This is a genomic window from Pseudomonas sp. RP-B7 (assembly GCF_059803535.1).
Window position 1 is genome coordinate 1 of the sequence record NZ_JAPFHC010000045.1, and the last position, 45,642, is coordinate 45,642.

Here is a 45,642-nt window from a genome sequence, read left to right on the forward strand (position 1 = left end):
TGTTTACCAAGGAGTTTTCCGTTTCGACTGCGCCGGAAGTGGGGCGAATTATAGACATCCAGAATCTGCCGTCAACCTTTAATTTGGTTTTTCTATCAAACAACCCAAAACTGCCCTTCCCTCTCTATATAGAAGGAATCGCCCGCGCTGGCAGCGTGGAGGACTACCTGCAAGCCAACGGCATCCAGCCAAGGCGCCTCGCAGCCACTGGTTATGTCGAGACCCCGACCGCTGGCGGACAACAACAGCGCCGAGGGCCGCCCCCGCAATCGTCGCGCGGAGTTGATAGTGGAGTGCTGAGGCGCGGGGTTGTTTTTGGCGCGCAAGAACAGTGATCATCGCCCACCCCCGTATGTGAAGGAGCTGAGACCATGGAATTGACGCTGGAAGCTGTGGCGCTTTTTGCACTGAAACTGGTGCATGAGGAAGACGGCGGCAGCCCGGTTTTGCGCGACGACCCGGTGATGGTTGGCTATGACAGGGAGGTGTTTGGATTGTTGCTGCGCCAGGGGGATTTGGCGGGGATTTTGCTGAAGGTGGATGGATGTGTAGGGCAGGCGCTGGTTGCGGTGGGTGGGGCTGAGACAGTGTTGGGGCGGGAGCTGAAAAGATTAGCGACTGACGTGCAAAGCGTTCATCAGCTCGAGGAACTACCCCCGCCCCTATCCACCCTCAAGGATTACCTTAAAGACATCCAGTGAATCGGTGATCAACATACCGGCCAGATACACCATCAACACCGCCACACCGGCGTCCAGCCAGCGCCACACCACAGGAGTGCGAAACAGGTTGGTCAAACGCCGGCATCCCAACGCCAAGAATACGAACCACAGCAGTGATGCGGTCATGGCACCGGTCGCGAAGAGTGCTTGTTGGTTCAAGGGCTTTGCAGCGCCGATGGAGCCGATAAGCACGACGGTATCGAGCCAGGCGAATAGGCTGATTACCAAACCCGGTGTGTCGGGCGTTTACGGCGCTATTCAAGTCAATTGGCTGCTTGCGGAAAAGCTGGTTAGCACTTGCTCTGGATTCGGGTTGGCAAAGTAGATTAGCGAGCTTCTGGAGACCGGCCTTTGAGGCGCAAGGACCGCGTGGTGAGACTCCAAACTCACCGCAGATGCCGTCCATCAAATCTTGAGCCAACTCGCTGATCTGTCGTTCAAAGGTATCCACAGCCGCGAAAAAGTCGCTCCGTGTGAACTCAAAACCGATTCGCTTCGAAACATAACCACATTAGCCAGAGAATCCGGCATTTCCCGAACCTACCTCTACGGCCTGGCCGGAGGCGCCTCCCAAGATCCCTCTGTACACACCCTGATCAAACTCGCGAAAGCACTCCAGGTTTCGCCACTAAGGAACGCCCAGTGATCGACTTCAATAACAAAGGCTTCTTCAAACTCAAACAAAACAACGAATATGCCGAACGCGCATCGGCCTTGGTGCTGGACGGCGAAACAGTAATCGACGCGTACAAGTCCATGCGCGACGGCGTGGTCTTCACCAACAAACGCATCATCGCCGTGAACGTGCAGGGGATTACCGGCAGCAAAAAAGACTTCACGTCGCTGCCGTACAAAAATATCGTCGCCTACTCGGTGGAAACATCCGGGACGTTTGATCTGGATTCGGAGTTGGAGATTTACTTTTCGTCGTTGGGGAAAGTGAAGTTTGAATTCACGGGGAAGACTTCGATTGTTGAAATTTCCCGGTTGATTTCCAGGCATCTGCTGACCTGATCGGTGGGTAAAAAAAGACCTCGGCGCTCCAAGGTCTTTTTGCTGCCTACATCGTTAAACGGCTGTACCGGATCAAAATGTGGGAGCAACTTGGTGATCATAATGCAGCTCCAATGTTGCGTAATTCAGTTGAGGCCAACGCCAGACGAAATAAACGAAAATCGCAGTATTTGAAACAAAGCTAACTATTTCCGCCCCGTTCTACTCTCCCGAGACTCCGCGCCCCTCTTTAAACAGCTGCAATACCAGACCACCCCGCCCACCACCGCTCCCACAACCACCACCCCATTCCCCACCAACCAAAGCCCAAAATTCCGACTCTGATCCGCATCACTGTCATAAAACGGCCCAAAATACGCAGACACCGCCACCACTAACTCGTTAAACACCACAAGCGCTACAGCAACCACCAACACCACAAACCCAACCCCCTTAACCACCGTCATAAAACCCTCCAAAACCAAATCTCCGTGGAATCGTGATAACTCGAAAAAGTCCCCTCAATCGAAAAACCCATCTGAATACGCGGGTAGCTCAGCCAATCCGTCAACCGTCGCCCATTCCACAGGTCGATATGGTCACCACTACGATTTTGGGGTGCTGCCAACAATAGCGCACGCCGACTAAGCGGCTCAGATCGACGCCAGATCTACGCAGCGCCACGCCTAAATTGATCGCGCATTGATCGCTGAAATTTTTGGTGCCGTTGGTTCTGCACGAGGCTACATCGCCGAAAATTTCGGGGTGATTTTTCCATAGGGTGTTGAACGTCAGCATTTGGTATTTCCATCGCGTTTTTTCGCGCGGCCGTAACAAACACCTTGCATTCAAAGAGGGACGCAGACGGAAAACAGATCGGTCCTACTCGTGTGCAAGTTTTGCCTGAAGTCCAAAGCACACAGCCCCACCCACCCGCAGATGAGAGAACTCAAATACGTACTTTCAACGTCGCGACAAGCCAGCTGACTTTTCCCACGAAAACCATCGAACAACGCTTATTTCAGCCCCTCGCTTCCCCCCCGTAGCCTCACTCCCCCACACAAGGAAGTGAGCCAGCCATGTCAGAACGCGCCTACCCCATCACCGAAGAAGAACAACTCAAACGCCGCATCCTGACTCCGCAGCCGAAACGGATTCCCTATTCGCCGCCCATCGAATTGCTCGCCCCTCTCCCTCCTGCAAACCCTGCGCCCACCAAACCTCCCGGCTGCGTATTCCTCAAGCCCTGCCAACTGCCCGACGGGCTCATTCACTACAACGATCCATCCGGTTACGTCCCCCTTGAGCTGATCGAGGAATACGGCCACTTCAGCCTTTTGGGCGGCCGTGAGGTGGATGACCAGGGCACGGTGGCCTTGAGCAAAATCAGCGGCAGTGCATTGCCTGTCGGTTTGGGATCGTTGGCGTTACGTACGGCGGTTGTGGAGTCGGCAGCTGTTGCGGCTGGCACGGTAGCGAGTGGGTTGCTAGCGGGATTGGTCGGGCTGGCTTGGCCGGCGACGTTGGGCGACAGCGCGCTCTACACCGACGAGCAATTGCGTGCGATGCAACGGGCGCGTTCGCAGATGCGGTTGCATATCGAGCAGTTGGAGGATGGCACGCTCAAGGGCTATGGCTTTTACACTGGCCGTAACGCCGACTGGCAGATGATCGATGTGGTGCAGTTCCAAAGCCGTGGTGATCGGTTTGTGGCGGATTTGGGTGAGGGTGTGGAGCTGATCTGGATGCCTGCGGTTGATCCGGGGGACACCTTGGGCATTCCGGCTTTGGAGGCGGCGCCGCAAGCACCGGTGATCTGGATTTATCCGCCGACGCAGAAGGCTGCGCAGATTTTGGTGACCCCGGTTTATCCGCCGCAGTATCGGGATTTTATTCTGGTGTTCCCGGTGGAGTCGGGGGTTGGGCCGTTGTATGTGGTGGTTAATCAGCCTCGGAAGGGGATGAAAAACCCGGATTATGATTACTTTCCTGCACCAAAAACCGAGGACATCACTGGATTCCCTGGCTTGATAGAACAAAAAAGAAAGACACGAAAACGTAATGGCGGCGGCCTGCGAGAGCGTTGGAAGGACGCCAAAGGAAGGAGGATTTTTGAGTGGGACTCAGAACAAGGTGAACTGGAAGTATATCGATACAGCGACTTGGAGCATCTAGGCTCATTTGACCCCTACACCGGCGAACGACGGGGTCCAGCAAAAGACGAAAGACGCATAGAAAAATAACTGGAGACGTTGTTATGACAATGAAAATACGCCTGCAATGGTTCAACAAAACAACCGACAACTTGGAAGCAAGCGAACACTCAGCAGACTTTGAAGAAGAGGACAGCATCCTCAACGCGCTCGATTTAAACGAGGAGCCCCAGATATATGCAGGAGGGTTCGACGTACTACCTAGTTGGATAACGATTCTCCAGCCGTACTTCCAACACGTAATAGCGCCTGGCCTTTTCAACTACCAAATATCCTTCCGCTACCAAGGCGCCTGGCCACCACCCCCCAAGCAGCCCAAGACCCCATGAGGCCGACCATGAAAAAGCCCCTCCTCTACCGCTCCGTCAACACCCGTACTCATGGTGTGCGTCACGGCAGTTACTGCGCTTATCGGTACGAGCGAAACCCCAAATTCGATCAGCCCGCTATCACCCGCTTCACCGGGCCTCGACAGCTCCCACAGATGATTGGCGGTGCAATCATTTCCCGAGCCTGGCACAGGTCAAAGTGTGGGAGCTGGCTTGCCTGCGAAAGCGGGGGCTCAGCCAGCACTTATATCAGCTGACACGCCGTCTTTGCGGGCAAGCCCGCTCCCACAGGGGATCAATGCTGGGTCAGAATTCCAGGCGGGCACACAACCCACCCTGCTCCAAATTCCGCAACGCCAACCGACTGCCAATCTTGCCAACGATCATCTCCACAATCGCCAACCCCAACCCAGCGCCGTTGGCGTTCCCGCGGCTGTAGAACCGCTCGAACAATCGCCCTAATTCCGCCTCATCAATCCCCGGCCCCTGGTCCTCGACGCTCAGGCAATTGGCGCCAATCACCACCTTCACTTCGCTGCCGGCCGGGGAAAAATTCAGCGCATTGGTGACCAGGTTTTGCAATGCAATCGCCAGCGCGACAGGCTCGGTTTCCACCCAAACCTCTTCTTCGCCTTCCAGCACCAGTTCCACGCCTTTCTCCATGGCCAACGGCGTCAGTTCGGCCAGTTCTTCGCGCACCAACTCGGTCAGTTGCACACGGCTGCGCACCGGGTTGTTCAGTTGCGGTTCGATGCGCGCCATGGTCAGCAGTTGGCTGCCGATGCGGGTGGCGCGGTCGACGCCATTGACCAGAAACTCCAGGGCTTCACGGCGTTGCTCCGGGGTTTCGGCGCCTTGCGCGTTTTGTGCGTGGATGCGCAGGATCGCCAGGGGCGTGCGCAGTTCGTGGGCGGCGTCGGCGATGAAGCGGCGCTCGCGCTCCAATAGCTCGTCCACCTGGACCAGCAACCGGTTCAGCGCGGTTTGCATGGGTTCCAGGTCGCTGGGCAGTGGCGCTAAATGCAGCGGTTGCAAGGTATCGGTACTGCGTCCGCGAATCGACAGGGCCATGGCGCGCAGCGGTTTGAAGCCCCAACCGATAACCAGCCAGATCAACACCGCCAGCAGTGGTACACCGATCAACGTAGGCCAGAGGGTGTGGCGCATGATGCGCTGGATCACGTCCTGGCGAATGTCGTCACGCTCGCCCACCCAGATCAACAGCCCTTGCTGCGGGTCGGCGAGGAGGAAGGCGCACCAGTCGTTGCCGTTGTCCATCAGGTCATGGGAGCCGAGGGTCGCAGGCGGTATAGCCAGCACTGGCGCTTCGGCGGAGCGCACCAGCAGTTGGCCGTCGGTGCGCCAGATCTGGAAGGTCAGGCGGGTTTCATAGGGATGGGCCACGCCCTCCTCACCCACGCGGCTCATGGCCTGGTCAAACGCCTCGTACAAGCGCTGCCAGTCGGCTTCGCCGGGGTCGCGCTGGCGCAACACGCCTTGCAGCAGGCGCGCGCTTTGGGCGAGTTGGGCGTCGTAGACTTCTTCGATTTCGTGGTGGCTGTCGCGCAGCACCAGCCAGCTGATCAACGCGTCGCCGAGCAGGATCAGCACCAGCACGGGGATGAGGATGCGCGCACGAACCGAGGTCATGGTTTAAGCGCCAGCACATAACCGACACCGCGCACGGTGCGGATCAGCTCTGTGGATAACTTCTTGCGCAGATTATGGATCAGCACTTCCAGGGTATTGCTCTCGACCCGGTCCTGCCAGCCGTACAACGCGCGGGACAGGCGCTCGCGGGTCACCACTTTGCCGGGGCGCACCATCAGTTGGTGCAGCAGTTGGTATTCCATCGGCGTCACGATGACCTCCCCATCTTGATAGCGCACTTGCTGGGTGGCCGGGTCGAGGCTGACGCCGGCGTGTTCCAGCAACGGCTGCGCGCGCCCCAGGCTGCGGCGCAACAAGGCGCGTACGCGGGCCTTGAGCTCTTCGACGTCGAAAGGTTTGACCAGGTAGTCGTCGGCGCCGGCGTCCAGGCCGGCGATGCGTTCGGCGGTGCCGTCGCGGGCGGTGAGGATCAGCACCGGCAAGTCGTGTTGCTCGGCGCGCAGTTGCTGCAACAGATCAAGGCCGTCGAGGCGCGGCAGGCCGAGGTCGAGCAGCAATAGATCAAACGACTCCGTACGCAGCGCATGCAGGGCCGCGACGCCGTCTTGCAGCCAATCGAGGGTGTAGCCTTCGGCACCCAAGGCCACGCGAATCCCCTGGCCGAGGGCACGATCATCTTCGACAAGGAGTAGACGCATTACTAATTCTCTGTAGGAAACGGCGAAATCATGCCGGGTTTTCCAGGCACACCCTTGGCAAAGATGTTACGGCTCGTTGCCAACTAAGGTTGCACTAAGGTTGGTTTTGCACTGTGAAATCTCCCACCTCTGCTGAGAGCTTTTCCATGCGCAAAATTCTGTTGTTGTCCCTGATCCTCACCAGCCCCCTGGCCCTCGCCGGCCCGCAGTGCACCACCGCCGAACGCTCGCAATGGCAAGACCAGCAAGCCTTCCAGGACAAGCTCAAGGCCGACGGCTACCAGATCAGCAAATTCAAGGTCACCGACGGCAATTGCTACGAGATCTACGGTTTCGACAAGGACAAGCGCAAGGTCGAGATCTACCACGACCCGGTGACCGGCAAGGCCGTGAAGACTGAGATCAAAGGCTGATGCCAGGCGAATCCCTGCGCCTGTGGGACCCGTTGGTGCGGCTGTTTCACCTGTCGATCGCCGGGGTCTTTGTCGCCAATTACTTCTTTAACGAAGCGGGCGACGACTGGCACGTCTGGCTGGGCTACTACGCCATGGCCTGGCTGCTGGTGCGTTTGGTGTGGGGCTTCGTCGGGCCGCGCAGCGCACGCTGGGCGGACTTTTGGCCGACACCCAAACGGCTGAATGCCCACCTGCGTTCGCTGCTCAACCGCCGACCGCAACATCGCCTGGGTCATTCACCGATTGGCGCGCTGGTGATGCTGTTGATGTTGCTTGCCTTGCTCACCCTTGGCGTCAGCGGCTTCTTGATGCAGGAAGTCGATGCGCTGTGGGGCGCCGACTGGCCGCAACAAATCCACGAGACCGCGGCGAATGGGCTGCTGGGCCTGGTGTGTATGCATGTGTTGGCCGCGCTGTTAGAAAGTGCACTGGTACGCGACAACTTACCGTTATCCATGCTCACCGGTCGCAGGAAGCGCCTGCCGGATGAACGTGCGCAGTAATCCTTTTATCCACAGGTCTCCTATGCGCTGCGTCTTAATGATTTGCGGCCTGCTCGCGGTGTTTCTCGCCGCCTGGCAAAGCCATCCGCCCCATGTGCTGGCGCCGTTTGCCCAGGCCAGCCCGACGACCGCGAAAGTCGCGGCGGCCCCGCAGTACACCAGCCGGTTCGTGTCGACACAGTTGACGGATTTTGTGCACTCCTCCTCCGTCACTGCCCTGCCCGGCGGCGACTTGATGGCGGTGTGGTTCGCCGGTTCCCGCGAAGGCGCCGCCGATGTGCAGGTGCGTACCGCGCGCTTCGACGCCCACAGTGGCGAATGGGGCGCCGAGCAGGTACTGGCCACGCGGGAAAGCACCCGCGACGGCACCCAGCGCTATATCCGCAAACTCGGCAACCCGGTGATCGCCCTCGCGCCGGACAATCGTCTGTGGATGTTTTACGTGTCGGTGTCAGTCGGTGGCTGGGCCGCCAGTGCGATCAATGTGATGGTCTCGGATGACCTCGGCGCCAGCTGGTCGGCACCGAGGCAACTGGTGACCTCGCCGTTTTTCAATATCAGCACCTTGGTGCGTGCCGCGCCGGTGTTCCACGCCGACGGTTCCATTGGCCTGCCGGTGTACCACGAGTTCATGGGCAAGTTCGCCGAGTACCTGTACTTGAGCGCCGACGGTGCCGTGATCGACAAATTCCGCATCAGCCGGGGCAAGCACTCGCTGCAACCGACCATTGTGCCGCTGGACGGCCAGCGCGCCGTGGCGATGTTGCGTTACGCCGGCGACACTCACCATCGTGTGCTGGCCAGCCGCACCACCGACGCCGGGCAGACCTGGAGCGAGCCATACCCGCTGGAGCCGGCCAACCCGAATTCCTCGCTAGCGGCGGTGGGCACCGAAGACGATGGTTTGCTAGTGGCACTCAACGACCTGAAGGACGGCCGCTTCAAGCTCAGCCTCTACGGCACCGACGCCCAGCTCAGTCAGTGGCGCACCGTGGTGCAACTGGACCAGTCGCCGGACCCGCTGGGCCAGCCGTTCTCCCCCGACGCCTACAAAGAAATCATCGGCGAAGGCTTCCGCGCCTCCAGCGGCGCAAAACGCCTGCCCCTGGAACAACGTTTCCTGAGCAACCTGGATTACCGCGTGTGCAAACCCCGTGGCTGCGATTTCGAATACGAGTACCCGTATTTCAGCCGCAGCCCGGACGGCACCTACCACTTGGTGTACTCGTGGAATAACACCTTTATCAAACACGTCAGCTTCAACGAAGCCTGGCTGGCGGAGCGTCTGTGATGGTTTCCCTGTGGCAGGCCCATTTGAGTTTTGTGTTGCTGGGGTTTGTGGCGCTGTGCGCGCTGCGCTTCACCCAGCCGTGGCGGCCGTGGTTGCTGCCAGTGTTGGTGGCGACAAGTTTTATCCCGGTCAATGAACTGCCGTTGGCAGCGTATGTGCGCAGTTTTACCGATGATCTGGCGATCAGCACGCTGGTGTTGCTGGCGTGGGTTGCCTTGAGCCGATTGGGCTTGGTGCAGCCGCTTGCTCGCCCGCAGCGGGTGCAAATGTTGCTGGTGTTCTGTGTGTTGAGCTTGGTGCTGTACCCGGCGACGCTGGGGCTGACGTATGTCGATCCCTACCGTTGGGGGTTCAACCCGCGGCCGATGATTGCGCTGGTGGCCGTGGCGGCGCTGTTGATGTTGTGGCTGCGTAATGCGTTGGCCGTGTGGATGCTGGTGCTGGGCACTTTAGCGTTTGCACTGCGGCTGAAAGCGTCGGAGAACTACTGGGATTATCTGGTGGACCCACTCCTGGCGACCTACTGCGTCATCGCCGGGTTAATGCAATTCAAACTGTGGGAGCGGGCTTGCTCGCGAATGCGCAGTGTCAGTCACAGCAGCTCTAACTGACCCACCGCTTTCGCGAGCAAGCCCGCTCCCACATTTGTCTTGTGGTGTTTATTAGATTGAGTAGAGAGAGATGATGAGTGCGTTGCAATCACGCCGCCTGCGCTACGGCGTAGGCGCGATCGGCTTGGTGTTTGTGTTGCTGGCGGCGTTGCGGCTGGTGTTTGTGCTGGGTTTTTCCGGCCTGCCGTTAAACACTCCGCAGTTACTGGAAACCCTCGGCATCGGCCTGCGTTTCGACCTGCGCCTGGCGGTGTTGCTGCTACTGCCGCTGGCGGTGCTTGCGTGGTTGCCGCGCTGGAACCTCATCACCCTGCCCGCCCTGCGCTGGCTCGCGCGCGGTTATCTGGTGATGGCCCTGGCCGCGGTCGGCCTGGTCTACATCATCGACTTCGGCCACTACGCCTACCTGGGTGTACGTATCAACGCAACCGTGTTGCGCTACCTGCAAGACGCGCAGATTTCACAACAGATGGTGTGGGAAACCTACCCCGTGCTGCGGATAACTGCCTGCTGGCTGGCCGCCGTGGCGCTGTGGGTATGGGCGTTGGTGTGCCTGGAACGCCTGACCCTGGAGCGTCCAGCCCAGCCGATGGGCAAATGGGCAGTGGCGTCAGTCTCGGTGATCGGCGTGGTCGCCGTACTCTTGGCCCTACTCGGTCGCGTCGCCAATCTCAACCTGGAAAACCCGGTGCCCCTGCGCTGGAGCGATGCGTTCTTTTCCGGCAACAGCCAAGTCGCCGCCGTGGGCCTGAACCCGGTGCTGTTTTTGTACGACACCTTCAAGGTCGGGCAGTCGCAATTCGATGAAAAAAAGGTGCGCGAACACTATCCGCAAATCGCCGATTACCTGGGGGTCGATCAGCCCGACACCCAGCAACTGAATTTCATCCGCGAACAAGGCGTGCAGCCCTATCGACTGGCCGGCAAGCGCCCGCCCAATGTGGTGTTCGTGATGCTTGAATCCCTCGGCACCAGTGCTGTCGGCGCCTACGGCAACCCGCTGAACCCCACGCCGCACCTCGACAAGCTGGCCACGCAGAGCTGGTTCTTCAAACACTTCTACGTACCTGTCACCGGCACCGCCAAGACCGTGTGGGCCAGCATCAGCGGCGTGCCGGACGTGACCCGCCAGGAGACCGCCACGCGCAACCCGCTGATCACCCGGCAACACACGTTGATCAATGCGTTCGCGGGTTACCAGAAGTTCTACATGATCGGCGGCAATGCCGGCTGGGCGAACATCAACGCCCTGATCCGCCAAAGCATCGACGGCGTGCAGCTCTATGACGAAAGCCACTGGCGCTCGCCACGGGTGGATGTGTGGGGCATTTCCGACCTGGACCTGTTCAAGGAAAGCGACCAACTGCTGCGCGCCGTACCGGAGGCACAACCGTTCTTCGCCTACCTGCAAACTTCCGGCAATCATCGGCCATTCACCATCCCCAAACACAACGATGGGTTCCAGGTCGCCGAGGTGACTCTGGAGCAAGTCCAGGCCGCCGGGTCGCGCAGCGTCGAGCAATACAACGCGGTGCGCCTGCTGGACTACAACATCGGCCGCCTGATGGAGATCGCCAAGGCCGGCGGCTGGTACGACAACAGCATCTTTGTGTTCTTCGGCGACCACAACACGCGCATCAGCCAGATCCCACACATGGCGCCGGCCTTCGAACAGCTCGGTTTGGAGAGCAATAACGTGCCGCTGCTGATCCACGCCCCCGGCCTGGCGCCACGGGTGATCGAAGACGCGGTGGGGCTGGCGGACCTGTTGCCGACCGTGGCGGGTATGGCGGGCATGCCGTTTCGCAATGGTGCCCTGGGCCGCGATATCCAGCAGCCGGCGCCCGAAGGCGAACGCGTGGTGCCGCTGGTGTTGCGTGAAGGCAGCTTCCCGATTATCGGCGGCGTAACCCAACATTTCCTGTTGCAGATGCAGCACGACGGCAGCTCGCCGACCCTGCATGACCTGGCCTCACAAACCCCGCGAGACGACGTGGCCGCGCAGCATCCGCAGGAATTCCAGCGCTTGCAGGGGCTCACGCGCGGGCTGCATGAGAGTGCGCGGTGGATGCTGTTCCGGAATGTGCGCGAGTGATTATCGGGGCTGGAAGGTTTCGAGGTAGGCCAGGATGTTGTCGATCTTCTCCTGGTCGCTGATACCCCAGAAGATCATCCGTGTGCCGCTCACCACCTTCTTCGGCGCCTCGATATAGGCGGCGAGTTTGTCGCGGGTCCAGACCACGCCGGAGTTTTTCATCGCGTCGGAGTACTGGTAGTCGTCCGTGGTACCGGCGGGACGGCCAATGATGCCATTGAGCTGCGGCCCAAACCCGCCCCGCGCGCCTTCGCCAACGCTGTGGCAACCGCCGCAGGTCTTGGTGAACAGCTTGCCGCCCGCCTCGGCATCGCCGGCCGCGAAGGCGGGGCTGGCGCTGAGGGTCAGGGCGAGGGTGATCAAGGCGTACTTCATGGCAGGCTCCATCAGGTGTAGCGGGCGATTATGCCTGTTTGTCAGGAACGCATGCCCATCCAGATCACGGCTTCGGTCCACGCCGTGACCACCGGCGTCAACCCACGGAACCACGGGTCACGCTGATCAATCTGCGCCGCCGAGTGGTCGTGGTGGTGCTGTTCTTCCTCGACAATCGAGGCAATCGCCGCTACGGCCTGCGGGTCGATGTCGTGCAAGCTGTGCAGTTGATGGGCCAGGTGGCGCAACACCACGCTTTCCACGGCAACGGTGGTGGCAACGATCGCCTTGCGTCCGCACAGGCCAGTGATCAACCCCAGCACCAGGCCACCCAGCCCGCACAACCAATAGCTGCGGCAGCGGCGGTAACCGCGGCGTTGCAGTTCAGCCCTGAACACCTCGCGATGACGCCGTTCGTGGGACAGGAATTCTTGCAACTCGGCCACCATGCCCGGGACCAACAACCGGGCCATGAACAGTTGGCCGCTGTAGATGCAAATCGCGCCATGCTCACCGGCATGGTCGACTTTGATCATGCGGTTGCCCAGATCCGGATCATTCACGGTTGACTGCCTTGCGCGAGTGGCCTTGAGGTGCGCGAGTATCCTGCAACGGCATTCTCATGACCACCCATCACTTCGAACACATCCAATCGAACCTATCCAGTCGTGCTCTACTCCACGTTAATGAACCCTGATGGTGGAGTAAGGATCATGGCTCAGCCATCGATTTTAGTGTTGGAAGACGACGAGATCATTCGCTCGTTAATGGTGGATGTGCTAGAGGAATTCGGGGCGCTGGTGACGTCGTTTCCTTCGGCGGATGAAGGAATGATTTACCTGGAACGAGGCGACGAACCGGTGGACCTGATTGTCAGTGATGTTCAGATGCCGGGGTTGCTCAATGGCTATGACTTGAGCCGGGTGGTGGCCCACCGCTGGCCGAACGTGCCGGTGCTGCTGACGTCCGGTAATACCAAACTGGCGGCGCAATTGGGGGGCTCGGTGCGTTTTTTGCCCAAACCATGGAGCACTGAACACCTGCTGGAGTCGGTGCAAACCGCACTGACCGGGCACGGATCGTCCGTGCACTGATAGCTTCACGACATTACTTAAACCGAACTTCGCGGCAAATAGTGCAGTCATTAATGAGGCATGGAGCGACTTTTCTGATCCGCTGGTCAGCCTATTCGCCTTGTGCGGACAGTTATCGGCTCTGAGGTGTGTAGAATCGTCGCCCATTTCCACGCGTCATTCATGGCCGACAGGCCCACAGTTCGAGCTAGCTGAATGCACTCAAAGGCCCATGACGTTGGTCCGCCCACCTTGCTGGAAGCGTTGCGCACAGGCACTGCCCAGCTGCACGTAGCGCTGGAACAGCGCCTGCCGTTTTTCTCTGAACGCCTGGATGCCCATTGGTATGGGCGCTTGCTCCAGGCGTACTACGGCTTTTATCGGCCCATCGAAGCCTCACTGTATGACAACGCCTTGATTCCTGAAGGCTTCGACTCGGCAATGCGTCTGAAAACACCGACGCTGGTGGACGACCTGCACGCGCTGGGCCTGGACAACCTCGCCATCGACGCCCTCCCCCGCTGCGCCGAACTCCCGGTCTGCGATACCGCCGCCGCCTGTCTAGGCGCCTTGTATGTGCTCGAAGGCGCAACCTTGGGCGGCCAGGTACTGCGCCGGGAAATGGCCCAGCGCCTGGGCCTGGATGCCGACAACGGTGGCGCGTTTCTCAATGTATACGGCGCCGAGACCGGTCGACGCTGGAAGGATTTCCTCGATTACCTGGGCCGCCTGCCGCTGGACGCTGACGCCAAACAGCGCGCGGTGGATGCAGCCCGTTCGACATTCAGCTGCTTTGAGCAATGGCTCGACAGCCAGGAGGTACTGCTATGAAACCCGACGATTTTGAAAAGCTGCTTGCCAACTGTGCCGACGAGCCCATTCGCTTCCCGGGGGCGATCCAGCCCCACGGCGTGCTGCTGACCTTGTCCGAACCGGGCCTGGAAATCATCCAGGTCAGCGCCAACATCGGCACGTTGTTCGGCCATGCGCCCGAGGCGCTGCTGGGCCAGCCGCTGCACACGCTGATTGGCAGCGAGCAAGCCCAGGCTGTTGCAGCCATGGCCGCAAACAACACGTTTTTCGATGCGCCACCGCTGCACGTCACGTTCAACGGTGCGGAATTCGAGGGCTTGTTGCATCGCCATCAGAACGTGTTGGTGCTGGAGTTCGAACCGCTGCTCAGGGATTTCCACCCACGGGCGCTGAACGGTCGCACCAGTGACCTGGGCAAGATGCTGCAGCGTTTGCAGTCGGCGAAAACCCTGCAGGCGCTGTACGAAATCAGCGTGAATGAAATTCAGGCCATGACCGGTTACGACCGTGTGCTGATCTACCGTTTCGAAGAAGAAGGCCATGGCCAGGTCATCGCCGAAGCATCAGCGCCGTCCATGGAGCTTTTCAACGGGTTGTTCTTCCCCGCGTCCGACATCCCAGAGCAGGCCCGTGAGCTGTATCGCACCAACTGGCTACGCATCATCCCGAACGCAGCCTACGAACCCGTGCCACTGCTGCCCAAGCTGCGCCCGGACACCGGCCAACCGCTGGATCTGAGCTTCGCCACCCTGCGCAGCGTGTCGCCGATTCACTGCCAATACATGCAGAACATGGGTGTATTGTCGTCCATGAGCATCTCGCTGATGAAGGGCGACAAGCTCTGGGGCCTGATCAGTTGCGGCAACCGCGCGCCGCTGCTGGTGCCGAACGACCTGCGTACCGCCTGCCAGACCATCGGCCAGGTGCTGTCGTTGCAGATCAGCGCCATGGAAGCCCTCGACCTGAACCGCCAACGCGAAGAAAAGGTCGAGGCCCTGGCCCTGCTGGATCAAGCGATGAAGGCGTCCCACGAAAACGTCTTCGACGGCCTGGCCCAGCAAGCCCAAGTGCTGATGAACCTGACCCTGTCCGGCGGCGTGGCGATCATCGAAGACAAGCAACTGCACCGCTACGGCAATTGCCCGGAACCGGGGCAGATCCGTGCGCTGCACAAGTGGCTGCAACAAGGCGGCGAGCCGGTGTTTTCCAGCCACAACCTGGCCTCGGTGTACCCACCGGCCGTCGACTTCCAACAAGTCGCCAGCGGCGTGTTGGCCATGAGCCTGCCTAAGCCGGTGGACAACGGCGTGCTGTGGTTCCGCCCGGAAGTGAAAGAGAACATCAATTGGAGTGGCGACCCGAAAAAGCCGCTGGCCCTGGAAAACTCCGACGCAGGCCTGCGCCTTCGCCCACGCACCTCGTTTGAAATCTGGAAAGTGGAAATGGCCGGCATCTCCACCAAATGGAGCCATGGCGACCGCTTCGCCGCCAACGACCTGCGCCGGTCCGCCCTGGAAAACGACCTGGCGCGCCAGGTGCTGCGCGAGCAACAAGCGGTGCGCGCACGTGATGAACTGGTGGCGGTGGTGTCCCACGACCTGCGCAACCCGATGACTGTCATCTCGATGCTCTGCGGCATGATGCAAAAGGCCTTCAGCTCCGATGGCCCACACACCTCGCGGCGGATTTCCTCGGCCATCGACACCATGCAACAGGCCGCCGGGCGCATGAACGTGTTGCTGGAGGACCTGCTCGACACCTCTAAAATCGAGGCCGGGCGTTATGTGGTCAAGCCGGTGTCGCTGGACGTCAGCCAGATCTTTGAGGAGGCCTATTCGCTGCTGGCGCCGCTGGCGATGGAGAAAGGCATCGACCTGTCGTTCAATGCCGAGCCCGGCCTGCAGATCAATGCGGACCCGGAGCGCCTGTTCCAGGTGCTGTCGAACCTGATCGGCAATGCCATCAAGTTCACCCCGCGCCAGGGCAATATCGGTATCAGCGCCATGAGCAACGGTGAAGAGATCGTGTTTTCGGTACGTGACAGCGGTGAAGGCATTGCGCCGGAGCAACTGCCCCACGTGTTTGATCGCTATTGGACAAAGACTGAAAACAATCCCACCGGCAGCGGGCTGGGGCTGTACATCACCCAAGGCATCATCCAGGCCCACGGCGGCAAAATTGTTGCTGAAAGCGAGGTGGGGCGTGGCAGCGAGTTCCGCTTTACGGTGCCCAAGGTACTTGGCGATTCGCATACCTGAATCTCGCAACGTTTTGAGATGAGGCGTTTATAGGTTTCCCGTCACACGCTCTGTAAGGTCGGCTCGCGTCGCAGTGCCCATGATGCAGCGCGGCGTGCCCCAACCATTCAGAGGAAAACGCCATGGATATTTTTTTCGGTTCTAGCGCAACGTTCATACACAACATTCTGCCGGCCACTTCCACACAGGCAAAAACCACAGCCCCCCGACAACCGCCGCCCACTCCGGACGCCAGCGTTGATTTCAGCGGTAGCAGAAACCGGCAAGACAACCGGAGCTCTGGCAGCATCGACAGCCTGGGCGGCGGAAGAATCATCTGACGCGTTGAGTCAGGGGGCGGTTTAAATACCGTCCTCTGGGTCGCTTCGACAAAATGCTGACATCCACTGCGTTAATCTGAATATCGTCCTTGAACAGAGCCGTCATACCCATGCGTCAACCTGCTGTCCTCGCTGGCCCGCTTCTACGGCGGCTGGAACCCCACCGCCTGGTGTTCTGGCTGGTGGGCAGTCGTGAACTGGCGCTGACCCTCAAACTGCACGTTGCCGGGCAGGCCCGTCTGGTCACCCTGGACCAGGGCCAGTGCCAGGTCGTGCCGGTCGGGCGCCACGCGTTCATCCACCTGATCGACGTGCCGCTGGATGACGCGCTGCCCGAGGATGTAGAGATTGGTTATGACCTGCTGATCGACGGTCACGGCATCGCCGATTGGGCGCCGCACCTGCTCTATGCCAATGCCCACGGCCCGACGTTCGTGTTGCACAGTCGCATCCGGCAACTGGTGCACGGCTCCTGCCGCAAACCCCATCACCGTGCCGACGAAGGCTTGTTGTGTGTCGACCGCCTGCTGGCGGGGGCCCCCACCCCGACAGAACGTCCGGCCTTGCTGATGATGAGCGGCGACCAGATCTACGCAGACGATGTCGCCGGGCCGATGCTGCGGGCGATTCATGCCTTGGTCGAGCGCCTGGGCCTGTTCGACGAATCCCTTGAAGGTGCGGTGGTGGACGACAGCGCCAGCCTCTATGGGCATCGCGCCAGCTATTACCATCGTGCCGACCTGCTGCCCGCGCTGGAGAGCAACGAAACCCTGCGCGAACGCTTTTTTGGTGGGGCGAAGAAACCGATTTTCACCAGCAGCACCGCCGACAATCACTTGGTGACCTTTGCCGAAGTGATCGCGATGTACCTGCTGGTATGGTCGCCCACGCCGTGGACACTGATCGCGCCGCAACCGCCGCAGTTGAGTGCGGACGAACAACGGCGGTACGCCCGGGAACAGGTGCAGATCGAACGGTTCCGCGATGGCCTGCCGGGTGTCGCGCGGGTGTTTGCGCACCTGTCCACACTGATGATCTTTGACGACCATGACATCACCGACGACTGGAACCTCAGCGCCCAATGGGAAGAAACCGCCTACGGCCACCCGTTTTCCAAACGCATCATCGGCAACGCGCTGCTCGCCTATCTGCTCTGTCAGGGATGGGGTAACCAGCCGCAGGTGTTCGGTGATCTGCTGAGCCAGACCCAAACGCTCACCGCCCACGCCCTGGACAATTGTCTCGATGCGACCAAACAGGATGAATTGCTCGAAACCCTGCTGACATTCCAGCACTGGCACTACGTGCTGCCCACCACTCCGGCCCTGGTGGTGCTCGACACCCGCACCCGGCGCTGGCGCAGCGAGTTCACCCTCAAGCAACCCTCCGGCCTGCTGGACTGGGAAGCCTTGAGCGAACTGCAACAGGCACTGCTCGACCACCCCTCGGCCATCATCGTCTCGCCCGCACCGATCTTCGGCGTCAAGCTGATCGAAACCGTGCAAAAGGTCTTCAGCTGGTGCGGTTACCCGCTGCTGGTGGACGCGGAAAACTGGATGGCCCATCGCGGCGCCGCCCAGGTGATCCTCAATATCTTCCGTCACTCCCGCACGCCGGGTAACTACGTGATCCTCTCCGGCGACGTGCATTACTCGTTCGTCTACGAAGTGCTGATCCGCCACCGCAACGCCGGCCCGAAAATCTGGCAGATCACCAGCAGCGGCATCAAGAACGAATTCCCGCCGCGCCTGCTGGAATGGTTCGACCGCCTCAACCGCTGGCTCTACTCACCGCGCTCCCCGCTCAACTGGTTTACCCGTCGACGCACCATGCAAGTGGTGCCGCACATCCCCGAACACGCCGAAGCGGGCGAACGGCTATGGAATTCGGCAGGGATCGGCCAGGTGTTTTTCAACGAACAGGGCCAGCCTGAAGCAATCTACCAGCACAACGCCGATGGGACGCCGCAGACGCGGATGGTGGCGCCGCAGTAATCCCCTAACGCCACGCGACTGCAGCCGCCTATTCAAAGCCCACAACCTGCGATGTACAGTAGCCCCCAGCCAGCCCATGCAGGAAGCGCGCAAATGGACGATAGATCCAGCAACAAGCCGTTAAAGAACGACTTTTCCGACCTCACCACCGACATGCTGCATGCGGTCATGGAACTGGTCAGCGACGGGGTCTGGGATTGGAACGCCAATACCGGTTTCGTGTACCGCAGCCCTGGCTGGTACGAGATGCTCGGCTACCCCCGCCACTCCCTGGAGAACAGCGTGCTCACCTGGGAAACCGTGATCCACCCCGAGGACTTCCCTCGCGTGATGGCGGCGTTTGATGACTACATCAGCCAGCGCACAGCCCTTTACCAAACCGAATACCGCTGCCGCAAAGAAGACGGCAGCTACCTTTGGGTCGAGGATCGTGGCTACGTGATCGCGCGTAACCCTGACGGCTCGGTGGCGCGCATGGTGGGGGCGCACCGTGATATTCATCTGCGCAAATGTTCCAGCGAAACCGGTGAACAGGCGCCGGGGAGCTGAGGTGGGAAAAGCGCTGCGACTGGCTCCCCGCTGGCAGTGGCGGGGGAGCTTGCTCCCTCGCCACAGGTTATTGCCTACCTGACTGGCGGCGCGTATTGAATCCCGCCGTTGTTCCACAACGCATTCAACCCACGCTTGATCTTCAGCACGCTGCCCTGGCCAATGTTGCGCTCAAACACCTCGCCGTAGTTGCCCACCTGCTTGACGATCTGCACCACCCAATCCTTGCGCAGTTTCAGGTCCTTGCCGTACTCACCGTCTACGCCGAGCAAACGCGCCACATCCGGGTTCTTGGTGGTCTTGGCCTGCTCTTCGACGTTCTGCGAGGTGATGCCCATTTCCTCGGCATTGAGCATGGCAAACAGGGTCCACTTGACGATGCTGAACCACTCGTCATCGCCCTTGCGCACCAGCGGGCCCAGGGGTTCCTTGGAGATGATTTCCGGCAGCACCACAAATTCGTCCGGGTGGGCCATCTTGATGCGCTGGGCGTACAGGCCCGACTGGTCGGTGGTCAGCACGTCGCAACGGCCGGCTTCCAGGCCCTTGGCGCTTTCATCGGCGGTGTCGAAGGTGATCGGCGTGTACTTCAGGCCGTGGGTGCGAAAGTAGTCGGAGACATTGAGTTCGGTGGTGGTGCCGGCCTGGATACACACCGTCGCGCCGTCCAGTTGCTTGGCGCTGGTGACGCCCAGCTTGTTGTTCACCAGAAAGCCGATGCCGTCGTAGTAGGTCACGCCGGTGAACACCAGGCCCATGCCCGAATCCCGCGAACTGGTCCAGGTGGTGTTGCGCGAGATCAGGTCGATTTCGCCGGACTGCAACGCAGTGAAACGCTCCTTGGCGGTCAACTGGCTGAACTTCACTTTCGACGCATCACCAAACACCGCCGCCGCGACGGCGTGGCACACGTCCACATCGATGCCGGTCATCTTGCCGTTGCTGTCCGGCACACCAAAGCCTGGCAAGCCGTCGCTGACACCGCACTGGATAAAGCCTTTCTTCTGGATCGCATCAAGGGTCACGCCCGCCTGGGCGGTGCCGGCCAGGCCCAGTACAGCGCCGGCAACAAGTGCGGCCAAGGTGGTTTTGAATGGGGTCATGCAAGGCTCTCCCTGTCGTTTTTTTATTCGGCGCCGCATATCCCGCGCCGGTTTATAGTGCTGGCGGGCAGTATCAACGGCTTTGCGCCGCTGCCACAAACGACCTTTAGGCAAAGGCTCCTTCCGATTTGGAATGAACTGCATGATTTCAAAACGCTTGACCCCCTCGATGACCGCCCTGCAGTGCTTCGAAGCCGCTGCCCGCCACCTGAGTTTCACCCGCGCCGCCGAAGAGCTGCACCTGACCCAGAGTGCCGTGAGCAAGCAAGTGGCGCAGTTGGAGGAAATGCTCTGCCACAACCTCTTCGAACGGGTGCGCCAGCGCTTGTACCTGTCGCCGGCGGGCTCGCTGTACCTGGCCGAAGTGCGCAAGATCCTCACGCAGGTGGACATTTCCAGCCGCTACATCCTCACCTACGGTGGCGAGACCGAAGTGCTGCGCATCGCCACCCAACCGACCTTCGGTGACCGCTGGCTGGTGCCCAAGCTCAAGGACTTCGCGGCGCGCCACCCCAATATCCACCTTGACGTGCGCAACGAACTGGAACCCTTCGATGTGCTGCAGGCCAAGGCCGACATCGCGTTTTTCTTCGGCCAGGGCTCGTGGCCGGGGGCGACCTGCATCGAGTTGTTTCGTGAAGCGGTGGTACCGGTGTGTGCACCGGGGTTCGTCGCCGAGGGCAGCGACGCCTCGTCGCTCCATACCTTGCTGCAATGCACCTCGCGCCCGGAGGCCTGGCACGAATGGTTCCTGGAACAGGGCCTGCACTCGCAGAACAGCTACCACGGGCCGCGTTTCGACACCTTCTACATGTGCATCCGTGCCGCGCAGTCGGGCTACGGCGTAGCGCTGGTGCCACAGTATCTGGTGGCCGAAGAGCTGGCCAATGGCAGTTTGATGATTGCGTGGCAGTACGCGATGCCCAGCGCTGGCGCGCACTTTATCGCCCACGCCGAACATGCCGGGGAGATTCCCAAGGTAAAGGCCTTTCTCAGCTGGATAGTCGAGGTAGCAAAGCAACGTGCTCCAACTGGATAGGCACCGCTGCACGCCCTAGCGGCAGCAAGCGCCCTCGCCACGGCACATCCCGAATTTTAATAATGACCCGGCGACTTTATTTCGTTTGCGACAAGGCCCGGCGCACGGCTTAGATAAAAAGGTGCCCTCCATTGCCGAGTCCCAGATTCATGAGCCGCGAAACCATCAGCCAGTCGATTTCCATCGTTCACCCCATCAGCCTCAGCCACGGCAGGAACGCCGAGGTCTGGGACACCACGGGCAAACGGTATATCGATTTTGTCGGCGGCATCGGCGTACTCAACCTCGGCCATTGCCACCCCGGTGTGGTCGCAGCGATTCGCGAACAGGCGACAAAGTTGACCCACTACGCGTTCAACGCCGCGCCCCACGCGCCCTACATTGAACTGATGACGCGTCTGAGCGCGTTTATCCCAGTGGATTACCCGGTCAGCGGCATGCTCACCAACAGTGGCGCGGAAGCTGCGGAAAACGCCTTGAAGATCGTGCGCGGCGCCACTGGCCGCACGGCGGTGATCGCGTTTGACGGCGCGTTCCACGGCCGTACCCTGGCCACGCTCAACCTCAATGGCAAGGTAGCGCCCTACAAGCAAAAGGTCGGCGTACTACCCGGCCCTGTGTACCACTTGCCTTATCCAAGCCCCGATAACGACGTGTCCTGCGCCGAGGCCTTGAAGGCCATGGACCGCCTGTTCAGCGTGGAAATCGACGTCAACGACGTGGCCTGCTTCATCATCGAGCCGGTGCAGGGCGAAGGCGGTTTCCTGGCCCTGGACAGTGAGTTCGCCCAAGCCTTGCGGCAGTTTTGCGATGAAAAGAACATCCTGCTGATCGCCGATGAAATCCAGTCCGGCTTCGGCCGCACCGGCCAGCGCTTCGCCTTTTCGCGCCTGGGTATTGAGCCGGACCTGATCCTGCTGGGCAAAAGCATCGCCGGTGGCGTACCGCTGGGTGCGGTGGTCGGGCGCAAGGCGCTGCTCGACAACCTGCCCAAAGGCGGATTGGGCGGCACCTATTCCGGCAACCCGATTGCCTGCGCAGCAGCGTTGGCCACGCTGGATGCGATGAGCGATGCGCACTTGAACACGTGGGGCGCGCAGCAGGAAGAAGCCATCGTCAGCCGCTACAACGCCTGGCGTGCACAAGGCCTGTCGCCCTACCTCGGCCGCCTGACCGGCGTCGGCGCCATGCGCGGCATCGAGTTGGCCCACGCCGACGGCACGCCGGCGCCCCAGCAACTCACGCAATTGCTCGGTCTGGCGCGGGATTCAGGCTTGCTGCTGATGCCCAGCGGCAAGTCGCGGCACATCATCCGCTTGCTCGCACCGCTGACGATCGAGCCTGCGGTGCTGGAGGAAGGCCTGGATATTTTGCAGCGCTGCCTGGCGCAGTTGGTCTGATTGCGTCACCTCTGAGCGGGCCGCCCCTCCGAACTGCTGTCAAAGTGCTATACCGTTGTTCTCAGCAGAGAACTCCAGGGTCACATTTTGCGCAGTCATCCCCATATGGAACCGGAGCGGGCCTTGAATACGGGTGCCCTGACGGCCCGCGAACAAGCGGTATTGCGATTGATCAGCATGGGCATGGATTGCCAGGCGGTAGCCCTGCACCTGGCCATCAGCCCACTGACCGCGCGTAAACACCGCAGCAATATCCTGGCGAAAACCGGGCTCAAGTCTGCGGTTCAACTCGCCACCTTTGCCGTCGAATGGGAATTCCACCCCGGCCGTCGGCGGCTGGCCCTTGCACCACCGTTGACACGCCGTGAACGGGAAATTGCCGAATACATCGCCGCCGGGCAAACCAGCAAGCAAATTGCAAAAAACCTGGGCATCAGTGACCTCACCGTGCGCAAACACCGGGAAAACCTCTACCGTAAACTCGGCATCCAGCGCATGGCGCAACTGGTCCTCTACTGCCTGCAACACCCGCTCTAGACCGCCATGCCCGCGTAAAACCTACGCCATCGGCAGTATTGCGCTGCACGCGGCTGGACTCCAATGTTGTGATTCATCCCCCTTTGCAAGGAACATCGGGCAAGTGACACAGCAACCTTCAGCACCGCCCTTTTTGTGACGCACTATCCCGATCTATCACGGAGACAAGGAATGTCACGTCAAAAAACCCTGCGTGCCGGGCCACAGACCTTTGCCCCGCACACCTGGCCAGCAACGCCTGTGCTTGAACTGTCGCCGCTTGAACAAGAGCGCCGACGCATTTCCCACGAACTGCACGACCAACCGCTGCAAACCCTGGCATGGGCGCAACTGCGCCTGGCGGAGTTGAATCGCCACGAGGGCAGCGCCCATATCCGACCGATGATCGAGGACATACGGCGCCTGATTCGTGACGTGAGCCAACAACTGCGCCAAGTGATCGACGGCCTCGTGCGCCCCCCCGCGGGCGGCTTGCGCCTGGATGACGCGCTGCGTACCAGCGTGCGCGAAATGCACCAGCGCTTCACCGGTTCGCCATCGATTCTGCTCAACCTTCAGGGGCCACACCTGCCGCTTGCGCCACCGCTGATGGCCGCCGTGTTGCGTGCCGTCCAGGAGTTACTGGCCAACCTGCGCAAACACAGCGAGGCGAGCCAGGCGTTCCTGAGTTCTTCGTGCCTTCAGCGCTGCGTTGAAGTGGTGCTGGCCGATTGTGGCCGTGGCTTTGACCCGACGCTGATAGACCCCTCCCGCGGCTTGGCGAGCATCCGCCAACGCCTGGAAGCGGTCGGTGCCAGGCTAATGATCGACTCGCGCCCTGGCTTTGGCACATGCGCCCGTGTGGTGATCCCAGTGGCCCCAGCACATCACCGGCGTTTCAGGGTACCTGCGCCGTGAGCGGCGCCCCATTGCGGGTGCTGCTGGTTGACGATCACCAACTGTTTCGCCAGGGCCTGGCCGCCTTGCTCGCCGCCGAGGCGGACATGCACGTTGTCGGCCAGGCAGAAAATGGCCTGCAGGCGTTGTCGCAGATTGACCTGCTGCGCCCCGAGTTGGTGGTGCTGGATATGGAGATGCCGCTGCTCAACGGTATCGACACGTTGCTTCGCGCCCGCCAGGCCTACCCCGCGGTACGTTGTCTGTGCGTTTCCGCCCATGGTGAACTGCGCAAGATTGCCCTGGCGCTGGAGTCGGGGGCCTGCGGTTACCTGCTCAAGGACTGCGCCGCCGAAGAACTGCTCAAGGCCTTGCGCAGTGTGGCCGGCGGGCGCATCTACCTGTCACCGGAGGTGGCCACCGAGATGGTCGCCCATCAACACCCCAGCCAACGCACCGGGGTCGCCGGAGCCCCCTTGAGCCCGCGCGAAAAACAGATCCTGCAGTTGCTGGTGGAAGGCTGCACCACGCGGGTGATTGCCGAACGCATGCACATCAGCAGCAAGACCGTGAGCACCCACCGCGAGCACATCATGAGCAAGCTCAACGTCAAAGGCATCGCCCAACTGACCCGTTATGCGCTACGCGAAGGCCTGGTCTGACGGCGAGCATCGGTACTTGTACCGATCCGAAAATCAGCATTGCGGAACACGTAAATCAGCATCCGGCACAGTGCCTCGAACGCCCGCGATGACGAATATGGCCTCCGGCTATCAATGCCCTTCACCTTTTGCATTGATGGCCTTCGGAGACCGCGGCGGTTGCCCGGTGCTCGGTTTACTCAACCGATTTGGAGCTTAATGTCATGGCTAACGTTGATACGCTGGACCTGTGGGCAAAATGGATGGGGGCTGTACAAAATCAAGCATTGAGCGGTGGGCTGGGCGGCGGTCAGCGCTTCAGCGCAGGTTCCACCACGCTGAACGTCGACCTGGGCAACGTCGACCCGACGATCGTCAATTACTACATCCACGGCCTGGGCGATGTGGTGCCCGCCAACAGCCCGTCGTACTCGCCGGCCGGCGGCCTGCTGACCAGCTACGCGGTGTTTCTGGACTGCATCGACCTGGGCGCGATCCCCAACCCGAACCTGGCCAGCCAGGTGAACCTTGCCACGTCGGCGTTGAACACCGCGCAAACCGCGTTCAACAACGTCACCACCCAGGCGATCCAGCAGTACGTCAACTACAAAGCCATCAACTCTCCACCGTTTGTGCCGTTCTCGACGTGGGTCGTACAAAGCTACCCAAGCTACGTCACCGCCAACAACAACCTGATTGGTGCCGCCAACGCCCTCGATTCGTTGATGGTGCAGGCGTATGGCGCCGGGTATGTGCCGTTGCAGCAAGCACGCAGCAAGGTCGGGATCAACGGTGCGCAGAGCCTCACCGCGCAAAACCCGTTCAACATGGCCGTGACCTCCGGGTCGATCGCAGCGCCGGGTTCACAGCCGGTGGTCGTCGGTGGCACCACTCCACCACCGGCCAGTGCGTTGGTATCGTCCTTTGCTCCGTCCTACACCCTGCAAGGATTTTCCACCGCGTATGCAGCCTGGCAAGCCGCCAGCGTCGCCGGGCAGGTCGGGGCCTCGATCTCGGTCAGCTCCAGCACCGCCAGTTACAGTTTCAGCCAATCCGGCTGGAGTGCTTCGGCGAATGCCAGCCTGTTCGGTGATTTTTTCAACTTCACCGCCAGCGGTTCCGCCAGTGGCCAGAAAACCAGCATCGACACCTCAAGCAGCGACTTCTCGCTGACCGTCGACTTCACTGGTCTGGGCAGCTTTATCATCGCTCCGGGCGCCTGGTGGGATAACGGTTCACTGGTGAACACCTTCCAGAACAAACTCAAACCGGGCTCGCCGGCCTTCTTCGGCGAAAACGGCTCCCTGGCGGCCGTGCCGACGCAACTGGTGGTCGGCTTTGAGCCAACGGTGAAACTGAAAATGAAGGCCAGCGACTACAGCAACGTGAAAAGCAGCTGGCAATCCCAGGCCACCGCGTCCATCGGCATCGGCCCGTTCCGCATCGGGTCGGCGACCACGTCCGCCTATGGCAGCAAACAAGACATCCGTTGGGATGACGCCTCGGCCACCGTGACCATCGGTCCGATCCACAGCAGCCTGCCGATTCTGTTGGGTGTGGTCAGCCAACAACTGGGCCAGTGACAGCCCGGCCGGGAGCCTTCGCGGCTCCCGGCTTCATGGCACAGGAGCATCGCGCGTGGCAGACCCAACGCTTTGGCAGCTATACGACCAAACCTTGGCCAACCTGGCCCAAGTAGCACCCGGCGAAGTGTTTTCGATTACCGCGCTCAACACCTACACCGACCTGGGTAGCCCGATTCCGGCCATATGCAACGCCAGCATCTACCAGTTGGGCAATGGCATTCCCGTGCCTACGGGGACTTATTCGATCCACAGCGGGGTGTTCACCGCTTACTGGATTTACCTCAGCTACTTGCTGGAAGCCGCACAACCGGCATCTCTGGCGAACGTAAACGCCAGCCCGGTCGACTTTGATCGGTATCGGCAACTGGTGAGCACCTCGACGCCGCCCAATCCCTTGCAGGCCCAACAACTGAACAGCACACCGCTGTCCCAGACCCATCAACACCTGATGGCAACGCTGGGGCCGAGCGTCCCCGAGATTTGCGCGGCACTCAATCAATGCTGGCTGGCCATGCAGCCGGAGAAGGTCGCGACCAACATGTGGGTGCAACTGGCGGCGGGCGCTCCTCAGTACCTGTATCCCGGCTATGCCCTGGAAAACTGGAGCGCCACGTTTGCACAGTGGCAAGCACGCGTTGCACCCGTGGCAGTGCTCGATGCCGTCAGCGTCAACGTGCCGGAAAGCGCGCCTGCCTTTATCCAAGTGGATACGGCCAGCCTCGCCGCCCTGGACGACACCACGACGCTGAGCTTGAGCGTGTCGATGCAGGCCTTCGGCACCTTCAGCCTGAGCCCCGCCGCGTGGCTCGACCCGAGCTTCTTCGACGCCACCCGTTACCCATTGCCCGCTGGCGCACCGCCCTTTCTGGCGCTCGACGGCCCGCTTGGCCTGCTGCCGCTCAAGGCAGTGCTGGGCTTTCGCCCGTGCCTGAAACTGCGCGCCAGCACCCTGCAATCGGCCCAGCAATTGGCCAGCAATGTGAGCCGCATCGGCCCGTTCTCGGTGCAGGCCGGCGCGGTGACGAGCGCGGGCTCGGACCAGTTCGATATTGAGCTTGATTCCACCGACATCGACATACCGGTGTTGCTCGGGGTGATCAGCATCCCGAGCGCCACGGGTCATTAAGCGTTGTACCGCCATCCACTCAGGGAGAACCCAACCATGGCCAGCTATTGCCAGGAAAAATTCACGAAAGACGGAACCATGACCGAACTGAAAGTCTGCTGGCGCCAGGACAAGCACGTCCATGACGCGACGCTGATCACCACCATCGCCATCTGGCTGGGCACCACCCAGGGCGGCACGTGGACGGTGCGGGCCAACAGTTATGAAAGCAACAAGCAAAGCTGCTCGGTGGGAGCGGTCACCTACCCCTAGGCCGCTGCGCGGGGAGCCCGGCGGCTCCCCGTTTTCAGCCCATCAATAACGTGCATCGGCGGGCTTGCCGCCATTGGGCCAATCCTTGACCTTGTCCGGGAAGTCCGGGCGCGGTTGCCCCGAGAAATACGCCGCGACATCCACTGCGTCCTGGTCGGACAAACCACCCTGCCCTAGCGGAAATTTCTCGTGAAAGCCTATTGGCATGTTGCGTTTGACGAATGCCGCCGCCGTATAGGTGCGGGCCATGCCGGCGCCGATATTGAACGATTGCTCGCCCCACAGCGGCGGGTAGATCAGTTCGCCGTCGGCGCGCGCCAGGCCCTGGCCGTTGTCGCCATGGCACACCGCACATTGCTTGGCGTAGACCGCTTGACCATTGACCAGGTCCGGCTTGATCGCCGGGTCGACCTTGCCCACGCCGCGCCCGGCGACTTTGTCTGCGGGGCCGGTGTTGTTTTTCATCCAGTCGAAGTAGGCGACCATCGCTTGCATATCTGCCGATTGCGGCGGCAACGGCTTGCCGTTCATCGAGCGACGGAAACAGCCGTTGATGCGTTCTTCCAGGCTCACCACCTTGCCCGCACGCGGCGCGTAGCTGGGGAAGAATGCCGACACGCCGACAAAGGGCGAACCGTCCGCCACGGTACCGGCGTTGAGATGGCAACTGGTGCAATTGAGCGAGTTGCCGACGTTGTCCGGCAACAATGCCTTGGTTTGCAGATGCAGGCGCATGCCGCGCACCACTTGGTCGGCGTTGGGCGCGGCGAGCAGATCGGCCAGGCGCGGGGTTTCAAATGCCGTTGAATCGGTGGTCACCGGGTTGAGCTGGTCACGCAGCGTTTTGACCTGCGCCGCGCTGATGGGCGTGCCCCCATTGCCCCAGCTCGTGCGCACAAAGCTGAGGATCTCGGCGATTTCCTGATCGGCCAGGCGGGCGAAACCGGGCATGGTGTAGACCCGTGGGTGAGCGGCCGTTTGCGCGGTTTCCCAACCCGTCAGGGTGATGTGCAGCAGTGACGTCGGGTTGCTGGAGGCAATTCCCGGATTGCCCGCCAGCGGCGGGAACAGGCCTTTGACACCGGTGCCGTCGCTGCGATGGCAGTCGCTGCAGAACTGCATGTAACCCAGGCCGCCACGGCTGGTGAACAGATCCGTCGGCGGCGCAGCGGGTGCCTGGGCCACGGACGGCATTGGCAAATCGTCTTTGCCCGGTGGCAGGGACTTGAGGTAGCGGGCGATGGCCGTGAGGTCGTCATCGCTGAAATGCTGGGTGCTGTGGTGGATCACATCGGCCATGTTGCCGGCGACCGTGGCGAAGCGGTTTTGCCCGGTCTTGAGCAATTGCACGGTGTCTTCCACGGTCCACAGGTTGCGCAGGCTCAGGGCGCGCCAATGCTCTACGGTTTCGCCAGCCAGGTAATGCTGGCCACTGCGGCCTTCATCACTCAGGGCTTTTTCCTGGAAGGCGATGCCACGCGGCGTGTGGCAGGAACCGCAATGGCCCAGGCCCTGGACGAGGTAGGCGCCGCGGTTGAGCTGTGCATCCCGCGCCGGGTCCGGCTGGAAGGGCCGCTTGTCGAGAAAGGCGAAATTCCACAGCGCCAGGCCCCAGCGCTGGTTGAACGGGAAACCCATGTCGGCTTCACGGTTGGCTTGCTGCACAGGCGCTACGTCTTGCATCAGGTAGGCGTACAAGGCGCGCATATCGTCTTCGCTCATCTTGGCGTAGGACGGATATGGCATCGCCGGGTACAGGTTCATACCGCTGGGCGTGACACCTTCGCGCATGACCCGGTCGAATTGCTCGTAGGTGTAGTTGCCGATGCCGGTGTCACGGTCGGGCGTGATATTGCTGGAAAAGATCGTGCCCATCGGCGTGCTCAGCTCCAGCCCGCCCGCCATCACTTGGCCTTGCTTGGCAGTGTGGCAAGCGATGCAGTCGCCCAGTTGCGCGACGTACTTGCCATGCTCGATCAGTGGGGTGTCGGGGGCGCTGGCGTGCAGGGGAAGCGCCACGCTCAGCGTCGCCCCCAGCATGGCCAGGCGTGCAAGAGAAAGCGCCATCGTGTTAGTCCTTTAATCACCTGGCGTGGGGAGGTCCCCTTGGCGCAGGTCAGTGGTCGTTTTTATAGGTTCATCAGGCAGGGTTGTTGTAACGGATATGCGGGCAGGGGGTTTTGATATGGGTCAGGGGCAATGTGCTGCCTTGACCTGATCCCCCCACGCCTTGAAAATGCGCGACGCTTTTTTGTCTCCCGTTTACTGAAGTAGTGAAATTTCAATGTCTGATTCCCACCACGAAGAATCCGTAGTCGCCTTGCAATCCAAAGCTGAATACGAAAACGCCATCAATCTTTCACAGCATGTGCCAGCGGCCAAGATCATCAGCGAAATGGTGCTGGACGCGTTTCACACCTCCAAGGAAAGCGATCAGATCCGCGAACTGCGCGTGGCGATCCGCCAGGCCCACGACGCTTTCGACGATGACAAGGCCTACGACCTGATGGGCCAGCTCAAGCAACTCAAGGACGCCGAGGCCGCCGACAACATTGCCCTGGAAGACCTGAGCAGCAAGTTCTCCATCAGCCGCATCCTGTCCAGCTTCAAGGACGACCCCGAGTTCCAGGAGTTGGTCTACGGCCTGGCGTTGAAGGTGCTGAACCAGAGCCACCAGGCCATCAGCAACCCAAGCGCCGGCAAGAGCAAGGCCTCGCGCCCGAAGAAAGAAGCCGAAGTGTTTGTGATCAGCAAGGATGGGATCAGCGTCACCCTGCCATTGCGCACACCGCGCTCGAAGCTGAACGTTGACCGCGAGGCGTTTGAATTCCTGGGCTTCAGCTTTGTGGGTGAAGGGGATGAGGCTGAGTTGGAAGTGGAAAGCTTCGTGGACAACACCGGCGCTGAGCAACCGCTGAGCCGCAAGAGTGTGATCACCGCGTTGCAGCAGCAGCGTGCGTTTGACGGTTACAGCATCGTCCAGCAATAACACGTCGCCAGCGACACCGCCGAACTGAATGTGGGAGCAAGCCCGCTCCCACATCTGTTTCATGCGGGGTCAGACAGCCCGCACATCCTGCGCCGCAAACGCCTCACGAAAGCGCTGCATATCCTGCTTGTTCCCCACCGTCACCCGCACCCACTGCGGCCAGTTCTTCCACACCCGCCCGATCAACACACCCTGCTCTGCCAGGCGCTCGATAACCTGCTCGGCCGGCTGCTTCACGTCGATCATGAAGCAGTTGCTCTGGGACACCGTGCAGGTAAACCCACGCCCCTTCAGCCATGCCACGGTCTCGTCGCGCAGTTGTGCGTTGAGCGCCTTGCGCTGGGGCAGTAGCTTGATGTCTTCCAGGCTGGCCTTGGCGCCGAGCAGCGCCGAACCGGCCGGGACATTGTCGCCGCCGAACACCGCCAGTTGTTCCAGCAACTTCGGGTGCCCCACCGCCAGGCCGACGCGGGCACCGGCCATGCCGTAGATTTTCGAGAAGGTGCGCAGCACCAGCAGGTCATCGTGTTCCTTGACCCAACTGATCACGCTGGGAGCGTCGGAAAAGTCGATGTAAGCCTCGTCCACCACCAGCACGCTGCCCTTGGGTTTGTTCGCCAGTGCGTGGCGGATCGCCTCGGTGGGAGTCATGGTGCCGGTGGGGTTGTTGGGGTTGCACAGGTAGAGCATGCCGGCCTGGGGGGCGGCGGCGAGCATGGCGGGCACGTCGTGGGCGTGTTCGGCGTTGAGGTCGACCTCTTTCACTGGCGCCTTGCGCGATTCGGCCGCCTGGCGCGGGACTTCATAGGACGGCGTGGCCATCACCAGCCCGCGGGTTTCACTGGTAAACGCCAGGACCGCAAACCGCAGCGCGGCCATGGAGCCGGAAAACACCGCCACTTGGTCCTCGGCAAGCCCTTGCTGCTGGGCGAACAGCCCGGCCAGTGCGTACATGTGGCCGTAGGGGTACAACCCGGCGCTGGCGATGCCGCGTTGCATCGCCTCACGCGCAGCGCCCGATGGGCCGTAGGGGCTTTCGTTGTAGTTGAGCCGCACCTTGTCAGACTTTGCCGCCTTCGGGGCCGCTACCGCCCAGTCCAGACGCCCTAACAGCGGCAGGGCTGCGCCCACGGCGAGAAGGGACCGACGACTAACGCTGACCATGTGACAACTCCTTGTAAGGCGGGGGATGGATTCGCACAGCTCGTACTTGAGGGTAAGACGAGAAAAGCCTAGTCCGATTTAACCGCCCGCCCAAGAAAAAGCCCCGCGCTTCTCTCGAAGGCGGGGCTCTTTCACTGCGCGACCACTCAGTGAGCGTAGGTCAGCAGAAGCTCTTTCGGCACTTGGAAATCCAGGGACATCATCACGCTGAGCGCGGTGATGGTGAAGATCGAGAACACGAACAGCTTGCGCGCCCAGACGGTGTCATCCACCGCCTTGTAGCCGGTCCAGGCCATGTACAACCAGTACATGCCCATGGCGGCGGCGACGGCAAGGTAGCTCATGCCGGCATAGCCACTGAAGGTCAACATCAAGGTCGCCACGAGGAAGGCCAAGATGTAGAGCAGGATGTGTTTCTTGGCCACCTGGATGCCACGCTTGACCGGCAGAACCGGAATCGACGCAGCCAGGTAGTCATTGAAGCGGAAAATCGCAATGGCGTAGGAGTGCGGCATCTGCCACAGGCTGAACATCACCAGTAGCGTCAGCGCGGCCATGTCGAAGCTATTGGTCACAGCCACATAACCAATCACCGGCGGCATCGCCCCCGACAGACTGCCCACCAGCGTGCCGTGCACCGACTTGCGCTTGAGGTACAGGCTGTAGAGGCCGACGTAGATGACAAAACCGATCACGGCGAACAGCGCCGCCAGCGGGTTGGCCACCTTGTACAACAACGCCACACCGGCAACACCGAGGACGGTCGCATAGATCAGTGCCAGCTTCAGGGAGATGAGGCCCTGGACCAGCACGCGATTCTTGGTGCGCTCCATCTTGATGTCGATGTCACGGTCGATGCAGTTGTTGAACACGCAACCGGAAGCCACCACCAGGGACGTACCGATCATCGCAGCCAGGAAGATGGCCAGATCGACATGTCCCTTGGAGGCCAGGAAGAAACCGCCCGCCACAGAAAGCACGTTACCGAAAATGATCCCCGGTTTGGTGATTTGGATAAAGTGCTTAAGCGACATCGGGTCTTACCTCACTTCGCCATCATGTAGGTGTGGATGCTGAACATGATCCACAGCGACAGACCAACCAGCAGAACGATCACCAGGCCTGCGAACACGAACGCAATCACGTTCTCACGCTGGGCCTCGGAACGGTCCAGGTGCAGGAAGTACACCAGGTGAACCAGAACCTGGATTACCGCGAATGCCAACACGATCATCAAGGTGATCGATTTCGGCAGGGTCGGGTACATCACCAGGCCGAACGGGATCAGGGTCAGGATGACCGACAGGATGAAGCCGATAGCGTACGACTTGACGCTGCCGTGGCTTGCATCGTGGCTGTCATGGGAGTGTGCATTAGCCATTACAGAGTCCCCATCAGGTAGACAACGGTGAATACGCAGATCCAGACCACGTCCAGGAAGTGCCAGAACAGGCTCAGGCAGCTCAGGCGAGTCTTGTTGGTGTTGGTCAGGCCGTGTTTATTGACCTGATACATCATCACCGCCATCCACAGCAGGCCGGCGGATACGTGCAGACCGTGGGTGCCTACCAGCGTGAAGAACGCGGACAGGAAGCCGGAACGGTGCGGGCCGTAACCTTCGGAGATCAGCAGGTGGAACTCGTTGATCTCCATGCCGATGAAGCCCAGGCCGAACAGGAAGGTCAGTGCCAACCAGCTCAGTACGCCTTTCTTGTTGCCCTTGTAGAAGGCCAACATCGCGAAGCCGTAGGTGATCGAACTGAACAACAGCAAGGCGGTTTCGCCGAGCACGTAGGGCAGTTCGAAGATGTCGTGGCCCGACGGGCCACCGGCAGTGTTGTTTACCAGTACCGCGTACACCGCGAAGATCGACGCAAACAAGATGCAGTCGGTCATCAGGTAGAGCCAGAAACCGAAAACGGTCATCGGCCCCGAGTCGTGGTGATGGTCATCGTGCCCATGGTCATCGACATGGGCGTGTCCAGCATTGGTCACTAAGTTCGACATGGTTTAAGCCTGTTCCAACGAGGTTTCAACACGGTTGGCCGGGATTTTCTTCTCGGCTACCAGGCGAGCGTGCTGCTCGGCTTCGATGCGTTCGATCTCTTCGACCGGCACCATGTAGCCTTGATCGTCACGGGCTGCGTGAACGATGAAGTAACCGATAGTGCCAACCAGGCTCACGATTGCCAGCCACCAGATGTGCCAGATCATCGCGAAACCGAACACGGTCAACAGCGCACCCATCACCACGCCAGTGGCGGTGTTGCTTGGCATGTGGATCGGTTCATATTTGGCCGGTTTCTGGTACGCAGTACCGTCTTCCTTGGCTTCGGTGAACGCATCAATGGTGTTCGCAGTCGGGATCACGGCGAAGTTGTAGAACGGTGGTGGCGACGAAGTCGACCATTCCAGGGTGTGGCCATTCCATGGGTCGCCGGACTCGCACATGTTCTGCTTGCGATCACGGATACTCACGTACAACTGGATCAGCTGGCAGGCGATACCCACAGCGATCATCACCGCACCGAACATGGCGACGTACAGGTACGGCACCCACTCAGGGTTGGTAGTGGCGTTCAGACGACGGGTCATGCCCATGAAGCCCAGCGCGTAGAGCGGCATGAACGCGACGAAGAAGCCCGAGATCCAGAACCAGAATGCAGCCTTGCCCCAGCCTTCGTGCAGCTTGAAGCCGAACGCTTTCGGGAAGTAGAAGCTGAAGCCAGCGATGTAACCGAATACCGCACCACCGATGATCACGTTATGGAAGTGCGCGATCACGAACAGGCTGTTGTGCAGGACGAAGTCAGCACCCGGGATGGCCAGCAGTACGCCAGTCATGCCGCCGATGGCGAAGGTCACCATGAAGCCCAGGGTCCACAGGACCTGGCTGGTCATGCGCAGACGACCGTGGTAGATGGTGAACAGCCAGTTGAATAGCTTCACCCCCGTCGGGATGGAAATCAGCATCGTCGCCAGGCCGAAGAAGGCGTTGACGCTGGCCCCCGAACCCATGGTGAAGAAGTGGTGCAGCCAAACCATGAAGCCCAGTACAGAGATTGCGCCCGATGCGTAAACCATCGAGTGGTGACCGAACAGGCGCTTGCCGGTAAAGGTCGAGATCACTTCGGAGAAGATACCGAACGCTGGCAGGATCAGGATGTACACCTCAGGGTGACCCCATGCCCAGAACAGGTTCACGTACATCATTGGATTGCCACCAAGTTCATTGGTGAAAATGTGGAAATCCAGGTAACGGTCAAGCGACAGCAGCGCCATGGTGGCGGCCAGGATCGGGAACGAAGCCACGATCAGGACGTTGGCCCAGGTGCAGGTCCAGGTGAAGATCGGCATGTCCATCAGTTTCATGCCAGGGGCGCGCATTTTCAGCACGGTGGCCAGGAAGTTGACCCCCGTCAGCGTCGTCCCGAGTCCTGATAACTGTAGGGCCCAGATGTAGTAGTCCACACCCACGCCAGGGCTGTACTGAATGCCCGACAGCGGCGGATACGCAACCCAACCGGTCTTGGCGAATTCGCCGACGCCCAGGGATACGTTGATCAGCACCACGCCGGAAACCAGCAGCCAGAAGCTCAGGGAGTTCAGGAACGGGTAGGCAACGTCACGCGCGCCGATCTGCAGCGGCACTGCAAGGTTCATCAGGCCGGTGAAGAATGGCATCGCCATGAAGATGATCATGATCACACCGTGGGCGGTGAAGATCTGGTCATAGTGTTCAGGTGGCAGGTAGCCAGGCGAACCCTCGGTGGCCATGGCCAACTGGGTACGCATCATGATGGCGTCGGCAAAACCACGCAGCAGCATGACCATGGCCACGATGATGTACATGACGCCGATTTTCTTGTGGTCAACCGAAGTCAGCCACTCGGTCCACAGGTAGGTCCACTTCTTGAAATAAGTGATTGCCGCGAACAGTGCCAGACCACCCAGCGCGATCATGGCGATGGTAATCATCACAATCGGCTCGTGGAACGGGATCGCATCCCAACTTAATTTACCAAACATCGTTTACTCCTCTGCCCCAGCAGTTGAATGCGAGCCCGTGTCAGAACCTTCAACCGCGGCCACTTCTTTCTTCTCGTGCTTGACCGGCTTGCCTGGCTTCATACCTTCGTACTTGTCGACGATTTTCTGAAACAGGTTCGGCTCGTACGTGGAGTACAGGGCGACTGGATTGTTCTGGCTTGGTTTGGCCAGGGCGTCGTATTCAGCTTGATCAAGCTGTTTAGGTGCGGCCTTGACTTCGGCTACCCAGGCGTCGAATTCTTCCTGGCTTGTCGAGATCGCTTTGAATTTCATGCCGGTGAAGCCAGCGCCGCTGTAGTTGGCGGAGATGCCTTCCATTTCAGCTTTCTGGTTGGCGATCAGGTGCAGCTTGGTCTGCATGCCTGCCATCGCGTAGATCTGGCCGCCCAGGGCTGGGATGAAGAACGAGTTCATCACGGCGTCGGAGGTGATCTTGAAGTTCAGCGGAGTGTGTTCCGGGAAGCGGATCTGGTTAACAGTGGCGATACCCAGGTCTGGGTAGATGAACAGCCACTTCCAGTCCAGCGCGACGACTTCGATGTTGATCGGCTTGACGTCGGATTCCAGCGGACGGTACGGGTCCAGAGCGTGGGTGGACTTGTAGGTCACATAACCCAGGGCAATGATGATGAGGATCGGGACCAGCCACACCGCGATTTCGATCTTGGTGGAGTGCGACCACTTCGGCGCGTAGGTCGCGCTGGTGTTCGACGCGCGATATTTCCAGGCGAACGCGAAGGTCATGATGATCACAGGGACCACGACCAGCAGCATCAGCAGGGTAGCGGTGATGATCAGGTTTCGTTCATCCAGGCCGACCTGTCCTTTCGGGTCGAGCAAGGTCCACTTGCAGCCTCCCAGCATTAACATCATGCCAAGCAGCGGCAAAAAGCCTAGTAATCGGGGGTACCTGTTTTTACTCATCTCACGACCTCTAAAGCAGCTTGCGCAATGCAGTTGGGTTTTGATCGCCAACACTTCACCCTGCCAAGGGTTGGCATTTCTCTTCGATTGAATAAGAGCCTGCCCATCACGCCATTTAACGGCGCGTTTCGCGGACCTGCGGTGAGTTCTTATTCGATTTCGTGGTTAAAGGCCTTGTTACAGACCAATTCCATTTGGTGCGGATAGTTGAAAGGCTGCCGGAACCTTGGGGTCGCACAGAGCCATCCATCTGCCCCTCGACCGCTCCAGTGCTCAAATATTGAACAGCACCGGACATTCAGTGCGGGCGATTGTAGTTAGCTAGCGATGTATAAACCATGTCTTATAAAGAAATAATTTTTATCGATTACAGCAACAATCCTTCACCAAAACCGCAAAGGTTCGCGATCTTATCGTGTTCGATTCTCAACAAAAACCACAAAAATTGCCGTGTTATTGCACAAAGCGACACAGCCCTTACCCCGTGTAAGGGCACGTTAAACGTACCCAACCCCCCAGAAAACAAGGCATTCGGACATCACTCAAAGGCACGGGCGGCGTGAGCTGCGCCGCCTCGTCCAAACCACGAACTGACAGCACAATTTGCGCGTTTTAGGCAAATTTAACGAGGCAATGAGCGAGTCGGAAACGTCCTGCGGCAGCTTCCGTGTGACAACATGTCGCACGCTGCGCGCACCCGGAATTGTCCCGCGTCACGCTCTGTTCACAAAACCCTACAAACAAAAACGCCCCGGACTTCCCTCAAGGAGGACCGGGGCGTTTCAGTCAACACTCAGGTGCGGCGTTGGCGGTTACGGTAAATACCCAGCGGCACCAGGATCACCGTCAGCACGAACGCCACCAGCGCCCATTGCGCCAGGGACAGGCCCAGTATCGGCGGATACGGCGTGCTGCAGAAACCGTCGACCTGGAAGCCCAGGGGGAACACCTTGGCCAGGGGCAGGTCGTCGACGATCGGTTGCAGCACATCGATGCCGCAACTGACCTGGGGGAAGAACTGGGTGTACACATGATGGCCGGCTGCTGCCACGCCGCCGAGGGCGCTGAGCACCACCAGGCCTTCGAACAGCGTCACCGCGCCTTTGCGGCGCATGGCCGCGCCGAGGAAGGCGAAGACCGCAATCAGCAGCAGCGCATAGCGTTGCAGGATGCACAGCGGGCACGGCGCCTCGCCCAGCACGACCTGCATATAAAGTGCACCACCGATCAGCGCCAGGCAGATGATGCCCAGCAACACCAGAAAGCGCCGCTCCCTGCCTAAACGCAATTCGTCACTCATCTCTGTTTCCCTTTGTCTGGTCATGCCAATGGCCGCAAGTTTACACACAGAGAGAGGTTTAAACAGAAAGGGGTTAACAGGAGATTAATCAGTCGCAATAGCGACCCCATGTGGGAGCAGGCTTGCCCGCTCCCACAATTCGGACAGTGTGTTACTCCAATGCCGCAGCCGGACCGAAGAACTCATACCGGCTTTGTTTCTCTGGAACCCCCAACGCCTTGAGGTGACGCTTGACCGCCGCCATGAAGCCCTTGGGCCCGAGGAAATACGCATCCACATCACGCTGCTCGGGCAACCACGCCGCCAGTTGCGCCTGGCTCAACAAGCCCACCTTGTCTGCCGCAGGGCTCACCCCGTCATCCTCGGCGTAGCAATAGAAGCGCTTGAGTTGCGGGTGCTTGGCCGCCAGGGCATCCACCCAATCGCGGAACGCATGCACCCCGCCATTGCGCGCGCAGTGGATAAAGTGCACCGGGCGCTCGGTCGCCAGCGCGGCTTCGAGCATTGGCAGGGTCGGTGTGATACCCACCCCGCCGCTGATCAGCACCAGCGGTTTATCACTGGCCGCCAAGGTGAACTCGCCCGCCGGCGGGAACAGGTCGATGGTCGCGCCAACCTGCAGTTGATCATGCAGGTAGTTGGACACTCGCCCACCGGCTTCGCGCTTGACGCTGATGCGGTACTGGCCGGCATCGCTCAGGGCCGACAGAGAATAGTTGCGGCGCACTTCTTCGCCGTCCAGCACCAGCTTCATACCGATGTACTGGCCGGGCGCAGCCGCGAGGATCGGGCCGTTATCCACAGGTACAAAGTAGAAGGACGTGATCTCGGCGCTTTCTTCCACACGCTTGACCAGCGTGAACGCCCGCGCACCGCGCCAACCGCCGGGGGCCTGGGCTTTTTCAGCGTAGATGGCGCTTTCGGCACCGATCAGAATATCCGCCAGTTGGCCGTAGGCCGCGCCCCAGGCATTCATCACTTCAGGGGTGGCGATCTCGCTGCCCAGCACTTCGGAAATCGCCCGCAGCAGGCAGGCCCCCACGATCGGGTAATGCTCCGGCAGGATCTGCAAGGCCACGTGCTTGTTGATGATCTTCGCCACCAGGTCACCCAGCTGGTCCAACTGGTCAATGTGTCGCGCATACATCAGCACGCCGTTGGCCAGGGCGCGCGGCTGGTCGCCACTGGCTTGGTGAGCCTGGTTGAACAGCGGGCGCACCTCAGGGTACTCGGAGAGCATCATGCGGTAGAAATGGGTGATCAGCGCTTCGCCACCGCTTTCCAGCAGGGGCACAGTGGATTTGACGATGGCACGGTCTTGGGCACTAAGCATGGCAGACTCCTGGGTCTTTTTACTGATTGCCTTTACCTACTCAGTATTCGTGCCAACTTATAAATCCTTATATTTCAATGAGTTGAATAATATGTAGTCAGTATGACTTCCTACACATTATAGTCATAAGGACTACAAGGAGTCATTATGACTGCACAATCGCTGCTCACCACCCTGCTGCCCCTGGTCGCCGACCTGTCCCGTGAACTGCCCGAAGGCGAGCGCTACCGCCGCCTGTTGCAAGCCATGCGTGCCCTGCTGCCGTGTGATGCCGCCGCGTTGTTGCGCCTGGACGGTGAATGGCTGGTACCACTGGCGGTGGATGGCTTGAGCCCCGATACCCTCGGGCGGCGCTTCAAGGTCAGCGAACACCCGCGCTTCGCCGTATTGCTCGCCAGCCCCGGCCCGACGCGCTTTGACAGCGACAGCGAATTGCCCGACCCCTACGACGGTCTCGTCGCTGGCATACACGGGCAGCTGGAAGTCCACGACTGCATGGGCTGCCCGCTGTTTGTCGACGACAGGCCATGGGGCCTGCTGACCCTGGACGCCCTCGACACCGAGCGTTTCGAACGGGTCGAACTCGACGCCCTGCAAGCCTTCGCCAGCCTCGCGGCCGCGACCGTCAACGTCGCCGAACGTATCGAACGCCTGACCCTGCGCGCCGAAATCTATCGCGAGGCCAGCGGCCAGCAGCACAAGGAAATGATCGGCCAGAGCAAACCCCACAAACGCCTGGTGGAAGAGATCAAGCTGGTGGGCGGCAGCGACCTCACCGTTCTGATCACCGGCGAAACCGGGGTGGGCAAGGAGTTGGTGGCCCAGGCGATCCATGCTGCGTCAGCCCGTGCCGACAAACCGCTGATCAGCCTCAACTGCGCCGCTCTGCCGGAAACCCTGGTGGAAAGCGAGCTGTTCGGCCATGTGCGCGGCGCCTTTACCGGCGCGCTGAATGAGCGACGCGGCAAGTTCGAACTGGCCAACGGCGGCACGCTGTTCCTCGATGAAGTCGGCGAACTGTCCCTGAGCGTGCAGGCCAAACTGCTGCGCGTGCTGCAAAGCGGCCAGTTGCAGCGACTGGGCTCGGACAAGGAACATCAGGTCGACGTGCGCCTGATCGCCGCCACCAACCGCGACCTCGCCGAAGAGGTGCGCAACGGCCGCTACCGCGCCGACTTCTACCACCGCCTCAGCGTGTACCCGCTGCAAGTCCCGGCCCTGCGCGAGCGCGGGCGCGATGTGTTGCTGCTGGCGGGTTTCTTCCTGGAGCAGAACCGCTCGCGCATGGGCCTGGGCAGCCTGCGCCTGAGCAGCGATGCCCAGGCGGCGCTGCTGGCCTATAACTGGCCGGGCAATGTGCGAGAGTTGGAACACTTGATCGGCCGCAGCGCGCTCAAAGCCCTGGGCAACTGCCGCGAGCGGCCGAAGATTCTCAGCCTGAGCGCCCAGGACCTGGACTTGCCTGACGTCAGCGCGCCGGCCATCGAAGCCCCAGACGACGTGATCCCCGTGGTCACGGGCGACCTGCGCCAGGCCACCGAGCACTTTCAACGCCAGATCATCAGCGCCTGCCTGGAGCGTCACAATCACAATTGGGCCAGTGCGGCCCGTGAGCTGGGGTTGGACCGCGCCAACCTGGGGCGCATGGCCAAGCGCCTCGGTCTCAAATAACCCGGTCAACTCGGTCAAATGTGGGAGCGGGCTTGCTCGCGAAGGCGCAGTGTCAGTCGCTAAATCCGTTGACTGACCCACCGCCTTCGCGAGCAAGCCCGCTCCCACACAAGCCCCCACATTAGATTTGCTGCGCCTTGAGGATGGGGGTAACGGGCTTGGGTTTTCTGAACACCAACACATTCCCCAACATCACCAGCACCAACCCCACCAGCGCCGCCCCGGTCCATTGATAGCCCTCGGCAAACGCCGACACATTCAACGCCACCACCGGGAACAGCACCGTGCAGTACGCCGCCCGCTCCGGCCCCATGCGTCCGACCAGGGTCAGGTACGCGGTAAACCCGATCACCGAGCCCGGGATCACCAGGTACCACAATGCGCCGATATACCGCGCGCTCCAGTCCATCTCGAACGGAATCCCGCGCACCGCGCAATAGGTCGCCAACATCGCCGAACCATAGGCCATGCCCCAGGCATTGGTGGTCAGCGGCTTGAGCCCGGCTTTCTGTTGCAGGCTCGACAGCATGTTACCCGCCGAGAAACACATCGTCCCGAGCAGCGCCAAGCCCAGGCCAAGCAGGGTCTGCGGGCTGGCGGTGTGCCCGACCAGCTCCGGCCAGAACAGAAAGCCCAACCCCAGCAGACCCAGGCCGCCGCCCATCAACACATTGCGCGCCACGCGCTGGCCGAAAAACACCCGGGCGTTCAGCGCGTTCCACAAGGTCGCCGTGGAAAACACCACGGCCACCAGCCCGCTGGGAATCCACTGGCTGGCCGTCAGGAAGCACATGAAGTTCACGCAGAACAGGCACAAGCCCTGGGCCAGGCAGATCAGATGCCCGCGCCGGTTCATCACCTGCAACCGGCGGCTGAGCAGCAACAACGCAAACAGCACCAGCGCCGCGAGACCGAAGCGATAGACGATGGACACCGGGATCGCCACCACGCCCAGTTGCCATTTAAGGGCGATCCAGGTGGTGCCCCAGATCAGCACGGTGAGTAAGTACAGGAAAAGGTTCATGACAGGCTCCATCGATTGAGCCCCAGTGTCGCCCCCGCCCCGAGCAAACCGCTTGCAGATTCTTGCGCTTTTGTCGGGCGGTGGGATCACAGCGTCATCAGCGCAGAGTAGGATGCAAGGCGTCCACAGAGTGCTCGCCATGCCTGATCTGCAATCCCTGCAAGTCTTCCAAGCCCTTAACCGCTCGCCCAACGCACGCCTCGAAGCCTGTGCCGAGCTCGGTGACGGCTTGTCTGCGGCCTTGTGGAGCAACCATCACGATTCCCAGGATTATCAGGCGCCGAGCCATCACACCTTGTCCTGCTACGTCGGCGGCGGCACCGGCACGTTTCGCCGCGACCAGCCGGGCACCAAGGGCGGGCCCGACAAGCTGTGCATCCTGCCGGCCGAGCATCAGTCGGCCTGGGTGATCAACGGCGAGATCCGCCTGGCCCACGTGTATTTCAGCCCGGAGCAATTTGCCCTGGGCTGCGTCACCCTGCTCGACCGCGAACCGCGCGCGTTGCAACTGCGCGAAAGCACCTTCCTGGAAGATGCCAGCCAGGCCCGGCGCTTCCACCAGTTGATCGCCCTCAACTGGCACGAACCGGCCGAACGCCTGCTGACCAGCAGCCTGGCCCACGAAATGCTCAGCCACACCCTGCTCAGCCAGGTCGGCGCACGCGATGGGTTGCGCTTGAAAGGCGGGCTGGCGGCGTACCAGCGCAGGCGGTTGGTGGACTACATCGATCAGCACCTGGAAGACCCCATCAGCCTCGGGCAACTCGCCGGGCTGTGCGCGCTGTCGGAATACCACTTCGCGCGGATGTTCCGCCAAAGCTTCGGCCTGCCGCCGCACCAATACCTGCTGGCGCGGCGCTTGACCCGCGCCCAGGCACTGCTGCGCAGCAGCGCCCTGCCCCTGGGTGAGATCGCCCTGATGTGCGGTTTTTCCAGCGCCAGCCACTTCACCCATCGCTTCCGCCAGGCCATGGGCGCCACGCCCGGCGAATACCGCCAGGCGTTCAGCGCCTAGACCATCAGGCCCAACGTCTTCGCCTTGGCCACCGCTTGCGTGCGCCGCTCCACGCCAAGCTTGCTGTGGATGCGCCGTGCATGGGTCTTGACCGTGTGCAGGGAGATAAACAAACGGTCGGCGATTTCCAGGTTGGAGCTGCCTAGGGCGATCAATTGCAGCACTTCCAGTTCGCGCTGGCTCAGGGGATTGTCCGCCGCACCGGCGGGCGACACCTGCGCTTCAAGCCCCACCTCACTCAACAACCCGGGCGAGCGCAAACGCAGCTCACGAATGGCCTGCTGCACCTGGCAACGTGCGGCCAGCTCCAACCCGGCCTGCAACGACCGTCGCGCCAGGGTCGAGTCGCCGAGTTGCCAGGCCACCTCGCCGAGCACCAGGTGCAGTTCGGTTTCCAGGCACAACATGCCGCGCTGCTGGATAGTCGCCAGCAAGGCGCGCAAGCGCTCCAACGGTTGCTCGGCACAACCCAGTTTCACTTCGGCCAGCACCAGCAGGTATTCCAGACGCGGTATCAACTCCAACGTCGCCGGCGGTGCCTGCTTGGCCTGTGGCCCGCGGAAGTGACGCAGCACCCGCCGCACCGCTTCCAGCGTCAACTCGGCCCGGCCCTGTTGCAACCAGAAGTGCCCACTGACCAACAGCAACACCGCGCGATACACCGAATCCGGCACCTGACGCTGCTGCATCAGCCGCTCGGCCTCGCGCAGTTGCACAAAGGCCTGGGCGTAATCGCCATGGTTGGCCGCCAGCAACGCCAGGCCGAGAAAGCCATAGAGCACGCGCTTGTCCTGGCTGTGCAGGCACATCTTCAAGCCGGCATCGAAACACTCGGCGGCCAGCGCATCCTGGCCTTGACGCAAGGCCAGGTGCCCACGGCGCAAGGCGATGCGCCCGACCAGCGGCCCGGCCTTGAGACGCTGCTTGAGCAACATCGCCTGGACATTTTCCAACAGGCTCTGCGCCCGGTACGGCGCGCCGCGCTGTTCCAGCAATTGAGCGTGGTCCAACTCCAGCAACGCCTCCAACACCAATGACCCGTGGGCACGGGCCAGGCACAACGCTTCGCGGCTCAAGGCTTGCGCCACTTCCAGTTCGCCGCGCAGCAAGGCTTGCTGGGTCAACCCCGACAAGCACATCAGGCGCGAGGTCCAAGCGCTGTCGGGCAAAGCTTGCAGCGCTTCAAGAAAATGTTCGCGGGAACGCTCGGCATCGCCACGCAAATGCAGCAACCAGCCCCATTGCGCCTGCCAGCGCGCCAGCAGATAGCATTGTTGCGCCGCGCTGGGTTGCGGCGCGAAACGCGCCAGTTGATCGATGCACAACGCCGCCTGTTCGAAGCGCCCGGCGAACAACAAGGCCGCCGTGACCAACCCCACCAGTTGCGCCGAACCGAGCATCAGCTCATCGCCATGCTGCTCGTGCAGGCGCAACAGCAGCACGGCGTTTTGCTGGCGGAACAGGTCCTCGAAACTGAAGTGCTGCAACAGGCTGACCGCGATCTCATATTCCTCCGCCAGCAACGCCTGCTCGAACGCCGCCTGCCAATCCCCCTCGGCGGTGAACCATTGGCAGGCACGCCGATGCCAGGAGCGCTTGGCCGGCCAGGGCTCATCGCGCAGCAGTTGTGCGAGCGGCGGGAACACCTGCAGCCAGTCGGCGGCGTCTTCCCACGGCTGGATAAAGGCGCCGAGGGCCTGCAAGTCGCGCAGGTACTGATCACCGTCGCCGGCGCCGAACAGGTGCTCGCACAAGCCGGGGTTGAAACGCGGCAGATGGGCAAGCACGCGCCAGGCCTCGGCCAGTTCCGCCGGCAAGCTGCTGAACAGTTCGTGTTGCAGGTAGTCGAGCAGGGTTTTGTCCGGGTGCCCGTCGCCGAGCAGGGCGATCCGCACGCCCGCGCACCAGCCGCCGCTGAACTGCAGGATGCGGTCGACCTCGTGCCCCGGCGCCAGCGCCTGGATGTCTGCAGCGCTGAAGGCCAGTTCGCTGCCGCTGCATTCCAGCAGTTCGTCATCGAGCAACAGGCGCGGCCAGTTGCAGATGGGCCGGCGGCGAGCGCCCAGCCACCAGGTCAACGCCGGGCTGGCGGCGCTGAGCAGGCGATCGAGCAGTGCGTCCAGTGCAGGCGCAGGCTGGCGGCAGAAATCGTCGAGAAACAGCCAAGCCGGGGCCTGCCAGCGACCAAGGTCGAGCAGCAAGGTGGCTTCATCGGTAAACGGCAGGCCCAGGTTCAGGGCCAGGCGCTGGCACAACTCCAGCGGGCTGAGGGTGGCGCCATTGAGCGGCAGCCAATACACCTGGCAAGCGGCCGGTGCCTGCAACGCGCACTCGGCGAGCAAGGCGCTCTTGCCACTGCCACCGGGGGCGCAGAGCAACCTGACCCGTGCCTGCGCCGCCAGCAAAGGCTCGGCCAGGCGCGGGCGCAGCAGATGGTGGGCGGACAGCCGGGGCATGAATCCAGGACGGTCCAGGCAGCGTGTCATGGCGGTCATTGCTGCATCCTGCTTTTTTATTGTTATGCAACCTGATGCGTACCCTAGTCCTGTGGTTGGCGGTTGTTGAAGAAAGATTCAGCGGCGTGATTGGCGGCCATAAAACCCAAGGTGTACACAAACGAATGTGGGAGCAGGGCTTGTGTGGGAGCGGGCTTGCTCGCGAAGGCGGTGGATCAGTCGAAGCATCTTTGACTGACACACTGCATTCGCG

46 protein-coding genes and 1 pseudogene are annotated in these 45,642 nt (G+C 61.0%); 28 read left to right on the forward strand and 19 right to left on the reverse strand.

Going from position 1 to position 45,642, the window contains the following annotated elements; translation table 11 throughout:
* Window positions 1-335: OmpA family protein (locus OPU96_RS26805; protein WP_498560007.1), on the forward strand; the 335-nt coding region annotated here is incomplete at its 5' end.
* Between the two features lie 36 nt (window positions 336-371).
* Window positions 372-701 (forward strand): hypothetical protein, encoded by a 330-nt coding sequence (locus OPU96_RS26810; protein WP_498560008.1) that lies wholly within the window; start codon window positions 372-374, stop codon window positions 699-701.
* Here OPU96_RS26810 and OPU96_RS26815 read toward each other — a convergent pair.
* Complete coding sequence (locus OPU96_RS26815) at window positions 663-950, reverse strand: LysE/ArgO family amino acid transporter (protein ID WP_498560009.1); 288 nt, start codon at window positions 948-950, stop codon at window positions 663-665. The genes OPU96_RS26810 and OPU96_RS26815 overlap by 39 nt on opposite strands.
* Window positions 951-1,134: 184 nt before the next feature.
* On the opposite strand from OPU96_RS26815, the gene OPU96_RS26820 reads away from it, so the two are divergent.
* Together OPU96_RS26820 and OPU96_RS26825 are read left to right on the forward strand one after the other, a co-directional pair.
* Window positions 1,135-1,368 carry a helix-turn-helix domain-containing protein gene (locus tag OPU96_RS26820; RefSeq protein WP_305391490.1) on the forward strand — a complete coding sequence of 78 codons (234 nt, stop codon included), beginning with the start codon at window positions 1,135-1,137 and terminating at the stop codon, window positions 1,366-1,368.
* Complete coding sequence (locus OPU96_RS26825; protein ID WP_226457297.1) at window positions 1,365-1,736, forward strand: PH domain-containing protein; 372 nt, start codon at window positions 1,365-1,367, stop codon at window positions 1,734-1,736. Before OPU96_RS26820 ends, OPU96_RS26825 begins: the two co-directional genes overlap by 4 nt.
* 442 nt (window positions 1,737-2,178) lie before the next feature.
* Here OPU96_RS26825 and OPU96_RS26830 read toward each other — a convergent pair whose 3' ends face one another.
* Both OPU96_RS26830 and OPU96_RS26835 read right to left on the reverse strand, forming a co-directional pair.
* A complete protein-coding gene (locus OPU96_RS26830; protein ID WP_498560010.1) occupies window positions 2,179-2,346 on the reverse strand; it encodes a T6SS effector amidase Tae4 family protein in 168 nt (55 codons plus the stop codon).
* A complete protein-coding gene (locus OPU96_RS26835) occupies window positions 2,283-2,513 on the reverse strand; it encodes a hypothetical protein (protein ID WP_498560028.1) in 231 nt (76 codons plus the stop codon). Before OPU96_RS26835 ends, OPU96_RS26830 begins: the two co-directional genes overlap by 64 nt.
* 281 nt (window positions 2,514-2,794) lie before the next feature.
* On the opposite strand from OPU96_RS26835, the gene OPU96_RS26840 reads away from it, so the two are divergent.
* Window positions 2,795-3,958, forward strand: a complete 1,164-nt coding sequence (locus tag OPU96_RS26840; RefSeq protein ID WP_498560011.1) for an S-type pyocin domain-containing protein — start codon at window positions 2,795-2,797, stop codon at window positions 3,956-3,958.
* Window positions 3,959-3,972: 14 nt separating this feature from the next.
* Window positions 3,973-4,257: a colicin E3-like toxin immunity protein gene (locus tag OPU96_RS26845; RefSeq protein ID WP_192300552.1), complete on the forward strand. Its 285-nt coding sequence runs from the start codon at window positions 3,973-3,975 to the stop codon at window positions 4,255-4,257.
* Between the two features lie 306 nt (window positions 4,258-4,563).
* On the opposite strand, the gene OPU96_RS26850 is transcribed toward OPU96_RS26845, so the two are convergent.
* Window positions 4,564-5,907: a sensor histidine kinase gene (locus OPU96_RS26850; protein ID WP_498560012.1), complete on the reverse strand. Its 1,344-nt coding sequence runs from the start codon at window positions 5,905-5,907 to the stop codon at window positions 4,564-4,566.
* Window positions 5,904-6,566 carry a response regulator gene (locus tag OPU96_RS26855; protein ID WP_226457293.1) on the reverse strand — a complete coding sequence of 221 codons (663 nt, stop codon included), beginning with the start codon at window positions 6,564-6,566 and terminating at the stop codon, window positions 5,904-5,906. The genes OPU96_RS26850 and OPU96_RS26855 overlap by 4 nt, the downstream gene beginning before the upstream one ends.
* A 146-nt stretch (window positions 6,567-6,712) precedes the next feature.
* Here OPU96_RS26855 and OPU96_RS26860 point away from each other — a divergent pair, with 146 nt between their 5' ends.
* The 5 genes from OPU96_RS26860 (at window position 6,713) to OPU96_RS26880 (ending at window position 11,521) form a co-directional block, all read left to right on the forward strand.
* Window positions 6,713-6,979, forward strand: coding sequence for a PepSY domain-containing protein (locus OPU96_RS26860; protein WP_192300555.1), 267 nt, complete (start codon window positions 6,713-6,715; stop codon window positions 6,977-6,979).
* Window positions 6,979-7,524 (forward strand): cytochrome b/b6 domain-containing protein, encoded by a 546-nt coding sequence (locus OPU96_RS26865; protein ID WP_498560013.1) that lies wholly within the window; start codon window positions 6,979-6,981, stop codon window positions 7,522-7,524. Before OPU96_RS26860 ends, OPU96_RS26865 begins: the two co-directional genes overlap by 1 nt.
* 22 nt (window positions 7,525-7,546) lie before the next feature.
* Entirely contained in the window at window positions 7,547-8,815 is a 1,269-nt protein-coding gene (locus OPU96_RS26870; protein WP_498560014.1) for a sialidase family protein, read from the forward strand.
* A complete protein-coding gene (locus OPU96_RS26875; RefSeq protein WP_498560015.1) occupies window positions 8,815-9,426 on the forward strand; it encodes a hypothetical protein in 612 nt (203 codons plus the stop codon). Before OPU96_RS26870 ends, OPU96_RS26875 begins: the two co-directional genes overlap by 1 nt.
* Window positions 9,427-9,499: 73 nt before the next feature.
* Window positions 9,500-11,521 (forward strand): LTA synthase family protein, encoded by a 2,022-nt coding sequence (locus OPU96_RS26880; RefSeq protein ID WP_498560016.1) that lies wholly within the window; start codon window positions 9,500-9,502, stop codon window positions 11,519-11,521.
* On the opposite strand, the gene OPU96_RS26885 is transcribed toward OPU96_RS26880, so the two are convergent.
* Entirely contained in the window at window positions 11,522-11,896 is a 375-nt protein-coding gene (locus OPU96_RS26885; protein ID WP_192300560.1) for a c-type cytochrome, read from the reverse strand.
* A gap of 41 nt (window positions 11,897-11,937) precedes the next feature.
* Window positions 11,938-12,459 (reverse strand): demethoxyubiquinone hydroxylase family protein, encoded by a 522-nt coding sequence (locus OPU96_RS26890; protein WP_226457288.1) that lies wholly within the window; start codon window positions 12,457-12,459, stop codon window positions 11,938-11,940.
* Window positions 12,460-12,609: 150 nt separating this feature from the next.
* Here OPU96_RS26890 and OPU96_RS26895 point away from each other — a divergent pair, with 150 nt between their 5' ends.
* The 5 genes and pseudogenes from OPU96_RS26895 to OPU96_RS26915 form a co-directional block, all read left to right on the forward strand.
* Entirely contained in the window at window positions 12,610-12,990 is a 381-nt protein-coding gene (locus OPU96_RS26895; protein ID WP_226457287.1) for a response regulator, read from the forward strand.
* 195 nt (window positions 12,991-13,185) lie between these two features.
* Window positions 13,186-13,800 carry a biliverdin-producing heme oxygenase gene (locus tag OPU96_RS26900; RefSeq protein WP_226457286.1) on the forward strand — a complete coding sequence of 205 codons (615 nt, stop codon included), beginning with the start codon at window positions 13,186-13,188 and terminating at the stop codon, window positions 13,798-13,800.
* Entirely contained in the window at window positions 13,797-16,040 is a 2,244-nt protein-coding gene (locus tag OPU96_RS26905) for an ATP-binding protein (RefSeq protein WP_226457285.1), read from the forward strand. The genes OPU96_RS26900 and OPU96_RS26905 overlap by 4 nt, the downstream gene beginning before the upstream one ends.
* A 430-nt stretch (window positions 16,041-16,470) precedes the next feature.
* On the forward strand, window positions 16,471-18,354 hold the full coding sequence (locus tag OPU96_RS26910; protein WP_498560017.1) for an alkaline phosphatase D family protein: 1,884 nt from the start codon (window positions 16,471-16,473) through the stop codon (window positions 18,352-18,354).
* 93 nt (window positions 18,355-18,447) lie between these two features.
* Window positions 18,448-18,876 (forward strand): annotated as a pseudogene (locus tag OPU96_RS26915) (PAS domain-containing protein); the annotation flags it as partial.
* Between the two features lie 101 nt (window positions 18,877-18,977).
* Here the strand turns inward: OPU96_RS26915 and OPU96_RS26920 are convergent.
* A complete protein-coding gene (locus OPU96_RS26920) occupies window positions 18,978-20,006 on the reverse strand; it encodes an amino acid ABC transporter substrate-binding protein (RefSeq protein ID WP_192300568.1) in 1,029 nt (342 codons plus the stop codon).
* A 142-nt stretch (window positions 20,007-20,148) separates the two neighbouring features.
* On the opposite strand from OPU96_RS26920, the gene OPU96_RS26925 reads away from it, so the two are divergent.
* The 8 genes from OPU96_RS26925 to OPU96_RS26960 all read left to right on the forward strand — a co-directional run bounded on the left by OPU96_RS26925 (window position 20,149) and on the right by OPU96_RS26960 (window position 27,463).
* On the forward strand, window positions 20,149-21,045 hold the full coding sequence (locus OPU96_RS26925) for a LysR substrate-binding domain-containing protein (protein ID WP_498560018.1): 897 nt from the start codon (window positions 20,149-20,151) through the stop codon (window positions 21,043-21,045).
* A 149-nt stretch (window positions 21,046-21,194) separates the two neighbouring features.
* Window positions 21,195-22,445 (forward strand): 2-aminoadipate transaminase, encoded by a 1,251-nt coding sequence (locus OPU96_RS26930; RefSeq protein ID WP_226457282.1) that lies wholly within the window; start codon window positions 21,195-21,197, stop codon window positions 22,443-22,445.
* 123 nt (window positions 22,446-22,568) lie between these two features.
* Window positions 22,569-22,982, forward strand: coding sequence for a helix-turn-helix transcriptional regulator (locus tag OPU96_RS26935; protein ID WP_192300571.1), 414 nt, complete (start codon window positions 22,569-22,571; stop codon window positions 22,980-22,982).
* 171 nt (window positions 22,983-23,153) lie between these two features.
* The gene (locus OPU96_RS26940; protein WP_498560019.1) at window positions 23,154-23,879 is read left to right on the forward strand and encodes a sensor histidine kinase; all 726 of its coding nucleotides are present in this window, start codon (window positions 23,154-23,156) and stop codon (window positions 23,877-23,879) included.
* Window positions 23,876-24,520, forward strand: a complete 645-nt coding sequence (locus tag OPU96_RS26945) for a response regulator (protein WP_226457280.1) — start codon at window positions 23,876-23,878, stop codon at window positions 24,518-24,520. Before OPU96_RS26940 ends, OPU96_RS26945 begins: the two co-directional genes overlap by 4 nt.
* 203 nt (window positions 24,521-24,723) lie before the next feature.
* The gene (locus tag OPU96_RS26950; protein WP_226457279.1) at window positions 24,724-26,082 is read left to right on the forward strand and encodes a hypothetical protein; all 1,359 of its coding nucleotides are present in this window, start codon (window positions 24,724-24,726) and stop codon (window positions 26,080-26,082) included.
* Between the two features lie 55 nt (window positions 26,083-26,137).
* Entirely contained in the window at window positions 26,138-27,211 is a 1,074-nt protein-coding gene (locus OPU96_RS26955; RefSeq protein ID WP_498560020.1) for a hypothetical protein, read from the forward strand.
* Between the two features lie 78 nt (window positions 27,212-27,289).
* Window positions 27,290-27,463 (forward strand): hypothetical protein, encoded by a 174-nt coding sequence (locus OPU96_RS26960; RefSeq protein ID WP_225595684.1) that lies wholly within the window; start codon window positions 27,290-27,292, stop codon window positions 27,461-27,463.
* A 42-nt stretch (window positions 27,464-27,505) separates the two neighbouring features.
* On the opposite strand, the gene OPU96_RS26965 is transcribed toward OPU96_RS26960, so the two are convergent.
* A complete protein-coding gene (locus tag OPU96_RS26965; RefSeq protein WP_498560021.1) occupies window positions 27,506-29,530 on the reverse strand; it encodes a c-type cytochrome in 2,025 nt (674 codons plus the stop codon).
* A gap of 217 nt (window positions 29,531-29,747) precedes the next feature.
* Here OPU96_RS26965 and OPU96_RS26970 point away from each other — a divergent pair, with 217 nt between their 5' ends.
* Window positions 29,748-30,452: a hypothetical protein gene (locus OPU96_RS26970; RefSeq protein ID WP_192300578.1), complete on the forward strand. Its 705-nt coding sequence runs from the start codon at window positions 29,748-29,750 to the stop codon at window positions 30,450-30,452.
* Window positions 30,453-30,521: 69 nt separating this feature from the next.
* Here OPU96_RS26970 and ptaA read toward each other — a convergent pair whose 3' ends face one another.
* The 8 genes from ptaA to hmpA form a co-directional block, all read right to left on the reverse strand.
* On the reverse strand, window positions 30,522-31,616 hold the full coding sequence (ptaA, locus tag OPU96_RS26975; protein ID WP_498560022.1) for a pyoverdine biosynthesis transaminase PtaA: 1,095 nt from the start codon (window positions 31,614-31,616) through the stop codon (window positions 30,522-30,524).
* Between the two features lie 146 nt (window positions 31,617-31,762).
* A complete protein-coding gene (cyoE, locus tag OPU96_RS26980; protein WP_003194050.1) occupies window positions 31,763-32,650 on the reverse strand; it encodes a heme o synthase in 888 nt (295 codons plus the stop codon).
* An 11-nt stretch (window positions 32,651-32,661) separates the two neighbouring features.
* Complete coding sequence (gene cyoD / locus OPU96_RS26985; protein ID WP_003176003.1) at window positions 32,662-32,997, reverse strand: cytochrome o ubiquinol oxidase subunit IV; 336 nt, start codon at window positions 32,995-32,997, stop codon at window positions 32,662-32,664.
* On the reverse strand, window positions 32,997-33,623 hold the full coding sequence (locus OPU96_RS26990; protein WP_060754365.1) for a cytochrome o ubiquinol oxidase subunit III: 627 nt from the start codon (window positions 33,621-33,623) through the stop codon (window positions 32,997-32,999). The genes cyoD and OPU96_RS26990 overlap by 1 nt, the downstream gene beginning before the upstream one ends.
* Window positions 33,624-33,626: 3 nt before the next feature.
* Window positions 33,627-35,645 (reverse strand): cytochrome o ubiquinol oxidase subunit I, encoded by a 2,019-nt coding sequence (gene cyoB / locus OPU96_RS26995; RefSeq protein ID WP_192300580.1) that lies wholly within the window; start codon window positions 35,643-35,645, stop codon window positions 33,627-33,629.
* 3 nt (window positions 35,646-35,648) lie between these two features.
* Entirely contained in the window at window positions 35,649-36,590 is a 942-nt protein-coding gene (cyoA, locus tag OPU96_RS27000) for a ubiquinol oxidase subunit II (protein ID WP_192300581.1), read from the reverse strand.
* Window positions 36,591-37,383: 793 nt separating this feature from the next.
* The gene (locus OPU96_RS27005) at window positions 37,384-37,890 is read right to left on the reverse strand and encodes a disulfide bond formation protein B (protein WP_192300582.1); all 507 of its coding nucleotides are present in this window, start codon (window positions 37,888-37,890) and stop codon (window positions 37,384-37,386) included.
* A gap of 151 nt (window positions 37,891-38,041) precedes the next feature.
* Window positions 38,042-39,223, reverse strand: coding sequence for an NO-inducible flavohemoprotein (gene hmpA, locus OPU96_RS27010; RefSeq protein WP_498560023.1), 1,182 nt, complete (start codon window positions 39,221-39,223; stop codon window positions 38,042-38,044).
* A 147-nt stretch (window positions 39,224-39,370) separates the two neighbouring features.
* On the opposite strand from hmpA, the gene norR reads away from it, so the two are divergent.
* Window positions 39,371-40,894 carry a nitric oxide reductase transcriptional regulator NorR gene (gene norR, locus OPU96_RS27015; RefSeq protein ID WP_498560024.1) on the forward strand — a complete coding sequence of 508 codons (1,524 nt, stop codon included), beginning with the start codon at window positions 39,371-39,373 and terminating at the stop codon, window positions 40,892-40,894.
* Window positions 40,895-41,015: 121 nt separating this feature from the next.
* Here the strand turns inward: norR and OPU96_RS27020 are convergent, their stop codons facing one another.
* Window positions 41,016-41,918, reverse strand: coding sequence for a DMT family transporter (locus tag OPU96_RS27020; protein WP_226457273.1), 903 nt, complete (start codon window positions 41,916-41,918; stop codon window positions 41,016-41,018).
* Between the two features lie 139 nt (window positions 41,919-42,057).
* Between OPU96_RS27020 and OPU96_RS27025 the strand changes: the two genes are divergently transcribed.
* Window positions 42,058-42,933, forward strand: a complete 876-nt coding sequence (locus OPU96_RS27025) for a helix-turn-helix domain-containing protein (protein ID WP_498560025.1) — start codon at window positions 42,058-42,060, stop codon at window positions 42,931-42,933.
* Here the strand turns inward: OPU96_RS27025 and OPU96_RS27030 are convergent.
* Window positions 42,930-45,428 carry a LuxR C-terminal-related transcriptional regulator gene (locus OPU96_RS27030; protein ID WP_498560026.1) on the reverse strand — a complete coding sequence of 833 codons (2,499 nt, stop codon included), beginning with the start codon at window positions 45,426-45,428 and terminating at the stop codon, window positions 42,930-42,932. The two genes, OPU96_RS27025 and OPU96_RS27030, sit on opposite strands and share 4 nt — an antisense overlap.
* Between OPU96_RS27030 and OPU96_RS27035 the strand changes: the two genes are divergently transcribed.
* A partial coding sequence (locus OPU96_RS27035; RefSeq protein WP_498560027.1) for a hypothetical protein occupies window positions 45,428-45,642 on the forward strand: 215 nt, incomplete at its 3' end. The genes OPU96_RS27030 and OPU96_RS27035 overlap by 1 nt on opposite strands.

Coding starts and splice junctions, on each gene's coding strand:
- OPU96_RS26810 (WP_498560008.1), top strand. CDS start 372: ATGGAATTGACGCTGGAAGCTGTGGCGCTTTTTGCACTGAAACTGGTG.
- OPU96_RS26835 (WP_498560028.1), bottom strand. CDS start 2,513: ATGCTGACGTTCAACACCCTATGGAAAAATCACCCCGAAATTTTCGGC.
- OPU96_RS26840 (WP_498560011.1), top strand. CDS start 2,795: ATGTCAGAACGCGCCTACCCCATCACCGAAGAAGAACAACTCAAACGC.
- OPU96_RS26845 (WP_192300552.1), top strand. CDS start 3,973: ATGACAATGAAAATACGCCTGCAATGGTTCAACAAAACAACCGACAAC.
- OPU96_RS26850 (WP_498560012.1), bottom strand. CDS start 5,907: ATGACCTCGGTTCGTGCGCGCATCCTCATCCCCGTGCTGGTGCTGATC.
- OPU96_RS26855 (WP_226457293.1), bottom strand. CDS start 6,566: ATGCGTCTACTCCTTGTCGAAGATGATCGTGCCCTCGGCCAGGGGATT.
- OPU96_RS26860 (WP_192300555.1), top strand. CDS start 6,713: ATGCGCAAAATTCTGTTGTTGTCCCTGATCCTCACCAGCCCCCTGGCC.
- OPU96_RS26865 (WP_498560013.1), top strand. CDS start 6,979: ATGCCAGGCGAATCCCTGCGCCTGTGGGACCCGTTGGTGCGGCTGTTT.
- OPU96_RS26870 (WP_498560014.1), top strand. CDS start 7,547: ATGCGCTGCGTCTTAATGATTTGCGGCCTGCTCGCGGTGTTTCTCGCC.
- OPU96_RS26875 (WP_498560015.1), top strand. CDS start 8,815: ATGGTTTCCCTGTGGCAGGCCCATTTGAGTTTTGTGTTGCTGGGGTTT.
- OPU96_RS26880 (WP_498560016.1), top strand. CDS start 9,500: ATGAGTGCGTTGCAATCACGCCGCCTGCGCTACGGCGTAGGCGCGATC.
- OPU96_RS26885 (WP_192300560.1), bottom strand. CDS start 11,896: ATGAAGTACGCCTTGATCACCCTCGCCCTGACCCTCAGCGCCAGCCCC.
- OPU96_RS26895 (WP_226457287.1), top strand. CDS start 12,610: ATGGCTCAGCCATCGATTTTAGTGTTGGAAGACGACGAGATCATTCGC.
- OPU96_RS26900 (WP_226457286.1), top strand. CDS start 13,186: ATGCACTCAAAGGCCCATGACGTTGGTCCGCCCACCTTGCTGGAAGCG.
- OPU96_RS26905 (WP_226457285.1), top strand. CDS start 13,797: ATGAAACCCGACGATTTTGAAAAGCTGCTTGCCAACTGTGCCGACGAG.
- OPU96_RS26910 (WP_498560017.1), top strand. CDS start 16,471: ATGCGTCAACCTGCTGTCCTCGCTGGCCCGCTTCTACGGCGGCTGGAA.
- OPU96_RS26920 (WP_192300568.1), bottom strand. CDS start 20,006: ATGACCCCATTCAAAACCACCTTGGCCGCACTTGTTGCCGGCGCTGTA.
- OPU96_RS26925 (WP_498560018.1), top strand. CDS start 20,149: ATGATTTCAAAACGCTTGACCCCCTCGATGACCGCCCTGCAGTGCTTC.
- OPU96_RS26930 (WP_226457282.1), top strand. CDS start 21,195: ATGAGCCGCGAAACCATCAGCCAGTCGATTTCCATCGTTCACCCCATC.
- OPU96_RS26940 (WP_498560019.1), top strand. CDS start 23,154: ATGTCACGTCAAAAAACCCTGCGTGCCGGGCCACAGACCTTTGCCCCG.
- OPU96_RS26950 (WP_226457279.1), top strand. CDS start 24,724: ATGGCTAACGTTGATACGCTGGACCTGTGGGCAAAATGGATGGGGGCT.
- OPU96_RS26960 (WP_225595684.1), top strand. CDS start 27,290: ATGACCGAACTGAAAGTCTGCTGGCGCCAGGACAAGCACGTCCATGAC.
- OPU96_RS26965 (WP_498560021.1), bottom strand. CDS start 29,530: ATGGCGCTTTCTCTTGCACGCCTGGCCATGCTGGGGGCGACGCTGAGC.
- OPU96_RS26970 (WP_192300578.1), top strand. CDS start 29,748: ATGTCTGATTCCCACCACGAAGAATCCGTAGTCGCCTTGCAATCCAAA.
- ptaA (WP_498560022.1), bottom strand. CDS start 31,616: ATGGTCAGCGTTAGTCGTCGGTCCCTTCTCGCCGTGGGCGCAGCCCTG.
- cyoE (WP_003194050.1), bottom strand. CDS start 32,650: ATGTCGCTTAAGCACTTTATCCAAATCACCAAACCGGGGATCATTTTC.
- cyoD (WP_003176003.1), bottom strand. CDS start 32,997: ATGGCTAATGCACACTCCCATGACAGCCACGATGCAAGCCACGGCAGC.
- OPU96_RS26990 (WP_060754365.1), bottom strand. CDS start 33,623: ATGTCGAACTTAGTGACCAATGCTGGACACGCCCATGTCGATGACCAT.
- cyoB (WP_192300580.1), bottom strand. CDS start 35,645: ATGTTTGGTAAATTAAGTTGGGATGCGATCCCGTTCCACGAGCCGATT.
- cyoA (WP_192300581.1), bottom strand. CDS start 36,590: ATGAGTAAAAACAGGTACCCCCGATTACTAGGCTTTTTGCCGCTGCTT.
- OPU96_RS27005 (WP_192300582.1), bottom strand. CDS start 37,890: ATGAGTGACGAATTGCGTTTAGGCAGGGAGCGGCGCTTTCTGGTGTTG.
- hmpA (WP_498560023.1), bottom strand. CDS start 39,223: ATGCTTAGTGCCCAAGACCGTGCCATCGTCAAATCCACTGTGCCCCTG.
- norR (WP_498560024.1), top strand. CDS start 39,371: ATGACTGCACAATCGCTGCTCACCACCCTGCTGCCCCTGGTCGCCGAC.
- OPU96_RS27020 (WP_226457273.1), bottom strand. CDS start 41,918: ATGAACCTTTTCCTGTACTTACTCACCGTGCTGATCTGGGGCACCACC.
- OPU96_RS27025 (WP_498560025.1), top strand. CDS start 42,058: ATGCCTGATCTGCAATCCCTGCAAGTCTTCCAAGCCCTTAACCGCTCG.
- OPU96_RS27030 (WP_498560026.1), bottom strand. CDS start 45,428: ATGACCGCCATGACACGCTGCCTGGACCGTCCTGGATTCATGCCCCGG.